The sequence below is a fragment of the Burkholderia sp. Ax-1719 genome, from assembly GCF_011753055.1.
In the GTDB taxonomy this organism is placed as follows: Bacteria; Pseudomonadota; Gammaproteobacteria; order Burkholderiales; family Burkholderiaceae; genus Paraburkholderia.
Window position 1 is genome coordinate 403,259 of sequence record NZ_VWWJ01000003.1, and the last position, 57,671, is coordinate 460,929.

At 64.6% G+C, this 57,671-nt stretch carries 49 protein-coding genes (1 of these 49 cut by a window edge); 29 read left to right on the forward strand and 20 right to left on the reverse strand.

Annotation, left to right across the window (positions count from 1 at the left end; all coding sequences use genetic code 11):
* On the reverse strand, positions 1-572 hold the 5' portion of the coding sequence (locus tag F3J17_RS09280) for a LysR family transcriptional regulator (protein WP_167056467.1). It extends 367 nt beyond the left edge of the window; only the first 572 of its 939 coding nucleotides appear in the window; it begins with the start codon at positions 570-572; its stop codon lies off the left edge, out of view.
* Between the two features lie 155 nt (positions 573-727).
* On the opposite strand from F3J17_RS09280, the gene F3J17_RS09285 reads away from it, so the two are divergent.
* From F3J17_RS09285 to F3J17_RS09310, 6 genes are all read left to right on the forward strand, one after another.
* On the forward strand, positions 728-2,314 hold the full coding sequence (locus F3J17_RS09285; protein ID WP_167056469.1) for an efflux transporter outer membrane subunit: 1,587 nt from the start codon (positions 728-730) through the stop codon (positions 2,312-2,314).
* An 11-nt stretch (positions 2,315-2,325) separates the two neighbouring features.
* Entirely contained in the window at positions 2,326-4,581 is a 2,256-nt protein-coding gene (locus F3J17_RS09290) for an FUSC family protein (RefSeq protein ID WP_167056471.1), read from the forward strand.
* Entirely contained in the window at positions 4,571-4,771 is a 201-nt protein-coding gene (locus F3J17_RS09295) for a DUF1656 domain-containing protein (protein WP_167056474.1), read from the forward strand. Before F3J17_RS09290 ends, F3J17_RS09295 begins: the two co-directional genes overlap by 11 nt.
* Positions 4,772-4,816: 45 nt before the next feature.
* Positions 4,817-5,680: an HlyD family secretion protein gene (locus tag F3J17_RS09300; protein WP_167056476.1), complete on the forward strand. Its 864-nt coding sequence runs from the start codon at positions 4,817-4,819 to the stop codon at positions 5,678-5,680.
* A 266-nt stretch (positions 5,681-5,946) separates the two neighbouring features.
* A complete protein-coding gene (locus tag F3J17_RS09305; RefSeq protein WP_345891153.1) occupies positions 5,947-6,543 on the forward strand; it encodes a HyaD/HybD family hydrogenase maturation endopeptidase in 597 nt (198 codons plus the stop codon).
* Between the two features lie 145 nt (positions 6,544-6,688).
* Positions 6,689-8,581, forward strand: coding sequence for a propionate--CoA ligase (locus tag F3J17_RS09310; protein WP_167056479.1), 1,893 nt, complete (start codon positions 6,689-6,691; stop codon positions 8,579-8,581).
* Between the two features lie 4 nt (positions 8,582-8,585).
* Here the strand turns inward: F3J17_RS09310 and F3J17_RS09315 are convergent, their stop codons facing one another.
* Together F3J17_RS09315 and F3J17_RS09320 are read right to left on the reverse strand one after the other, a co-directional pair.
* Positions 8,586-9,380: a 5'-methylthioadenosine/adenosylhomocysteine nucleosidase gene (locus F3J17_RS09315; protein ID WP_167056482.1), complete on the reverse strand. Its 795-nt coding sequence runs from the start codon at positions 9,378-9,380 to the stop codon at positions 8,586-8,588.
* Between the two features lie 53 nt (positions 9,381-9,433).
* A complete protein-coding gene (locus tag F3J17_RS09320) occupies positions 9,434-11,818 on the reverse strand; it encodes a UvrD-helicase domain-containing protein (RefSeq protein ID WP_167056485.1) in 2,385 nt (794 codons plus the stop codon).
* A 172-nt stretch (positions 11,819-11,990) separates the two neighbouring features.
* Here F3J17_RS09320 and F3J17_RS09325 point away from each other — a divergent pair, with 172 nt between their 5' ends.
* Together F3J17_RS09325 and galU are read left to right on the forward strand one after the other, a co-directional pair.
* Positions 11,991-14,858 (forward strand): valine--tRNA ligase, encoded by a 2,868-nt coding sequence (locus F3J17_RS09325; RefSeq protein ID WP_167056488.1) that lies wholly within the window; start codon positions 11,991-11,993, stop codon positions 14,856-14,858.
* A 65-nt stretch (positions 14,859-14,923) separates the two neighbouring features.
* On the forward strand, positions 14,924-15,805 hold the full coding sequence (galU, locus tag F3J17_RS09330) for a UTP--glucose-1-phosphate uridylyltransferase GalU (protein ID WP_167056491.1): 882 nt from the start codon (positions 14,924-14,926) through the stop codon (positions 15,803-15,805).
* 116 nt (positions 15,806-15,921) lie between these two features.
* Here the strand turns inward: galU and F3J17_RS09335 are convergent, their stop codons facing one another.
* From F3J17_RS09335 to F3J17_RS09350, 4 genes are all read right to left on the reverse strand, one after another.
* On the reverse strand, positions 15,922-16,149 hold the full coding sequence (locus tag F3J17_RS09335; RefSeq protein WP_167056668.1) for a sulfurtransferase TusA family protein: 228 nt from the start codon (positions 16,147-16,149) through the stop codon (positions 15,922-15,924).
* 169 nt (positions 16,150-16,318) lie between these two features.
* The gene (locus F3J17_RS09340; RefSeq protein ID WP_167056494.1) at positions 16,319-17,374 is read right to left on the reverse strand and encodes a Gfo/Idh/MocA family oxidoreductase; all 1,056 of its coding nucleotides are present in this window, start codon (positions 17,372-17,374) and stop codon (positions 16,319-16,321) included.
* An 87-nt stretch (positions 17,375-17,461) separates the two neighbouring features.
* Complete coding sequence (gene iolG / locus F3J17_RS09345; protein ID WP_167056496.1) at positions 17,462-18,469, reverse strand: inositol 2-dehydrogenase; 1,008 nt, start codon at positions 18,467-18,469, stop codon at positions 17,462-17,464.
* Positions 18,462-19,352, reverse strand: coding sequence for a MurR/RpiR family transcriptional regulator (locus tag F3J17_RS09350; protein ID WP_167056499.1), 891 nt, complete (start codon positions 19,350-19,352; stop codon positions 18,462-18,464). Before F3J17_RS09350 ends, iolG begins: the two co-directional genes overlap by 8 nt.
* A gap of 256 nt (positions 19,353-19,608) precedes the next feature.
* On the opposite strand from F3J17_RS09350, the gene F3J17_RS09355 reads away from it, so the two are divergent.
* The 7 genes from F3J17_RS09355 (at position 19,609) to iolB (ending at position 28,537) form a co-directional block, all read left to right on the forward strand.
* Positions 19,609-20,682, forward strand: coding sequence for a sugar ABC transporter substrate-binding protein (locus F3J17_RS09355; protein ID WP_167056502.1), 1,074 nt, complete (start codon positions 19,609-19,611; stop codon positions 20,680-20,682).
* 104 nt (positions 20,683-20,786) lie between these two features.
* A complete protein-coding gene (locus F3J17_RS09360; protein WP_167056505.1) occupies positions 20,787-21,956 on the forward strand; it encodes an ABC transporter permease in 1,170 nt (389 codons plus the stop codon).
* A 13-nt stretch (positions 21,957-21,969) separates the two neighbouring features.
* Positions 21,970-22,785: an ATP-binding cassette domain-containing protein gene (locus tag F3J17_RS09365; protein WP_167056508.1), complete on the forward strand. Its 816-nt coding sequence runs from the start codon at positions 21,970-21,972 to the stop codon at positions 22,783-22,785.
* Positions 22,786-22,802: 17 nt separating this feature from the next.
* Entirely contained in the window at positions 22,803-24,821 is a 2,019-nt protein-coding gene (gene iolC / locus F3J17_RS09370) for a 5-dehydro-2-deoxygluconokinase (protein ID WP_167056512.1), read from the forward strand.
* Positions 24,818-26,803 (forward strand): 3D-(3,5/4)-trihydroxycyclohexane-1,2-dione acylhydrolase (decyclizing), encoded by a 1,986-nt coding sequence (gene iolD / locus F3J17_RS09375; RefSeq protein ID WP_167056516.1) that lies wholly within the window; start codon positions 24,818-24,820, stop codon positions 26,801-26,803. Before iolC ends, iolD begins: the two co-directional genes overlap by 4 nt.
* A gap of 19 nt (positions 26,804-26,822) precedes the next feature.
* A complete protein-coding gene (gene iolE, locus F3J17_RS09380; protein WP_167056521.1) occupies positions 26,823-27,737 on the forward strand; it encodes a myo-inosose-2 dehydratase in 915 nt (304 codons plus the stop codon).
* Positions 27,734-28,537 carry a 5-deoxy-glucuronate isomerase gene (iolB, locus tag F3J17_RS09385; RefSeq protein WP_167056525.1) on the forward strand — a complete coding sequence of 268 codons (804 nt, stop codon included), beginning with the start codon at positions 27,734-27,736 and terminating at the stop codon, positions 28,535-28,537. The genes iolE and iolB overlap by 4 nt, the downstream gene beginning before the upstream one ends.
* Positions 28,538-28,774: 237 nt before the next feature.
* On the opposite strand, the gene F3J17_RS09390 is transcribed toward iolB, so the two are convergent.
* Complete coding sequence (locus F3J17_RS09390; protein ID WP_167056530.1) at positions 28,775-30,466, reverse strand: methyl-accepting chemotaxis protein; 1,692 nt, start codon at positions 30,464-30,466, stop codon at positions 28,775-28,777.
* A 511-nt stretch (positions 30,467-30,977) separates the two neighbouring features.
* Here F3J17_RS09390 and F3J17_RS09395 point away from each other — a divergent pair.
* The 3 genes from F3J17_RS09395 (at position 30,978) to F3J17_RS09405 (ending at position 33,805) form a co-directional block, all read left to right on the forward strand.
* Positions 30,978-32,246: an MFS transporter gene (locus tag F3J17_RS09395; RefSeq protein WP_167056533.1), complete on the forward strand. Its 1,269-nt coding sequence runs from the start codon at positions 30,978-30,980 to the stop codon at positions 32,244-32,246.
* A 154-nt stretch (positions 32,247-32,400) separates the two neighbouring features.
* Positions 32,401-32,886, forward strand: a complete 486-nt coding sequence (locus F3J17_RS09400; RefSeq protein ID WP_167056538.1) for an adenosine-specific kinase — start codon at positions 32,401-32,403, stop codon at positions 32,884-32,886.
* A gap of 16 nt (positions 32,887-32,902) precedes the next feature.
* Positions 32,903-33,805 (forward strand): DUF4922 domain-containing protein, encoded by a 903-nt coding sequence (locus F3J17_RS09405; RefSeq protein WP_167056541.1) that lies wholly within the window; start codon positions 32,903-32,905, stop codon positions 33,803-33,805.
* A 3-nt stretch (positions 33,806-33,808) separates the two neighbouring features.
* Here the strand turns inward: F3J17_RS09405 and F3J17_RS09410 are convergent, their stop codons facing one another.
* From F3J17_RS09410 to F3J17_RS09440, 7 genes are all read right to left on the reverse strand, one after another.
* Complete coding sequence (locus tag F3J17_RS09410; RefSeq protein WP_167056672.1) at positions 33,809-34,519, reverse strand: ABC transporter ATP-binding protein; 711 nt, start codon at positions 34,517-34,519, stop codon at positions 33,809-33,811.
* 10 nt (positions 34,520-34,529) lie between these two features.
* Complete coding sequence (locus tag F3J17_RS09415; protein WP_167056544.1) at positions 34,530-35,327, reverse strand: ABC transporter ATP-binding protein; 798 nt, start codon at positions 35,325-35,327, stop codon at positions 34,530-34,532.
* Positions 35,324-36,571: a branched-chain amino acid ABC transporter permease gene (locus F3J17_RS09420; protein ID WP_167056547.1), complete on the reverse strand. Its 1,248-nt coding sequence runs from the start codon at positions 36,569-36,571 to the stop codon at positions 35,324-35,326. Before F3J17_RS09420 ends, F3J17_RS09415 begins: the two co-directional genes overlap by 4 nt.
* Positions 36,572-36,577: 6 nt before the next feature.
* A complete protein-coding gene (locus tag F3J17_RS09425; protein ID WP_167056671.1) occupies positions 36,578-37,516 on the reverse strand; it encodes a branched-chain amino acid ABC transporter permease in 939 nt (312 codons plus the stop codon).
* Positions 37,517-37,526: 10 nt separating this feature from the next.
* On the reverse strand, positions 37,527-37,976 hold the full coding sequence (locus F3J17_RS09430) for a thioesterase family protein (protein ID WP_167056550.1): 450 nt from the start codon (positions 37,974-37,976) through the stop codon (positions 37,527-37,529).
* A gap of 69 nt (positions 37,977-38,045) precedes the next feature.
* On the reverse strand, positions 38,046-38,576 hold the full coding sequence (locus tag F3J17_RS09435; RefSeq protein ID WP_167056553.1) for an NUDIX domain-containing protein: 531 nt from the start codon (positions 38,574-38,576) through the stop codon (positions 38,046-38,048).
* Positions 38,577-38,772: 196 nt separating this feature from the next.
* Complete coding sequence (locus F3J17_RS09440) at positions 38,773-39,996, reverse strand: YbfB/YjiJ family MFS transporter (protein WP_240160870.1); 1,224 nt, start codon at positions 39,994-39,996, stop codon at positions 38,773-38,775.
* A gap of 132 nt (positions 39,997-40,128) precedes the next feature.
* Here F3J17_RS09440 and F3J17_RS09445 point away from each other — a divergent pair, with 132 nt between their 5' ends.
* A complete protein-coding gene (locus F3J17_RS09445) occupies positions 40,129-41,037 on the forward strand; it encodes a LysR substrate-binding domain-containing protein (RefSeq protein WP_167056556.1) in 909 nt (302 codons plus the stop codon).
* A gap of 69 nt (positions 41,038-41,106) precedes the next feature.
* Here F3J17_RS09445 and alaS read toward each other — a convergent pair whose 3' ends face one another.
* Positions 41,107-43,731 (reverse strand): alanine--tRNA ligase, encoded by a 2,625-nt coding sequence (alaS, locus tag F3J17_RS09450; protein WP_167056560.1) that lies wholly within the window; start codon positions 43,729-43,731, stop codon positions 41,107-41,109.
* A gap of 317 nt (positions 43,732-44,048) precedes the next feature.
* On the opposite strand from alaS, the gene F3J17_RS09455 reads away from it, so the two are divergent.
* Entirely contained in the window at positions 44,049-45,269 is a 1,221-nt protein-coding gene (locus F3J17_RS09455; protein WP_167056563.1) for a CaiB/BaiF CoA-transferase family protein, read from the forward strand.
* Here F3J17_RS09455 and F3J17_RS09460 read toward each other — a convergent pair.
* Entirely contained in the window at positions 45,266-45,838 is a 573-nt protein-coding gene (locus tag F3J17_RS09460) for an alpha/beta hydrolase (RefSeq protein ID WP_167056565.1), read from the reverse strand. The genes F3J17_RS09455 and F3J17_RS09460 overlap by 4 nt on opposite strands.
* 185 nt (positions 45,839-46,023) lie before the next feature.
* Between F3J17_RS09460 and F3J17_RS09465 the strand changes: the two genes are divergently transcribed.
* Entirely contained in the window at positions 46,024-47,742 is a 1,719-nt protein-coding gene (locus F3J17_RS09465; RefSeq protein WP_167056568.1) for a glutamine--tRNA ligase/YqeY domain fusion protein, read from the forward strand.
* Between the two features lie 69 nt (positions 47,743-47,811).
* Here F3J17_RS09465 and F3J17_RS09470 read toward each other — a convergent pair whose 3' ends face one another.
* Together F3J17_RS09470 and F3J17_RS09475 are read right to left on the reverse strand one after the other, a co-directional pair.
* Positions 47,812-48,264, reverse strand: a complete 453-nt coding sequence (locus tag F3J17_RS09470; protein WP_167056571.1) for an NUDIX hydrolase — start codon at positions 48,262-48,264, stop codon at positions 47,812-47,814.
* A gap of 7 nt (positions 48,265-48,271) precedes the next feature.
* The gene (locus F3J17_RS09475; protein WP_167056574.1) at positions 48,272-48,658 is read right to left on the reverse strand and encodes a hypothetical protein; all 387 of its coding nucleotides are present in this window, start codon (positions 48,656-48,658) and stop codon (positions 48,272-48,274) included.
* Positions 48,659-48,887: 229 nt separating this feature from the next.
* On the opposite strand from F3J17_RS09475, the gene F3J17_RS09480 reads away from it, so the two are divergent.
* Complete coding sequence (locus tag F3J17_RS09480; protein WP_167056576.1) at positions 48,888-49,142, forward strand: hypothetical protein; 255 nt, start codon at positions 48,888-48,890, stop codon at positions 49,140-49,142.
* A 64-nt stretch (positions 49,143-49,206) separates the two neighbouring features.
* On the opposite strand, the gene F3J17_RS09485 is transcribed toward F3J17_RS09480, so the two are convergent.
* Positions 49,207-50,580, reverse strand: coding sequence for a cytochrome c peroxidase (locus F3J17_RS09485; protein ID WP_167056579.1), 1,374 nt, complete (start codon positions 50,578-50,580; stop codon positions 49,207-49,209).
* 280 nt (positions 50,581-50,860) lie between these two features.
* Between F3J17_RS09485 and F3J17_RS09490 the strand changes: the two genes are divergently transcribed.
* From F3J17_RS09490 to F3J17_RS09520, 7 genes are all read left to right on the forward strand, one after another.
* Positions 50,861-52,441 carry an acid phosphatase gene (locus tag F3J17_RS09490; RefSeq protein ID WP_167056582.1) on the forward strand — a complete coding sequence of 527 codons (1,581 nt, stop codon included), beginning with the start codon at positions 50,861-50,863 and terminating at the stop codon, positions 52,439-52,441.
* 191 nt (positions 52,442-52,632) lie between these two features.
* Positions 52,633-53,127 (forward strand): PH domain-containing protein, encoded by a 495-nt coding sequence (locus tag F3J17_RS09495; protein WP_167056585.1) that lies wholly within the window; start codon positions 52,633-52,635, stop codon positions 53,125-53,127.
* Positions 53,128-53,273: 146 nt separating this feature from the next.
* Entirely contained in the window at positions 53,274-53,660 is a 387-nt protein-coding gene (locus tag F3J17_RS09500; protein WP_167056587.1) for a hypothetical protein, read from the forward strand.
* A 259-nt stretch (positions 53,661-53,919) separates the two neighbouring features.
* Positions 53,920-55,287 (forward strand): integrase family protein, encoded by a 1,368-nt coding sequence (locus F3J17_RS09505; protein WP_167056590.1) that lies wholly within the window; start codon positions 53,920-53,922, stop codon positions 55,285-55,287.
* A gap of 74 nt (positions 55,288-55,361) precedes the next feature.
* Complete coding sequence (locus F3J17_RS09510) at positions 55,362-55,934, forward strand: hypothetical protein (RefSeq protein WP_167056593.1); 573 nt, start codon at positions 55,362-55,364, stop codon at positions 55,932-55,934.
* Positions 55,935-56,026: 92 nt separating this feature from the next.
* Positions 56,027-56,251: a helix-turn-helix domain-containing protein gene (locus tag F3J17_RS09515; protein WP_167056596.1), complete on the forward strand. Its 225-nt coding sequence runs from the start codon at positions 56,027-56,029 to the stop codon at positions 56,249-56,251.
* Entirely contained in the window at positions 56,251-57,441 is a 1,191-nt protein-coding gene (locus F3J17_RS09520; protein WP_167056599.1) for an AAA family ATPase, read from the forward strand. The genes F3J17_RS09515 and F3J17_RS09520 overlap by 1 nt, the downstream gene beginning before the upstream one ends.
* Positions 57,442-57,671 lie beyond the last annotated feature (230 nt).

Consider the following 57,671-nt stretch of genomic DNA (forward strand, 5'->3'; position numbering starts at 1 on the left):
AGACAGCGGTGATTGACGAGGTCATGCGGCGTCTGCGGCACGCCGTGACGCTCCAGATAGGCGGGCGACGCGCAGGCAATGCTGAATGCGCTGGTCAGCCGCTGCGAGACAAAGCCCGAATCCGGCAGGTCGGTGGCCAGCACCAGCGCCACGTCGTAGCCCTCGTCGAGCAGGTCCGGCATCCGCTGGGCCAGCGTCAATTCGATATGGACGTCGGGATACTGCGCCTGATATTGCCCCACCGCCGGCACCACATAGTGCTGGCCGAAGCTCGTCATGGCGTGGACCTTGAGCTTGCCCGACGGGCGTGCATGCGCGTCGCCGGCTTCGGCTTCCGCCTGATCCACGTAGGCCAGGATCTGCTCGCAGCGCTGCAGATAACGCTCGCCGGCTTCGGTGAGCGCGATGCGGCGCGTGGTGCGGTTCAGAAGGCGCGTGCGCAGGTGCGCCTCCAGATCGGAGACCGCGCGCGACGCGTAAGCCGTCGTCGTATTCAGGTGCTGGGCGGCGCCGGTAAAGCTGCCTGCCTCCACCACCCGGACGAATACACGCATGTTTTGAAGCGTATCCATACCAATCCTCTTTCTGACGGACCTATTGTTGCACGTTTTGCAAAATCAATTATCTCATAACCCGTAAGAATGCCTTGCATCCTTACCGGTTATTCGCCAATCAAGCAAAAAATATAATGACGCACAGCAATCTATAGCCAGTAAAGGAGTAAATCGTGCAGTCTCCGGTACCGAAAGGACTAGCCGTAGCCGCGGTTCTTACGTTCTCGTTGATAATCGCGGGATGCGCCAGTACCGGGGGAATCGCCCCAGAAGCGAAGCACGTCGACGCGAGCGAGCTGGACGCCGGCTCGGCGATCCGCGCCGCCAACACCGACGCCGCCTGGCCCGCCAGCGACTGGTGGCGCGGCTACAACGACCCGCAACTGAATAGCTGGATCGAAGCGTCGATCTCGGGCAATCCGTCGCTCGCCGCCGCCCAGGCGCGCGTGCGCGAAGCGCGCTCGATGGCGGGCGTGGCCGAAGCCGGCCTGCTGCCGCAGATCAACGGCAGCATGTCCGTGCAGCGCCAGCATTGGTCCGACAATATCTATTACGGCCCGGGCTCGCTCGCCAACTCGAATTCCTGGAACAACACCGCCACGCTCGGCCTGTCCTATCACCTCGATCTCTGGGGCCAGGACAAGAACAACGCCGAACGCGCACTCGACGCCGCTCACGCCTCCGCCGCCGACGCGCGCGCCGCGCAGCTCGAACTGGAAGTCAACGTCACGCGCGCGTACATCGATATGTCGATGAACTACGCGCTGCTCGATATTGCGAAGCAAACGCTCGCCGAACAGCAGAAGGTCCTCGCGCTCGCGCAGCGTCGCCTGAAGGGCGGCATCGGCACGCAGCTCGAAGTGAGCCAGGCCGAAACGCCGCTGCCCGAGTACGAACGCCAGATCGATTCGCTCGAAGAAGCGATCGCGCTGGGCAAGAACCAGCTCGCGGCGCTGGCGGGCAAAGGCCCCGGCGCGGGCGAAGCGATCCAGCGTCCGGCGCTCTCGCTGGCCGCTCCGGCAGGTCTGCCTTCGGCGCTGCCGGCCGAACTGATCGGCCATCGCCCGGACATCGTGGCGGCGCGCTGGACCGTCGCCGCCCAGGCGCGCGGCATCGACGTGGCCAAGGCCGACTTCTATCCGAACATCAACCTGCTGGTGTCGATGGGCGGTTATGCGGCCGCCGGCCCGCTGTTCCAGTTCCTGAAGTCGATGAGCGGCAGCTACGCGGGCGGCCCCGCCCTTTCGCTGCCGATCTTCGACGGCGGACGCCTGCGCTCGCAACTCGGCGCGCAATCGGCGGCTTACGACATCGCCGTGGATCAGTACAACCAGACCATCGTCACCGCGCTCAAGGAAATCGCCGATCAGGTGGTGCGCATGCGCTCGCTGGCGACCCAGGAAGACGATGCGCATCGCTCGGTGGCGGCCGCGCAGCGCAATTACGACCTCTCGCAGGAAGGCTATCGCCGCGGTCTGACCGACTACCTCAACGTGCTGATCGCGCAGACGCAATTGCTGCGCGCGCAGGAAGGCGTCGCGCGTATTCAGGCCGAACGCCTGACCGCGCACGCAACGCTGGTGGCGGCGCTGGGCGGCGGCACGATCAGCGCAACCGCCGATGCGGCCGCCGACCCGGCCGTCGCCAGCCCGACGCCCGCCGAGCAACTGCCCGCGCACGGCAAGAAGACGCGCGCCGTGCCGCTCGCGCCTGCCGCGCTGCTGGCGCCGCACTCGTCGGCGGCTGACGGTATTCACTGAGGCGCGCGACGATGCAAGCCTCCTCTTCCTCTTCGCAACCGGACGGCCAGGGCTTCCTCAAAGCCTTCGCCGACTGGGCGCGCACCGACGGCCTCGTCTGGCTCTATCTGTTCAAGACCATCGCCGCCGCGCTCATCGCGCTCGGCATTGCGATGAAGCTCGAACTGCCCTCGCCGCGCACCGCCATGACGACGGTGTTCATCGTCATGCAGCCGCAAAGCGGCCCGGTGTTCGCCAAGAGCTTCTACCGGATCTGCGGCACGCTCGTGGGCCTCGTCGTGATGCTCGCGCTGATCGGCCTGTTTGCGCAGCAGCCCGAACTTTTCATCGCCACCACGGCGATGTGGGTGGGCGTGTGCACGGCGGGCGCGGCGCGTAACCGCAATTTCCGTTCGTACGGCTTCGTGCTCGCCGGTTATACGGCGGCGCTGATCGGCATTCCGGCTTCGCAGAATCCCGACGGCGCGTTCATGTCCGCCATGACCCGCGTGGCCGAAATCTCGATCGGCATTCTCGCCTCCGGCGCGGTGAGCGCGATCGTGTTTCCGCAATATACGGGCGAGCTGCTGCGCTCCACGGTGCGCCGCCGCTTTTCGTCGTTCGTCGACTATGTGTCGGCGTCGCTGGCCGGACGCATCGACCGTTCGCAGATCGAAGCCACCAACGCGCGTTTCGTGACCGATATCGTCGGCTTCGAAGCAAGCCGCAGCAATGCCGTGTTCGAATCGCCCGATTCGCGCATGCGCTCAGGGCGACTCGCGCGCCTGAACACCGAGTTCATGGCGGCGTCGACGCGCTTTCACGCGCTGCATCAGCTGATGAACCGTCTGCGACACGAAGGCTCGACGGCTACCGTGGCCGCGCTCGAACCGTATTTCCACGAGATCGCGCCGCTGTTCGACAAGGCCGGCGAGCGCGTGCTGACCGCCGCCGACGCCACGCATGCCTCGGCGCAGCTTTCGCAATACCGTGCGGCGCTGCCCAAACGCGTGCGCGAAACGCGCGACCAGCTCGTCGCCAGCCTGAGCGATGCCGAAAAAGCCGCCAGCCTGCTCGACTTCGATACCGCGACCGAGCTGTTCTACCGCTTCGTGCACGAGATGAACGAGTACACGGCGACCTACGCGTCGCTGGCCGTCGACACGCATTCGCGCGAGAAGTGGATCGCGCGCTACGTGCCGAAGACCAACCTGTTCGCCGCGAGCGTGCACGGCGTGCGCGCCGCCATCGTCATGGGTCTGCTGGGCGCGTTCTGGATCGCCACGGCCTGGCCGAGCGGCACCAACCTCGTGCTCAATGCCGCCGCCACCTGCGCGCTGGCATCGGCCTCGCCCGCCCCGACGCGCATGTCGAGCCAGATGGCGGTTGGCACGATGATCGCGGCAATCGTCGGCATGATCCTGACGTTCGGCGTGTTTCCGCACATCGACGGCTTCCCGATGCTGTGCGTGGCGCTCGCGCCGGCGCTGGCCTTCGGCACTTTCCTGACGACGCGCCCGGCCTACGCCGGTTATGGCGTGGGCTACTGCATCTTCCTGTGCTTCCTCGCGGGCCCGGACAACGTGGTGCAGTACAACCCGAGCGGCTATATCAACGACGCATTCGCACTGGTGGTGTCGCAGATCGTTTCGGCCGCCGCCTTCGCGGTGCTGCTGCCGCCTTCGACGCCGTGGCTGCGCAACCGACTGCTGGCCAATCTGCGCGGCCAGGCCGTGCATGCGTGCCGCGCGCGCCTGCAAAGGCTGCCGGGCATCGCAGGCGTGGCGGGCTTGCGCAACCGCTTCGAAAGCGGCGCGCGCGATCTGATGTTCCAGCTCAACGCGCTCGCGGGCAAGGACGAAGCGTTCCGCCAGGACACGCTGCGCTGGATGTTCTCGACGCTCGAAATCGGCAATGCCGCGATCGATCTGCGCGAGGAACTGAGCGCGCTGCCGGACCATCCGCGCTTCAACACGCACGCGCCCTGGCGCACGCAGACCGCCGCGACGCTCAAGAGCGTGGCCGCGCTGTTCGAGCGCCCGGATGCGCGTCGCCATGCCGCCGCGCTGGTCACGACGAGCGCCGCCATCGGCGCTGCGCAAGCGGTGCTCGAAGACGTGCTGCGCGAGGACGCGCCGCGCGAAGAGCGCCACCCGCTCCAGCGCTGCCTGAGCCATCTGCATTTCATCCGCACCGCGCTGATCGATCCGCAATCGCCGTTCGCGGCCTATGCGGGCACAAGCGCCGCCGATACGAACCATCCGCAAGGAGCGAACCATGCCTCGTGACGTTGCGTTTCTGGACGCCTACATTCCGGCGATCGTGCTGCTCTTCATTCTGGGCGCGGCCATCACCTGGGTGCTCGATTCCGTGCTGGCCCGAACCGGCCTGTATCGCATCGTGTGGCACCCGTCCCTGTTCCGCGTGAGTCTGCTCGTGGTCGTGTGCTGCGTGATCGGGCTTGCGGTTTATCGCTGAACCTCGCTGAACCATCGTGAACCGGCGTTGAACCGGCTAAGAATCATGACTATCCGAAACATCATTGGCTTTATCGCGACGGCGATCATCTTCGTCGTCGCCATCCTGGTCGGCCGCGCGCTGTGGGTCCACTACATGGACGAGCCGTGGACGCGCGACGGCCGCGTGCGCGCCGAAGTGGTCAACATCGCCCCCGACGTCTCCGGCGCGGTGGTCGAGTTGCCCGTCAAGGACAACCAGTTCGTGCACAAGGGCGACCTGCTGATGCAGATCGACCCGTCGCACTACCAGATCGCCGTCGAACAGGCCGAAGCCGCCGTGGCCGCGCGCAAGGCCGAGCTGACCATGAAGCTCGACGACGCCCGCCGCCGCGCCGATATGGACAGCCTGGTGGTTTCGCAGGAAAACCGCGAAAACGCCTCGCACACCGCCAATTCGGCGCAGGCGCAGTACCAGCAGGCCATCGCCGCGCTCGACGCCGCCAAGCTCAACCTCGAACGCACGCGCGTGATCTCGCCGGTGGACGGCTACATCACCAACCTGCAGGTGTTCAAGGGCGACTACGCGATCGCCGGCCAGGCGAAACTCGCCGTGGTCGACAGCCACTCGTTCTGGGTCTACGGCTACTTCGAGGAAACCAAGCTGCCGCACGTGCAGGTGGGCAACAAGGCCGATATCAAGCTGATGAGCGGCGGCACGCTCGAAGGCCACGTGGAAAGCATTTCGCGCGGCATTTACGACCGTGACAATCCGCAAAGCCGCGAACTGCTCGCCGACGTGAACCCGACCTTCAACTGGGTGCGTCTCGCGCAGCGCGTGCCGGTTCGCATCCACATCGACAAGGTGCCGGACGGCATGATTCTGTCGGCGGGCACGACCTGCACGGTGGTGGTCAAGCCGGGCGCGTAAGTGCGCAAAAGCCCGCTCGACTGAGCGTGGACCGACGATGAAGAGCGCCTGCGGGCGCTCTTTTTTTGCGCGTGTTTCTGGCGCGTTTAACGTTGCCTTGAAGCTTCTGCGCACTTTCCAGGCATGTCCTGACAGACAATGTCCCGGGTGTGCAAAATGTGGTCGGCCATTCGGCCAAACCGCCTTGCGCCTTGACTCACGTCAACACGAAAACGGCTCACACCTAGGACTATTCTGACTCTACTGTCCTTCGCCAAGTGAGCCGCGTGAGCTTTCTCTACGAGCACGTTCCCCAAGTCTTCGCCCGCTACGTGACTGCGCCGACAGACACCGGCATGCGCATCCAGGCCGCGCCGCGCATCGTCGTGCTCGGCATTGGCAACGAGCAATGGGGCGACGCCGGCTTCGGCATGCGCGCGATCGAGCGCCTGAAGGCCGGCTGGCAATGCGCGCCACACGTCGAGTTCGTGGCGGGCGGCATCGAAGGACGCGCGCTGTTGCCGCTGGTGGAGGCGGCGCAGCGCATGATCGTCTTCAACGCCGCCGATTTCGGCTGCGCGCCCGGCACGCTGTGTGTGCGCGACGGCGACGACGCCATCCGCTATCTGGGCACGCGTCCATTCAATCTGCATCAGATGGATTTCGCCGATACCTTCGCCTGCGCGCAGCTCAAAGGCTGCTATCCGCGCGAACTGGTGGTGGTCGGCGTGCAGCCGCTCGCGCTCGACGATTATGGCCAGGGGCTGCGCCCTGCCGTGAGCGCCCAGCTCGATCCGGCCATCGCCATCGCCTGCCGCTGGCTGCGTCGCTGGCATGCCCGGCCGCGCCCGCGCCTGCCGAGCGAGAGCGCCCCCACCCGCTGAAACCGGCCGCGCGCCGGGCCATTGCGCGCGGTTGCGCGCCGCTCCCTCCTCATTGATCCGGCTTTACGCGGGTTCGCCCGCGTTGCCCGCCGCCGTTGCGCTGCACTATCCTCGACTCTCCAGTCAGCCCGGGAGGATGGACGCCATGCGCTACCGCGACTTTCACCGTGAGTCGATCGAACAGCCCGAGGAATTCTGGCGTCGCGAAGCCGCGCGCATCCACTGGGACACGCCGTTCGACAGCGTGCTCGACCGCTCGAATCCGCCATTTGCGCGCTGGTTCACGGGCGGGCGCACCAATCTCTGCTTTAACGCCGTCGACCGCCATCTGGCCTCGCGCGCCCAGCAGCACGCCCTCGTCTACGTCTCGACCGAAACCGGCATCGAGCGCCGCTACACCTATGCCGACCTGCATGCCGAAGTGAACCGCATGGCTGCCGTGATGCGTTCACTGGGCGTCAAACGCGGCGAGCGCGTGCTGATCTATCTGCCGATGATTCCCGAAGCCGTTTTTGCGATGCTCGCCTGCGCGCGGCTCGGCGCGATCCATTCGGTCGTGTTCGGCGGCTTCGCGGCGCCAAGCCTTGCGGCACGTATCGACGACGCCAAACCCGTGCTGCTGGTCGCCGCCGACGCGGGTGCGCGCGGCGGCAAGGTGATCGACTACACGCCGCTGGTGGATGAAGCGATGGCGCGGGCAGAGTTCGCGCCGCCCAAGGTGCTGCTGATCGACCGCCAGCTTGCGCCGGAGCGCTTCGATGCGCCCTATCTGGTGCACTACGAACCGTTGCGCGAGCAGTTCCACGACGCACATGTGCCGTGCGAATGGCTCGAATCGAACGAACCGTCCTACATCCTCTACACCTCCGGCACGACCGGCAAGCCCAAGGGCGTACAGCGCGACGTGGGCGGCTACGCGGTGGCGCTCGCGGCATCGATGGAATACATCTTCGAGGGCCGCGCGGGCGGCACCCTGTTCACGGCCTCCGACATCGGCTGGGTGGTCGGGCACAGCTACATCATCTACGCGCCGCTGCTCGCGGGCATGACCACGGTGATGTACGAAGGCACACCGATTCGCCCCGATGGCGGCGTCTGGTGGCGTCTGGTCGAGCAGCACAAGATCAATCTGATGTTCACCGCGCCCACGGCGATCCGCGTGCTCAAGAAACAGGATCCGGCGCTGCTGCGCGCCGCCGATCTCTCCAGCCTGCGCACGCTGTTCCTTGCGGGCGAACCGCTCGACGAACCCACTGCCACATGGATTTCAGAGGCCATCGGCAAGCCCGTCGTCGATAACTACTGGCAGACCGAAACCGGCTGGCCGATGCTGGCGATCCAGCGCGGCGTGGAAGATCTGCCGCAGAAGCTCGGCTCGCCGGGCGTGCCCTGCTACGGCTACGACCTCGTGCTGCGCGACGAGCACACGGGCGAGCCCTGCGCGAGCGGCACGAAAGGCGTGATCACGCTGAGCTATCCGTTGCCGCCGGGCTGCATGCAAACCGTGTGGGGCGACGACGCGCGCTTCGTGAAAACGTACTGGGAAAGCGTGCCGGGCCAGCAGGTCTACTCGACGTTCGACTGGGGCGTGCAGGACGCAAACGGCTATGTGACGATCCTCGGGCGCACCGATGACGTCATCAACGTGGCGGGGCATCGGCTGGGCACGCGCGAGATCGAGGAAGCGATTTCCTCGCACGCGTCGGTCGCTGAAGTCGCGGTGGTGGGCGTGAACGACGCCGTCAAGGGTCAGGCCGCGCTGGCCTTCGTGGTGCTGCGCGACGCGTCAGCCGCCGCCGATCCACAAGCGGCCGACAAACTTGCCGCCGCGATCGCATCGACCGTAGATCGCCAGCTTGGCGCCATCGGCCGCCCGGCGCGCGTGCATTTCGTGCCGATGCTGCCGAAAACGCGCTCCGGCAAGCTCTTGCGCCGCGCGATTGCCGCGCTCGCGGAAGGCCGCGAGCCGGGCGAGTTGCCGACCATCGAGGACGCCAGCGCGTTGCAGGCGATCCGCGAGGCGGTCGGCAAAGGTTGAACGCTTAGGCGCGCGCGCCGTAGGCGGCCAGGAAGCGGCGCAGGATGCCGGTGGAATACGTCCCGGCGATATCGACGAGGAACGACGAGAACGAGACGCTGGCGTGCTCGTCGGCGGTATCGGAAATCGTGCGCACCACGGCGCACGGCACGCCGTACTCGTAGCAGACCTGGGCGATCGCGGCGCCTTCCATTTCCACGGCCAGCGCGTCGGGCAAGGCAGCGCGCAGCGCGCTCACCGCCGCCGCGCTCGCCACGAACTGATCGCCGCTGATGATGAGCCCGCGATGCACGCCCGGCAGCGCGTGTTCGAGGCGCGGCAACGCGCCCTTGAAGTGCGCCGACAGCGCCGCGCCCTCTTCGGCGACAAAACGCTCGCAGGCTACGGTCAGTGCATCCGTGAGCGCGCGATCGGCGGCGAAGCGCGCGCGGCCGAGCAACGGAATCTCGTGACGCGGAAACAGCGGCTCGGCGTTCATGTCGTGCTGGAGCAGCGTTTCGCCGACCACCACATCGCCCACATGGACGTTTTCGCCCACGCCGCCCGCCACGCCAGTGAAGACGATCGCCTCGACATCGAAGACGTGAATCAGGGCGCTAGCCGTCGCGGCCGCCGCCACTTTGCCCACACGCGCCAGCGTCACGACGCAGGGCACGCCGTGCACCGTGCCGAGGTGGTAATCGCGCTGGCCGAAGGTGCGCGTTTCGACGCCTGATTCGGCCTGCATGGCCGCGATCAGGTCGCCGAGTTCCTGCGGCAAGGCCGCGAGCACGCCGAGCCGGCGCGTGGTGCTGTTCATCTTCGAAATCCCCGTTTGAATGCTGGCGACTACTAGCGACTGGTGGCGTGGTCTTAATCGACCGCCTGCAGCTTCGCCACCGCCAGCGCGAGCCACTTTTCGCCGTGGCGCTTGAAGCGCACCTGCGCCTTGGCGTCGGTGCCGCTGCCTTCGAGCGCCGTGATCTTGCCTTCGCCGAACTTGGTGTGGAACACGTCCTGTCCCACGCGGAAGCCCGCTTCGGCGGCGCGCTGTTCGTTGGCGAAATTCGGCAGCGGGGTTTTATCGGCGACATAGGCGTCGCGATCGCGCGAACCGCCACCGCTTTTCCCTTCACCACCGCCGTTGCCGCCGCGCGAGAACCAGTCGCGGCCCCAGCCGGCGTTATCGGCGCGTCCGCCCCAGCGTGCGCCCGCCTCGACCTTCGGCGTGAGCCACTTGAGGGTTTCCGCCGGCAGTTCGTCGAAGAAGCGCGAACGCACGTTGTAGCGCGTCTGACCGTGCAACAGGCGGCTTTGCGCGAACGACAGATAGAGCCGTTCCTTGGCGCGCGTGATCGCCACATACATCAGGCGGCGTTCTTCTTCGAGGCCGTCGGTTTCCATCGCGCTGTTTTCGTGCGGGAACAGGCCTTCTTCCAGACCGGTGATGAAGACCGCCGAAAACTCCAGACCCTTGGCCGCGTGCACCGTCATCAGTTGCACGGCGTCCTGACCCGCCTGTGCCTGGTTGTCGCCCGCTTCCAGCGAGGCATGCGAGAGGAAGCCCGCCAGCGGCGTCATGACGTCGGGGTTTTGCGCCGGATCGGTGATTGCGGCAGCGTCGAGCACTTCGATCTCGCCGTCCTGCGAAACGATCTCTGGCGCGCGCGTCGCGCCGGGACGCAGCGGAATCGAGCGCGCCGGCGTATCGAGGCCGTAGCCCTGCTCGCTCACAAACGCCGTCGCCGCGTTCACCAGTTCCTGCAAGTTCTCCAGACGATCCTGGCCTTCGCGCTCGCCCTGATAAAACTCGGCGAGACCGCTCATGCGCACGGTGTACTCGACGGTTTCCGGCAGGCTCATCTGCGCGGTTTCGGCGCGCATTTTTGCGACCAGATTGGCGAACGAACCGAGCGTCGTGCCCGCCTTGCCCGTCACATAGGGAATCGCCGCCGCCATCGAACAGTTGTACAGACGCGCCGCGTCCGCCAGTTGTTCGATCGAACGCGCACCGATGCCGCGCGCCGGGAAGTTCACCACGCGCGAGAACGCCGTATCGTCGTTCGGGTTGTCGATCAGGCGCAGATACGCGAGCGCGTGCTTGACTTCCTGACGCTCGAAGAAGCGCAGACCGCCATACACCTTGTACGGAATCCCGCCGTTGACGAGCGTGTGCTCGATCGTGCGCGACTGCGCATTGCTGCGATACAGAATCGCGATTTCATGCCGCGCGAGACCCTGCGCGATCAGCGCGCGAATTTCCTCGACGATAAAACCGGCTTCCTGCGAATCGGTGGCCGCCTCGTAGACGCGCACCGGTTCGCCGTGGCCCGCGTCGGTGCGCAGGTTTTTGCCCAGACGCCTCGAATTATGCGAAATCAGGTGATTCGCGGTATCGAGAATATGACCATGCGAGCGGTAGTTCTGCTCCAGCTTGATCATGTGCTTGACGCGGAATTCGGTCTCGAAATCGCGCATATTGCCCACGTTCGCGCCGCGGAACGCGTAGATCGACTGGTCGTCGTCGCCCACCGCGAAGATCGCGTTGCCCGGACCCGCCAGCAGCTTGAGCCATGCGTACTGGAGCTTGTTGGTGTCCTGAAACTCGTCGACGAGGATGTCGCGAAAGCGCGCCTGATAGTGCGCACGCAGCGGCGGGTTATAGGCCAGCAGCTCGTAGCAGCGCAGCAGCAGTTCGGCGAAATCCACCACGCCTTCGCGCTGGCATTGCTGGTCGTAGGCCTCGTACAGCTCGACGAACTTGCGGTTGAAGTCGTCCGTGACGTCGACGTCCTTCGGACGCAGCCCCTGTTCCTTCGCGTTGTTGATGAAGTACTGGAGGTTCTTCGCCGGGTATTTTTCGTCGTCGACGTTCAGGCCCTTCATCAGACGCTTGATGGCCGAAAGCTGGTCGGCGGTGTCGAGAATCTGGAACGTCTGCGGCAGGCCGGCGTCGCGGAAATGCGCGCGGAGCATGCGGTTGCACAGCCCGTGGAAGGTGCCGATCCACATGCCGCGCGTGTCGATGGGCATCATCGCCTGCAGGCGCGCCGTCATTTCGCGCGCGGCCTTGTTCGTGAAGGTCACGGCGAGGATCGTCATCGGCGACGCGAGGCCCTGCTGGATCAGCCACGCGATGCGCGTGATCAGCACGCGCGTCTTGCCGCTGCCGGCCCCGGCCAGAATGAGTGCCGGTTCGTTGGGCAACGTGACGGCGGCGTGTTGTTCGGGGTTCAGATTGGCGAGCAGTTCTGGCATGGGGCGGCGGAATTCAGATTAGTGCGCCATTATAAATGGCGATGGCGTCACGGCTGACAAGGGCATGCACGCGCCTGTATACAGGGACGCACGAGGGAAGCGCGCCGCGACACCCCTCGCTACCCCTTATAATCGAACGTTTTACGCATCCTTTTTTCGGCAGATTCCACCCATGAGCGACAGCACGCTAGCGAAAAGCTTCGAGCCCCAGACCATCGAGGCCCACTGGGGCCCGGAATGGGAGCGTCGAGGCTACGCCGCCGCGACCTTCGAGCCCGGCCGCAAGAACTTCTCGATCCAGTTGCCGCCGCCCAACGTCACCGGCACGCTGCACATGGGCCATGCGTTCAACCAGACGATCATGGACGGCCTCACGCGCTATCACCGCATGCTCGGCGAAAACACGCTGTGGGTGCCGGGCACCGACCACGCCGGTATCGCCACGCAGATCGTGGTGGAGCGCCAGCTCGACGCGCAGAAAGTCTCGCGCCACGACCTCGGCCGCGAAAAGTTCGTCGAACGCGTGTGGGAATGGAAGCAGCAGTCCGGCTCGACCATCACGGGCCAGGTGCGCCGTCTGGGCGCGTCGATCGACTGGTCGCGCGAATACTTCACGATGGACGACAAGATGTCGACCGCCGTGCGCGATGTGTTCGTGCGTCTCTACGATCAGGGCCTGATCTATCGCGGCAAGCGCCTCGTGAACTGGGACCCGGTGCTGGGCACCGCCGTCTCCGATCTCGAAGTGGTGAGCGAAGAAGAAGCCGGCAATCTCTGGCATCTGCGCTACCCGCTCGCTGACGGCTCCGGCCACCTGACGGTCGCCACGACGCGCCCGGAAACCATGCTTGGCGACACCGCCGTGATGGTGCATCCGGAAGACGAGCGTTACGCGCACCTGATCGGCAAGATGGTCAAGCTGCCGCTGACGGACCGAGAGATCCCCATCATCGCCGACGAATATGTCGACCGCGAGTTCGGCACGGGTGTGGTCAAGGTCACGCCGGCGCACGACTTCAACGACTATGCGGTCGGCCAGCGCCACGGCCTGCCGATGATCGAGATCCTGACGCTCGACGCCAAGGTCAACGACAACGCGCCTGAAAAGTACCGCGGCCTGGATCGTTTCGAGGCGCGCAAGCAGGTGGTGGCCGACTTCGAAGCGATCGGCCTGCTGGATTCGGTGCAGCCGCACAAGCTGATGGTGCCGCGCGGCGACCGCACGGGCGTCGTGATCGAGCCGATGCTGACCGACCAGTGGTTCGTGGCGATGAGCAAGCCGGCGCCGGAAGGCACCTTCAACCCGGGCAAGTCGATCACCGAAACTTCGCTCGACGTGGTGCGCAACGGCCAGATCAAGTTCGTGCCGGAAAACTGGACCACCACGTATTACCAGTGGCTGGAAAACATCCAGGACTGGTGTATCTCGCGCCAGCTGTGGTGGGGCCACCAGATCCCGGCGTGGTACGGCGAAAACGGCGAAATCTTCGTCGCGAAGAGCGAGGAAGAAGCGCGCGCCAAGGCCGACGCCGCAGGCTACACCGGCGCGCTCAAGCGCGACGAAGACGTGCTCGACACGTGGTTCTCGTCGGCGCTGGTGCCGTTCTCGTCGCTCGGCTGGCCCGAAAAGACGCCGGAACTGGAGGCGTTCCTGCCCTCTTCCGTGCTGGTGACTGGCTTCGACATCATCTTCTTCTGGGTGGCGCGCATGGTCATGATGACCACGCACTTCACCGGTCAGGTGCCGTTCGAGACGGTCTACGTGCACGGCCTCGTGCGCGACGCCGAAGGCCAGAAGATGTCGAAGAGCAAGGGCAACACGCTCGACCCGATCGACATCGTCGACGGCATCGACCTGGAAACGCTGGTCGGCAAGCGCACCACGGGCCTGATGAACCCGAAGCAAGCCGCCACCATCGAAAAGAAGACGCGCAAGGAATTCCCGGACGGCATCCCCGCGTTCGGCACCGACGCGCTGCGCTTCACGATGGCGTCGATGGCCACGCTCGGCCGCAACGTCAACTTCGACCTCGCGCGCTGCGAAGGCTATCGCAACTTCTGCAACAAGCTCTGGAACGCCACCCGTTTCGTGCTGATGAACTGCGAAGGCCACGATTGCGGCTTCTCGAAGCCGGGTGACTGCCAGCCGGGCGATTGCGGCCCGGGCGGCTACACGGACTTTTCGCAGGCCGACCGCTGGATCGTCTCGCAGCTCCAGCGCGTGGAAGCCGACGTCGCCAAGGGATTTGCCGACTATCGCTTCGACAATGTGGCCAATGCCATTTACAAGTTCGTCTGGGATGAATACTGTGACTGGTATCTGGAACTGGCGAAGGTACAGATCCAGACCGGTACGCCGGAGCAGCAGCGCGCCACGCGCCGCACGCTGCTGCGCGTGCTGGAAACCGTCCTGCGCCTCGCGCACCCGGTGATTCCGTTCATCACCGAAGCGCTGTGGCAAAAGGTGGCGCCGCTGACCGACGCTTACCCCGCAGGCAAGACCGAAGGCGAAGTGTCGATCATGACGCAGGCCTACCCGGTCGCCGAACAGAAGAAGATCGACGAAGCTGCCGAACAGTGGGCTAACGACCTGAAGGCCGTGATCGATGCGTGCCGCAACCTGCGCGGCGAGATGAACCTCTCGCCCGCAACCAAAGTGCCGCTGCTGGTCACGGGCAACGCCGAGCGCCTCACCTCGTTCGCGCCCTATGCAAAGGCGCTGGCGAAGCTCTCGGAAGTGCAGGTTATCGCCGACGAAGCGGCGCTCGACGCGGCCTCGGCGGGCGCGCCGGTTGCTATCGTAGGGACGGACAAGCTCGTGCTGAAGGTCGAAATCGACGTCGCAGCCGAACGCGAACGCCTCTCGAAGGAAATCGCGCGTCTGTCAAATGAAGTGACAAAGTGCAACGCAAAGCTGGGAAATGACAGTTTTGTAGCAAAAGCGCCGCCTGCTGTGGTTGAACAAGAGCAGAAACGACTGGCAGAATTCCAGGCAACGCTGGGCAAGCTCGCCGCGCAACTCGCGCGGCTGCCTGCCTGAATCGGCTAAGGTGAGGTCTGGCGGCGCGCGCGGCGCCAGACCCCAAGAGGACCAGGACAACAGACATGCTAAAAGTTACCAAAGCGGTATTCCCGGTGGCGGGCCTCGGCACGCGCTTCCTTCCGGCAACGAAGGCCAGCCCGAAGGAAATGCTGCCGGTCGTCGACAAGCCGCTGATCCAGTACGCGGTGGAAGAGGCCGTGGCGGCGGGCATCACGGAGATGATTTTCGTGACGGGCCGCAGCAAGCGCGCGATCGAGGACCACTTCGACAAGTCCTACGAGATCGAGGCCGAACTCGAAGCACGCGGCAAGGCAAAGCTGCTCGAGCTGGTCCGCAACATCAAGCCGAACAACGTGGACTGCTTCTACGTGCGCCAGCCGGAAGCGCTGGGCCTCGGCCACGCGGTCCTGTGCGCGGAAAAGCTGGTGGGCGACAACCCGTTCGCCGTCATCCTCGCGGACGACCTGCTGTACGGCACGCCGCCCGTGATGAAGCAGATGGTCGAGGTGTTCGACCACTACCATAGCTCGGTGCTGGGCGTGGAAGAGATTCCGCCTTCGGAAACGCGCTCGTACGGCATCGTCGACGGCAAGGAGTGGGAAGACTCGATCGTCAAACTGTCCGGCATCGTCGAAAAGCCGGCGCCGGAAGTCGCGCCGTCGAATCTGGGCGTGGTGGGCCGCTATGTGCTGAAGCCGCGTATTTTCGACCACCTGCGCGCGCTCAAGCCGGGCGCGGGCGGCGAACTGCAGCTCACGGACGCGATCCAGTCGCTGCTCGCCGATGAACAGGTGCTGGCGTACAAGTATCACGGTACGCGTTTCGACTGCGGCAGCAAGCTCGGCTACCTCAAGGCGACGGTGGAATTCGCGCTGCGCCACCCGGAAGTCGCCGACGACTTCCAGGAATATCTGCGTACGCGCAACCCGGTGCTGGAAGGCTAAAGACGCCGTTTAGCTTCCGTAACGAAAAAAGCCCGCAATTGTAAAATTGCGGGCTTTTTCATGCGCTGCGAATTCTTGAATTCAAAAACCGGGGTGAAATCCGGCGTCGAATCGCTTCAGCGGCGGCGCATCAGAAACACGAACGTCTTGTCCTGCTGGGTGCTCTCGACGATCTCGTTGCCGGTCTGTTTTGCGAACGCCGCGAAATCGCGCTGCGAGCCGGGATCGGTGGCGAGAACCTTGAGTATCTGGCCGCTTTCCATATCGGCCAGCGCCTTCTTGGCGCGCAGGATCGGCAGCGGGCAAGTCAGCCCGCGCGCATCCACTTCCTTGTGAACCTGAATCTGCATCGGGGTTGGATCCTTCGGTGGCGCGCCGTCGATCGTGTGGCTTCACGAAGCGTGGCGGCGCTGTGCATCTGTTCGGTACGTCAGATAACAGCGATTTTACCGCAGCCACGCCGCGCCCCGCTTGCCTCGATCCCGCGCGCTCCCTTCACACGCCCCGTCAGCCTTAAAGCGTGACCGCCTGCCCCGTCTGCAGCGATTCTCGCAACGCATAGCCGATCCGCGTCGCCTCCAGCGCGTCTTCCAGGCTCGCCCCCTGCCCCGCTTCGGCTGCCGCGCCGTTCAGCCGCGCGCGCACCGCCGCGACGAAAGCCTGCGCCTCGATCAGGAACGCTTCCTCGAAACGCTCGAAGAAGGTCGGCGTGCATTCGCTGCGCGCGCCGTGGGCGTCGTAGATCTCCACGCGATTCATGCGCGGCACCCGGCCGATGGCCAGCGCGCCCGCCGTGCCGATCACCTCGCTCGACGCATCGTTGCCGTGCGCCATGGTGCGCGAGGCGTAGAACATCGCCAGCTTGCCGCCCTCGAATTCGCAGATCGCCACGCCGTTGTCGACGTCGCCGAATTCACGCAGCCCTTCGTGCAGCGCCACCGCGCCCGCCGCAAACACGCGCGTGGCGCGCGGCTTGCCCAGCAGCCAGCGCGCCACGTCGATATCGTGCACGGTGCAGTCGAGGAAGATGCCGCCCGAGGTCGGCGCGAAACGCACGAAAAAGCCGTCGGGATCGTTGAGATCGCAGTTCTGCGAGCGCACCAGAAACGGCCTGCCGATCTTGCCCGCGCGTACTTTCTCGAAGGCATCGTGGTAACTCGGATCGAAACGGCGCATGAAACCGATGGTCACCTGCTGGCCCGGAAAGCGCCGCGATTCTTCGACCACGCGCTCGCATTCGGCCACATCGAGCGACAGTGGCTTTTCGCAGAAGACGTGCTTGCCCGCGTGCAAGGCATCGACAATCTGTTGCGCGTGCAACGACGAAGGCGTCACCAGCCACACGGCGTCGAGCGTATCGTCGGCGAGCAGTTGGGTGTAGTCGTTATAGAGACGCGTTTCGGGCAGCGCCGAGCGTGCCCATGCCAGATCGTCTTCGAGCGGGCTGCACGCCGCCGCCAGTGTTGCACCGGGCACACGGTACGCCAGATTCTGCGCGTGCCGCCGCCCCAGCCGTCCGAGCCCCACCACACCCACGCGCAATGGCCGGGCACGATCGCTTGATTGCATGGTCCGTCTCCTTTCGTGTTTGATTCGGAATCCTGCGTATACAAAGGGCGTCGCTTTCAGAAAAGCGACGCCGATATCCTCTTCGACTCAACCGCCCAGCTTCACCACGCGCCCTTCGCGCCACGACAGCGCCGCCGCCTCGGCCAGTTCGAGCGCCTTCAGGCCATCGGCGACACTCGTGCGCACCGGCACGCCCTGCGTGACCGCCTCGTAGAAGTGCGCCATTTCGCGCGCATACGCGGCGCGATAGCGCTCCAGGAAAAACGCTTCCGGCACGTCCTGCGCCACTGCGATCTTCGACCATGCGACCACTTCGGTCGGCTTGATGTTGCCGGCCTGCAGCATGCCTTCGCTGCCAAGAATCTCAAAGCGCTGGTCGTAACCGTAGGCCGCGCGGCGCGCCGTGTTGATCTGGCAAAGACGCCCGCGCTTCGTGCGAATCGTCACGGCCGTGGAATCGATATCGCCCGCATCGGCAATCGCCGGATCGGACAGGCAACTGCCCGTGGCATGCACGCTTTCGGCTTCATCGTCGAGAATCCAGCGGAAGATGTCGAAGTCGTGAATCAGCATGTCCTTGAAGATGCCGCCCGAATGCTTGATGTACTCGACCGGCGGCGCGCCCGGATCGCGGCTCGTCACGATCAGCATTTCCGGCGTGCCGATTTCGCCCGCATCCAGACGCGTCTTGAGCGCCGCGAAGGTGGGATCGTAGCGACGCTGAAAGCCGATCATCGCCACCACGCCCGCACGCTCGACCGCTTCGGCGCACTCGCGCGCGCGGCCGATCGCGAGATCGACAGGCTTTTCGCAGAAGATATGCTTGCCCGCCGCCGCCGACTTCAAGATCAGTTCGGAATGCGTATCGGTTGACGAGCAGATCACCGTGGCGTCGATTTCGGCATCGCCGAATGCGCTGTCGATATCGCTCACCTGCGCGCCGTGCTGCGCCGCGAGCGCGGCAGCCGCCTCGCGATTCACGTCGATCACGTACTTCAGACGCACGCCGGGCTGGCGCGCGAGATTTGCCGCGTGAATGCGGCCAATACGGCCCGCGCCAAATACCGCGACGTTCAGCGTCTTTCCATCAGTCATCGTATCCTCCAGGATCGGTCGATTCTTCTACGTTGAGTTCGAGCCGGTAGGCGAGCGCCACGAACAGCGCCTGGCACAGGCAGAACGTGCTGGTCAGCGAACGGAACGCAAACGCGCTCCCCTCTTTCACATAGAGTTGCGCGTCGGCGTGACGCGCGAGTGGCGAAAGCTGGCTATCGGTGATGACGAGCGTCTTTGCCTGATGCTGCTGCGCCGCGCGCAGGCAGTACTGCGTTTCCTTGCCGTAGGGCGCGAAGCTGATGGCGACCACCACGTCGCCCTTCTTCACGCTGCGGATCTGCTCGTGATACATGCCGCCGAGGCCCGAGATCAGATGCACGCGTTTGCGCGTGTGCTGCAGCGCATAGACGATGTAGCTCGCCACCGGAAACGAGCGGCGCACGCCGATCACGTAAATGTTGTCGGCGTGTTCGAGCATCTGCACGGCGGCGTCGAATTGCGCGTCGTCGAGGCCCGCTTCCAGTTCGTCCAGGCCGCTGCGGCACGCGCCGATGAATTCGCGCGCCACCGTGCCGCCCAGTTCCGGGCTGGCCTCGCCGTCCTTGGCGTCGATCAACTGGCGAATGCGCTGCTGATAGCTCGTGGCCGATACGCCCTGGCCCGCATACGCCTGGCGGAACACCGCCTGCAGATCGGAAAAACCCGAAAAGCCGAAGCGCTGCGCAAAGCGCACCACCGCCGACGGATGCACGCCGCAACTCGCGGCGATGTCGCTGGTGCGATCCATCATCACGCTCGCGCGGTTCTGTTCGATATACGTCGCGATGCTTTTGAGCTGCCTCGGCAACGCTTCGTACTCGTGTGCGATGCGCTGCATCAATTCGTCTACGCCTGCTACAGCGTCGCTGGTTTCATCCGCCATGATCGTTTTCCCTGCTTTTTTCCTGCCATTTGCCGCACTGCCGCAAACCCTTGCTGGGCGGGCGTTCGGGCGAAGGCTAACGGAGCCGATTATAGGCAGCGCGCCATCAGATTGGAACAGATTTTCCATTTTTATTTGCAATGAAATTTCTGTTGCAAGCGCTTGGACGATCGCCTAATCTTGTCGATGAGCGCCGGAGAATTCGCTCGCGGGGCTCACCCCAAAAACGAACGACAGACCGAGAAAGGTGGAGACAATGACGCAACGCAAGGGCAAGACCATGCTCCGAAGGCTGGCTGCGGCAATCACGCTGGCAGTTGGTGTGACCGGCTTGAGCGCGGGTTTGACCGTCATGACCGCACAATCGGCGCAGGCCGCCGACGCGCACTTCGTCCTGATCAGCCATGCGCCGGATTCGGACTCGTGGTGGAACGTGATCAAGAACGCCATCAAACAGGCCGACGAAGACTTCAACGTCGAAACCGACTACCGCAATCCGCCCAACGGCGACATCGCCGACATGGCGCGCCTGATCGAACAGGCGGCCGCGCGCAATTACGACGGCGTCATCACCACCATTGCCGACTTTGACGTGCTCAAGAGCTCGATCGGCAAGGTCACGGCCAAGAAGATCCCGCTCGTCACCATCAATTCCGGCACCGAGGAACAAAGCGAACAGCTCGGCGCGATCATGCACGTGGGCCAGCCCGAATACGTGGCGGGCCACGCCGCTGGCGAAAAGGCCAAGGCAGCGGGCGTGAAGTCGTTCCTGTGCGTGAACCACATCGCCACCAACACAGTGTCGTTCGATCGCTGCCGTGGTTTCGCCGATGCGATTGGCGTGGACTACAAGACCTCGACGATCGACTCGGGCCAGGACCCGACGGAAATCCAGTCGAAGGTCAGCGCCTTCCTGCGCAACCACCCGAACACCGGCGCGATCCTCACGCTCGGCCCCGTGCCGGCGGCGGCCACGCTCAAGGCGGTCCAGCAGATGGGCCTCGCGGGCAAGATCTACTTCTGCACCTTCGACTTCTCGGATGAAATCGCCAAGGCCATCCGCGCCGGCACGATCCAGTTCGCCATCGACCAGCAGCCGTACCTGCAGGGCTATATCCCGGTGGCGGTGCTGGCGATCGTGAAGAAGGATCACACCACCGATCCGGCCAAGATCCGCCAGATTCTGGAAGCCAATCCGAAGTTCAAGCAGCGCCTCGATACCTATGGCCTGCAACCGTCCTACGGCCCGAAGAACATCCGCTCGGGTCCGGGCTTCATCACCAAGGAGAATCTGGACAAGGTCGTGAAGTACGCGGGTCAGTACCGCTGATCTATCGGTTCTTTTCGTCAGTCACGCGCGGCGGCGCGACTCTGCCGCGCGTCTAATTACCGGGTCATGTCATCCAGCACAGACTCGGGTAGATAGGAGACATCATGGGTGTAGCCGGCAAACACTTTCCCTCGCACGCACCGGACGGCAGCGACGCCGCCACGCCGCCCGCGGCCAACGCCGCGGCCGCAGGCGACGAACGCGTGCGCCATGAATCGTGGTTCGGTCATCTGCTCGGCCGACCGGAATTCGCCGCGATTTCGGGAACCGTGCTCGTGTTCGCCGTGTTCGCGATTGGCGCAGGCGGGTCCGGGATGTTCGACCTCGACGGCGTAATGAACTGGTCTCAAGTTGCTGCTTATTTAGGTATCCTTGCCGTTGGCGCATGTCTGTTGATGATTGCCGGCGAGTTCGATCTTTCCATCGGCTCGATGATCGGCTTCGCGGGCATGATGGTCGCCATCCCCACGATGTATTTCCACTGGCCGATTGCGCTGTCGATCCTGTTTGCGTTCGTGGGCTGCACGGCTCTCGGCGCGCTCAACGGCTACCTCGTGATGCGCACGCGGCTGCCCTCGTTCATCGTCACGCTTGCGTTCCTGTTCATCCTGCGCGGTCTGACGCTCGCCCTCTCGATCATGTTCGCCGACCGCACCATCGTGTCCGGTGTGGGCGACGTCGCCAAAGCGGACTTCATCACCAACCTGCTGTTCCATGGCACCGCGTTCAAGGGCCTGTTCGTTGGTCTGGCGCATATCGGCATCGGCAAGATGCTGGATAACGGTCAGCCGCTCGTCCCCGGCATCCCCAAGGTGATTCTGTGGTGGATCGCGCTCGTGATCATCGGCGCTTTCACGCTGGCGAAGACGCGCTACGGCAACTGGATCTTCGCCGTGGGCGGCGATGCGAACGCCGCCAAGAACGTGGGCGTGCCGGTCAAGCGCGTCAAGATCTCGCTCTTCATGCTGACCGCGTTCTGCTCGTGCCTGTTTGCGGTGCTGCAGGTGTGCGATATCGGTTCGGCCGCTGCCGACCGTGGCCTGCAGAAGGAATTCGAAGCGATCATCGCCGCGGTGATCGGCGGCTCGCTGCTCACGGGCGGTTATGGATCGGTGATTGGCGCAGCGTTTGGCGCGCTGATCTTCGGCGTGGTGCAGATCGGCATCACGTACACGAATATCGATTCGGACTGGTTCCGCGTGTTCCTCGGCGGCATGCTGCTGGTCGCCGTGCTGTTCAACCACTATGTGCGCCGCCGCGTCGCGCAATCGTAAGCCGGAGGCCAACATGTCGGATACCACTCAAACGACGGCTGCGAACGCGGACTACATTCTCGCGCTCGACAACGTCAGCAAGCACTTCGGCAAGGTCATCGCGCTCAACGGCGTCACGCTGAAACTGCGCCGCGGCGAAGTGCACTGTCTGCTCGGCGACAACGGCGCGGGCAAGTCCACGCTCATCAAGACGCTTGCGGGCGTGCATGCGCCCACCACCGGTGAGTACTACGTCGACGGCAAGCCAGTGCGTTTCGAATCGCCGAAAGATGCGCTCGATCTGGGCATTGCAACGGTGTATCAGGATCTCGCGCTAGTGCCGCTGCTCTCCGTGGCGCGCAACTTCTTCATGGGCCGCGAGCCGCAGAAAAAGTTGTTCGGCTTCATCAACGTGATGGATCTCGATGCGAGCGCAACCATCGCCAAGGATCGTCTGGCCGAAATGGGCATTCATGTGCGCGATCCGCACCAGGCCATCGGCACGATGTCGGGCGGCGAGCGCCAGTGCCTGGCGATTGCACGGGCGATTCACTTCGGCGCGCGCGTGCTGATTCTGGACGAGCCGACCGCGGCACTCGGCGTCAAGCAGAGCTTCAACGTCCTCAAGCTGATCCATGCGGCGCGCGCCAAGGGCATTTCGGTGATCTTCATCACCCACAATGTCCACCACGCCTACCCGATCGGCGATTCGTTCACGCTGCTCAATCGCGGGCGCTCGCTCGGCACCTATACGAAGGACACGATCACCAAGAACGAAGTCCTCGACATGATGGCGGGCGGCGCGGAAATGCAGAAGATGATCGCCGAACTCGACGGCGCCACCATCTGATACCGAATTCATCAGGAATGCACATGACTAGCTCTGTCACGAACCCGTCGTCCCGCTTCGCGTCCGGGCGCAGCCGCGACATCGTCTGCCTGGGGCGCCTGGGCGTCGATCTCTACGCGCAGCAGGTGGGCGCGCGGCTGGAAGACGTGTCCACGTTCTCGAAGTATCTGGGCGGCTCGTCGGCGAATATCGCGTTTGGCTGCGCGCGGCTCGGGCTGAAATCGGCCATGCTCACGCGCGTCGGCGACGACCACATGGGTCGCTTTCTCACCGAAACGCTCGCGAAAGAAGGCTGCGATACCCGTCACATTCGCATCGATCACGACCGCCTCACCGCGCTCGTGCTGCTGGGCATCAAGGACCGCGACACCTTCCCGCTGATCTTCTATCGCGAGAATTGCGCCGATATGGCTGTCGATCCCGCCGATTTCGATGAAGCGTTCATTGCTTCGTCGAAGGCGCTCTTGATCACCGGCACCCACTTCTCCACCGAACAGGTCAATCGCACCAGCCTCAAGGCGCTGGAATACGCGCGCCGCAACAACGTGCGCACGGTGCTCGATATCGACTATCGCCCGGTGCTGTGGGGTCTTACCGGCAAGGCCGACGGCGAAACGCGCTTTGTCGCCAGCGCGGGCGTGAGCGAGCATCTGCAGCGCATCCTGCCGCAGTTCGATCTGGTGATCGGCACGGAGGAAGAATTCCGCATCGCAGGCGGTCAGGACGATCTGGTCGCTGCGCTCAATAACGTGCGCAAAGTCACGGGCGCAACGCTGCTAGTCAAGCGCGGCCCGCTTGGCTGCCAGATCGTCGAGGGCGCGGTGCCCGCCTCGCTCGACGATCTGCCGATGCAGCGCGGCGTTGAAGTCGAAGTGCTCAACGTACTGGGCGCGGGCGACGCGTTTGCCTCGGGCTTTCTGTCGGGCTGGCTGCGCGACGCGCCGCTGGAAGACTGCGCGCGTTCGGCCAATGCCTGCGGCGCGCTGGTGGTCTCGCGTCACGGCTGCGCGCCCGCCATGCCCACGCCCGCGGAACTCGACTACTTCCTGAGCGAAGCGCAGGCGGACCCGGCACGCATGCGCCGTCCCGACCGCGACGCCACGCTTGCGCGCCTGCATCGCGTCACGCCCGCGCGCAAGCAGTACGACGAAGTGCTCGGCTTCGCCTTCGATCATCGCAACCAGTTCTTCGATCTGGCCCAGCAAACGGGCGCGAGCGAAACGCGCATCTCGTACCTGAAGAATCTGTTCGTGGAAGCCGTCGCGCAAACGGAAAGCGCGCTCGGTCTGCAGGGCAAGATCGGCGTGCTGATCGACGACCGTTACGGCCAGGATGCGCTCAATGCAGCGACCGGGCGCGACTGGTGGATCGGCCGTCCGGTGGAACTGCCCGGTTCGGTGCCGCTGGTGTTCGATCATGGCCGCTCGATCGGCACCACGCTCGCCGCCTGGCCGATCGGCCACACGGTCAAGTGCCTCGTGCAGTTCCATCCCGATGAACCCATCGAGCAGCGACTCGAACAGGAAGCGCAACTGCGCGCGCTCTACGACGCCGTGCAGGCGAGCGGCCACGAGCTGCTGCTCGAAGTGATTCCGCCGAAGCTCAACGGCAAGCCCAACGCGCCCGACACGATCTATCGCGCACTCAAGCGGCTCTACAACATCGGTCTCTATCCCGAGTGGTGGAAGCTCGAACCGGTGGACGCGGCGCAGTGGCGCGAGATCGACGCGCTGATCGCGGAGCGCGATCCGCATTGCCGCGGCGTGGTGCTGCTGGGGCTTTCCGCGCCGATGGAGCAGCTCATGGGCGGCTTTGCCGCGGCTGCCGCGTCGCAAACATGCCGTGGCTTCACGGTCGGCCGCACGATTTTCTACGAGCCGAGCTTCGCCTGGCTCAAGGGCGAAATCGACGACAAGGAAGTGATCGCCCGCGTGCGTCGCGCGTTCGAAACGCTGATTGCGGCATGGCGTTCGGCGCGCAGTACGGCTCATGGCCAGGCGCAAGGTCACATCGCGCATGAGGAGAAAGCGGCATGAATCAACGCATTGCTCCCATCGCCGGTGCGGGTCACGAACAGGCCCAGGAACAGACGCCGGGCGCGACTGTGCGCCTGACCGCTGCGCAAGCGCTGGTGCGTTATCTGGCGGCCCAGCGCGTCGCCTGCGAGGACGGCTCGGGCCGCACCGAGCCACTGTTCGGCGGCGTGTTCGCGATCTTCGGGCACGGCAACGTGGCGGGCCTGGGCGAAGCGCTCTATCAGTATCGCCATGAACTGCCGACGCTGCGCGCGCACAACGAGCAGGCCATGGCGCACAGCGCAATCGCCTACGCGAAAGCGCACTTCCGCCACCGCATGATGGCGGTCACCACCTCCATCGGGCCTGGCGCGACGAATCTCGTCACAGCCGCGGCGCTCGCGCACGTGAACCGTTTGCCGGTCCTGCTGCTGCCCGGCGATATCTTCGTGTCGCGCGAGCCGGATCCCGTGCTCCAGCAGATCGAAGACCTTCAGGATGGCGGATTATCGGCCAATGACGCGCTCAAGCCAGTCTCGCGCTACTTCGACCGCATCGTCCATCCAGCACAGTTGCTCAATGCCCTGCCGCGCGCACTGCGCGTGCTCACCGATGCGGCGCTGTGCGGCCCCGTCACGCTGGCGCTGCCGCAGGACGTGCAGACGATGGCCTGGGACTATCCGGCGAGTTTCTTCACGCCGCGCCTCGTCACGTTCCACGCGCCCGCGCCGGTGCAAACCGAAATCGACGCCGCCGTTACGCAACTGCTGCGCGCAAAGCGTCCGCTGATCGTCGCGGGCGGCGGCGTGCTCTACTCGCGCGCCGCGCCGCAATTGCAGGCGTTCGCCGCCGCGCACGGCATTCCCGTGGTGGAGACGCAGGCAGGCAAAGGCTCGCTTGCATGGGACGATCCGCTCAACGCGGGCGCCATCGGCGTGACGGGCTCGCCCGCCGCTAACGCACTCGCCAGCGCGGCCGATTGCGTGCTCGCCGTGGGCACACGTCTGCAGGATTTCACCACCGGCTCGAACTCGTTATTTGCGAATGCGCGCATGGTCAGCATCAACGCCAACGGCTTCGACACGCTCAAGCTCAACAGCATCGCGGTCCAGGCCGATGCGAAGCTCGCGCTCGCGGCGCTCGACGAAGCGCTGGTCAACTGGCGCGCCGAAGCCGACTGGAGCGCGAACGCACTGCATCAGGCCAACGACTGGCGCACCAGCGTGGAGCGCCTGACGCACGCACCGCAGGAACGCAATTGCCTGCCGTACGACGCCGATGTGATCGGCGCCGTGCAACGCTCGTCGAGCCGTTCGTATACCGAAGATATCGTCGTGTGCGCGGCCGGCACCCTCCCCGCCGAGTTGCACAAGCTCTGGCGCGCGGGCCAGCCGGGCGCGTATCACGTCGAATATGGCTACTCGTGCATGGGCTACGAGATCGCGGGCGGCCTGGGGGCGAAGCTTGCGCGGCCCGAACGCGAAGTGATCGTGATGGTGGGCGACGGCAGCTATCTGATGATGAACAGCGAGATCGCCACTTCGGTGATGCTGGGCGCGAAGCTCATCATCGTGGTGCTCGACAATCGCGGTTACGGCTGCATCAACCGCTTGCAGCAGGCCTGTGGCAGCGCGCCGTTCAACAATCTCTTCGACGATTGCGCGCAAGGACCGCTGGGCGCGCCGCGCATCGACTTCGCGTCGCACGCACGCTCGCTGGGCGCGCAGGCCGAGCACGTCGCCAATGTCGCGGAACTCGAAGCGGCGCTGCAACGCGCCCGCGCGGCTTCCCGCACCTACCTCATCAGCATCGACACGGATCCGGCGCGCACGACCGAGGACGGCGGCTGGTGGTGGGAAGTCGCGGTGCCCGAGGTTTCGCCGCGCGCTGCCGTGCGCGAGGCGCGCGAACGTTACGACGACAAGCTCGCCGAACGCGGCGGCCGCGCAACGAAAGACAGCCGGTCCGACGACGCCAGAGACGACACCCCATCCAACGCATGACGAGATTCGAGGCACGCACATGAGCGCATTTGAAGTACGCATCGGCATCAATCCGCTGTCGTGGATGAACGACGATTTGCCCTCGCTGGGCGGCGAGACGCCGCTTTCCACCGCGCTCACCGAAGGGCGCGAGATCGGCTACGAAGGCTTCGAACTCGGCAACAAGTTTCCGCGCGAACCGCAGGCGCTCAAGGCGCTGCTCGCGCAGTACGATCTTTCGCTGGTGTCGGGTTGGTACTCGGGCATGCTCGCCAGACGCAGCGTCGAGGAAGAGATCGCCGCCGTCGACAAGCATCTCGATCTGCTCGCCCAGAACGGCGCGACCGTGATGGTGTATGGCGAAGTCGCCGATTCGATTCAGGGCGCGCCGCGTCCGCTCTATCAGCGTCCGCGCTTTTTCAGCGAACAGCAGTGGGACGAATACGCCGCGCGCGTCGACAGATTCGCGCAGCACACGCTCTCGCGTGGCGTCCGGCTCGCCTATCATCATCACATGGGCGCGTACGTGGAAACGCCCGCCGACGTCGACAAGCTGATGGCGCGCACCAGCGACGCCGTGGGCCTGCTGTTCGACGCGGGCCATATCACCTTCGCGGGCGGCGACCCGGTGAAGGAACTCGACAAGCACATCGCGCGCGTGTGCCATGTGCACTGCAAGGACGTGCGCCCCGCGGTCGTGAAACTCGCGCGTAATCGCAACTGGAGCTTTCTGGACGCGGTGCTGGCAGGCGCGTTTTCGGTGCCGGGCGACGGCGCGGTGGATTTTCCGTCCATCATCGCGCGGCTCAAGCAGCATGGTTATCGTGGCTGGCTGGTCGTGGAAGCCGAGCAGGATCCCGTGATTGCGCCGTCGTATGAATATGCGCAGAAAGGTTATCGCACGTTGCGCGCGCTCGTCGATGCAACGGATACCGAAACAAAGGAGGCAGCATGAGCCTGCTGGTCAAAGCCTCGCGCGAAGGCCAGACAATCGCGCGCGTCACGCCCGCCACAGCGGGCTGGCGTTATGTGGGCTTCGCGGCGTATCGGCTGGGCACAGAAGAAGTCGTCCACATCTATGAGACGAATCGCGAAAGCTGCATCGTCGTGCTATCAGGTGCAGTGGATGTCGAAGTGGATGGTCAGCGTTATTCGAATCTCGGTTCGCGCGATAGCGTGTTCGAAGATGCCGCGCCCACGGCCCTGTATGTGCCGCCCGGCGTGAAAGCAACCGTGCGCGCGTTACGCGACGCCGAAGTGGGCGTAGCGAGCGCGCCCGCGCAAGGCACGCTGCCGGTGCGGCTGATCGAGCCGTCGCAGATGAAGCGCTCCACGCGCGGCAAGGGCGCGAATACGCGCTACGTCTGCGATATTCTTCCGCAAACCGAAGCGGCCGAATCGCTGCTGGTGGTGGAAGTGCGCACGCCTTCGGGCCATTCGTCGAGCTATCCGCCGCACAAGCACGATGCCGATCGGCTGCCGCAGGAAAGCGCGCTGGAAGAGACGTACTACCATCGGCTCAATCCGCAACAGGGTTTCGCGTTCCAGCGCGTGTACACCGACGCGCGCGATCTCGACGAAACCATGGCGGTGGAGGATCACGATGTGGTGATGGTGCCGCGCGGTTATCACCCGGTCGTCGTGCCGTATGGCTACGATTCGTACTATCTCAACGTGATGGCCGGCCCCACGCGCGAATGGCATTTCCATAACGATCCCGCGCATGAGTGGATTATCGAGCGGGATGCGAAGTAGGATTTTCAATCACGAGTTGAAGTACGAAACGCCGCTTGGATAGCGGCGTTTTTTTATGCGTCAGAAAGACCAACGGCCACCTCTCGGTGGCCGTCGTTGGCGGGGTTCTCTATCTGCTCTTCAGCAGAACTCCTACTCCAGGTGGGACCCGGTCTCCCGGGCGGCGCTACGTTTTTCGCACCCGCTCGTACGTAGTTTTCGCCAGCATTCTAAACGGAAGCGCGATGCGTTTGTCTGTCACCCCAACTGAAACTTCCCCACCAGCCGCTTCAAGACCTTCGCCTGATCGTCGAGCGACTGCGCCGCCGCCGTTGCCTGCTCCACCAGCGCGGCGTTCTGCTGCGTGCCGGAATCCATCTGCGAGACCGCACGGCTGATTTCCTCGATGCCCGCGCGTTGCTCGCTCGACGCCGCCGAAATCTCGCCGATGATGTCATTCACGCGCCGCACGGCCTTCACCACTTCTTCCATCGTGTGGCCCGCGTCCGTCGCCAGCGTCGAGCCATTCTCCACGCGCTCGACCGACGCCGTGATCAGCGCCTTGATTTCCTTGGCTGCCGCCGCACTGCGCTGCGCGAGATTGCGCACCTCGGCGGCGACCACCGAGAATCCGCGCCCTTCCTCGCCCGCGCGGGCCGCTTCGACGGCCGCATTGAGCGCAAGAATATTGGTCTGGAACGCGATGCCCTCGATCACGCCGATGATGTCGGCGATACTCTTCGCGCTTTCGTTGATCTGGTTCATCGTCGAGACCACGCGGCCCACCACGGCGCCGCCCTTCTCCGCGATCTGCGAGGCGTTGCCCGCCAGCGTGCTCGCCTGCTGCGCGTTCTCGGCGTTCAGGCGCACCGTCGAGGTCAATTGCTCCATGCTGCTCGCCGTGCGTTCGAGCGCGACGGCCTGCTCTTCGGTGCGGTGCGAGAGATCGAGATTGCCGGTCGAGATTTCGCTCGATGCGCTGGCGATGGCTTCGGCGCTCGCGGCGATTTCCGCAACCGTGGTCGAGAGTCCCGTCTGCATGTCGCGCAGCGCGCCGAGCATGCTGGAGGCGTCGCGCGCATGCACATGCACCGGCTGCGCGAGGTCGCCCGAGGCGATGCGCGCGGCGATGGCCTTAGCATGCGCAGGCTCGCCGCCCAGTTGATGCGCGAGACGCCGCACCACCCATTCGCTCACCACGAAGGCCAGCACGAGCAGCGCCACGGTCGCCACGGCGATCATCACGAACGACGACTTGAAAATGAACGCCGACGCCGCGATGGTGGCCTTGGCCGCCGCGCCGCGCTGCGCGACGATCTGGTCGACGAGGGTTTCGAGCTTGCCGGTTTCCACCAGCAGCGACACGTCCTGCGTGCCGACTTGCCAGCTCATCTGCGAAAGATCGAGCGGCTGCGCCTTCACCAGCGTGACGAAGTCGCGCAGATGGCCGCTCCAGGTTTGCGCGGCGGTGGCGAACTGCTTTTGTTGCGCGATGGCATCCGCGCCCGATTGCTCCGCGTACTGGCCCAGCGATTGAATCTCCGTGCCGAGTGCGCCCAGATCCTTTTCGATGCCTTCGCCGAGTTCATCGCGCTCCTTGGCCGTGGTGGCCGTGAGGAGCATCTTCTGCGCGCGGCTCGCCCGCAAGACGTGACCGCGCGCTTCTTCGGCGGCGCGACTGGCGACGTGGCCCTGTTCGTAGATCGACTGCGTGGAGTCGTTGAGCCGGCTGATCTGCGTCAGCGAAAACGCGCCAATCGCCAGCGTGCCGATCAGCACCACCCCGAAGGCGGTGCGCAGCATCGACTTGACCGACAGCTTGCCGCCATTCGAAGACGGTCGACTTTTCTGTTTCTTTCCCCGTGGCGCGCCGCCGGGCGCCGCACCTGCCCCACTGTCCACTTCCGGCACGAAACCCGCGTGCAGGCCCGCCTCTTTGATTGCTCTCATCGTCCTTCGGTCTCCATGCTGAGCTGGCCGGAGTTGGCGCTTGTGGCGCGTGGTCCGGCTTCCTGCAAAGCGCTGTTTGTTGTCGGCGTTCAGCCGCCCCGATCCGATGACGATCGATGCGCATTGCTTGACGCCTCAACTCCGGTCAACGGCACGGCGCTGCGCAATCTTTAGTCGCGCGCGGACGCTGTGCGTGTTCCGGCCCCGTAGCTTCAGCGCATGGTTGGCCTTTGCCTCGCAACTCCATGCATAGCCATGGCCGGGTTATAACCGGCCAAAATCCTCGATCAATAAAGTCAGACGGTTTCGCAACATCGCCCGACAAGAAGCTGCGGCAAGGCGTCGCGCGATTTCATGTCCGATTCGCGACAAAGGTTGTCCGGACGATTCGAGCAGGACACATTACACTGCGCTTCATAACTCCTATACATGACAACGTCACGCCATCGCCGTCCCCGCTGGTTCGCTAGCGTCGCGGCGCCCGCGTGAGGCTCTTCTGCTTATCGACACCATGGAAACCAGCCTCGACAAGCGCGCCGTGTCCGGCGCCGCTCCCGCGTCCGCTCAAGGGACGCAAAGCGCCATGCCCGCCGCCTCCGGCGCGCAGCGCACCGTCTACTCCGTGCTCGGCGCGATCAGCTTTTCGCACCTGCTCAACGACATGATCCAGTCGCTGATCCTGGCCATCTATCCGATGCTCAAGGACAACTTCGCGCTGTCGTTCACGCAGATCGGCCTGATCACGCTCACCTACCAGATCACGGCGTCGATGCTGCAGCCGCTGGTCGGCGTCTACACCGACAAGAAGCCGATGCCTTACTCGCTGCCCGTCGGCATGGGCTTCACGCTGTGCGGTCTGCTGCTGATGTCGGTGGCGCCAAGTTTCGGCGTGCTGCTGGTGGCGGCGGCGCTGGTGGGCTGCGGCTCGTCGGTGTTCCATCCGGAATCGTCGCGGGTGGCGCGCATGGCGTCGGGCGGCAAGCACGGCCTTGCGCAATCGCTCTTCCAGGTGGGCGGCAACGCCGGTTCTTCGCTCGGGCCGCTGCTCGCCGCAGCGATCATCATTCCGCACGGTCAGCGCAGCATCGCGTGGTTCTCGGTGGCGGCGCTGGTGGCGATCGTCGTGCTCACGCAGATCGGCCGCTGGTACAAGGCGCATCCGAATCTCAAGAAGAAGCGCGCGGAAGCGCCCGCTGTCGCACTCTCGCGCGGCCGCGTGGCGATGGCCATCAGCATCCTCGTGCTGCTGGTGTTCTCGAAGTACTTCTACCTCGCGAGCATCAACAGCTACTTCACGTTCTATCTGATCGACCGCTTCCATCTGCCGGTGCAGGCCGCGCAGGTGCATCTGTTCGTGTTCCTCGCCGCCGTGGCTGCGGGCACGATCATCGGCGGCCCGGTGGGCGACCGTATCGGCCGCAAGTACGTGATCTGGGGTTCGATCCTGGGCGTGGCGCCCTTCACGATGCTGCTGCCCTACGCCAACCTGTTCTGGACCAGCGTGCTGACGATCATCATCGGGGTGGTGCTGGCCTCGGCGTTCTCGGCGATTCTGGTCTACGCGCAGGAACTGATTCCGGGCAAGGTGGGCATGGTCGCGGGGCTGTTCTTCGGCTTTGCGTTCGGTCTGGGCGGCATCGGCGCGGCCGTGCTCGGCCAGCTCGCGGATGCGACCAGCATCACGTTCGTCTACAAGGTCTGCTCGTTCCTGCCGCTGATCGGCATCCTCACGGTGTTCCTGCCCGACGTCGAGGGCAAGCGGGCTAAAAAGACTGCCTGACGCGCCTTTCGCGCACGTCCCGCTTACGCGACAACGGCCGGCTGCCTTTCAGGCGCCGGCCGTTTTTTCATGGCACGCCGGTTGCGGCTTGGACGCGTCGCGGCTTCGTACTAGTCTTGAACCACGCCGTCGAAGCCACCATTCGAGGTTCGCCATGCAATTGTCCACGGTCGACATCGTCAAGCCCGAGAACACCAACTTCATTCTCGGCCAGTCGCACTTCATCAAAACCGTCGAGGATCTGCACGAGGCGCTGTTCGGCGCGGTGCCGGGCCTCGCCTTCGGCCTGGCGTTCTGCGAAGCCTCGGGCAAGCGCCTCGTGCGGCGCTCGGGCACGCAGGACGCGCTGGTCGCGATGGCCACCGACAACGCGCTGCGCATCGCCGCGGGCCACAGCTTCATCGTGTTTCTCGGCGACGGCTTTTTCCCGGTCAACGTGCTCAACGCGGTCAAGGCCGTGCCCGAGGTTTGCCGCATTTTCTGCGCGACGGCCAATCCCACCCAGGTGCTGATCGCCGAAACGGATCAGGGGCGCGGCATCGTCGGCGTGGTGGATGGCCAGCCGCCGCTAGGCGTCGAAGCCGAAGACGACGTGCGCTGGCGCAAGGATCTGCTGCGCGCGATCGGCTACAAGGCCTGATTGCCGCTCACTGCCAATGACTTTCCTCAATACGCAAACGCTCTGGCCCGCGCTGCGCGCGCAGACCCGTCACGCACTGCAATGCGGCGCGTTGCAGCCCATCGAAACCGCGCTCACGCATCTGGAACAGGATGGCGTGCGCTTCGCGGTACGCCAGGTCTCAAGCCTTGCGCGCAAGGAGGCCGCGCGCCGCACCGACGCCTCGACCGCCAGCGCAGCCACCACCGAGCGCCGCAACCCTTTCCTGCCTTACGAACCCGATCTCTGCGTGGGCGAGCTTTCGCCGACGCACATCGCGCTGCTCAACAAGTACAACGTGATCGAGGATCACCTGTTGATCGTCACCCGCCGCTTCGTACCGCAAACGGCATTGCTCGATCTCGCCGATTTCGAGGCGTGGCTCGTGGCGTTGCGCGGCGGCGATGCGCTGGGCTTTTACAACGGCGGCGAAGAAGCCGGCGCGAGCCAGCCGCACAAGCATCTGCAGGCCGTGCCCTTGCCGCTCGACGATTCGGGTTGGTCTGCGCCGATTGAAGCGCTATTCGATTCGGTATCCGTCACCGATCGCGGCGCGAGAATAGACGGCTTGCCGTTCGCGCACGCGTTCGCGCGGCTCGATCTGCTGGCTGCCGATGCGGCCCAAAACGCCTTGAAGACCTATCGCGCGTTGCTGCGTGCAAGCGGCGTCGACGCCATCGATGTAGCGGGTCTCGCACACCAGAGCGCGCCGTATAACCTGCTCGTCACGCGCCGCTGGATGCTGGTGGTGCCGCGCGCGGCGGAGCGCGTCGACGGCGTCTCGCTCAATGCGCTGGGCTTTGCTGGATCGCTATTCGTGCGCGACGCGCAGCAACTCGCGACGCTTGCCCGCCTCGGGCCGATGACGGCGCTTGCGCGCGTCGCGCAGCAGACCGTCTGACGGCTAGCCGATCCCCAGCCAGTCGCGCACGATATCCTCGCGTTGCGCGAGCGCAGCGGGCGGGCCGTCGAACACGATGCGCCCATGCCCCATCACCGCGATCCGGTCCGCGAGTGGCGGCGCGAGCGCAAGCCGTTGCTCGATCAGCAGGATCGCAACGCCGCGCTCGCGCAGGGCGCGCAGACACGCCGCCACGCGCGCGGCCATCGGCGCGGACAGACCTTCAGCGGGTTCATCGACGATGAGGAGCGCGGGATCGCCCAGCAGCGCGCGGGCTAGCGCGAGCATCTGCTGTTCGCCGCCCGAGAGCACGCCCGCACGCGCGTGGCGGCGCTCGCGCAGGATCGGGAAAAGCGCGTGGGCATCGGCGAGCGTAAAGCGCGCGCTGCGTTTGCTGCGCTCGCTCATGCCCAGCCGCAGGTTGTCGTCGACGCTCAAGGTCGGGAAGATATCGCGCTGCTCCGCTACGTAGCCCAGACCCGCGCGCGCAATTTCGAAGGTGCGCAGCGGTGCGAGATCGACGCTCCGGAAGCGCCGCACGCCCTCGGCGCTGACCATCGACATCAACGCCTTCGCGAAGGTCGAGCGCCCCGAACCGTTGCGGCCCGCGAGCGCCACCACTTCGCCCGCGCCAATACGCAGATCGACGCCATGCAGGACCTGGCTCGCGCCGTACCACGCGCGCAGTCCGGCCACTTCGACCAGCGGATTGATCGCGCTGGATTCAGGCATCGGGCGCTCCCGCGTCTTTTTGCGCATCGGATCCGGCATCGGCACCGAAAGCGCCGAAATACGCCTCGCGCACCGCCGCGTCGGCGCGAATGGCCGCGGGCGTGCCGGTCGCGATCACGCGGCCCTGCGCCAGCACCGAAACGCGATCGGCCAGACCGAACACCGCGTCCATGTCGTGCTCGATCAGCAGCACGGTCTTGCCCACCGTCATGGTGCGAATCAGATCGATGGCGCGCGCGGCTTCGGCGCGGTTCATGCCGGCCGTGGGCTCGTCGAGCAACAGCGTGTGCGCGCCGCCCGCGAGCGCAAGACCGAGGTCGAGCGCGCGTTGCTGCGCGTAGCCAAGCGTCGCAGCAGGGTGATCGGCGGCGTGGGCGAGATCGAGTGCGTCGAGCAATCCGCTTGCGCGCGCATCGATCCGCTTCGATCCGAACCAGCGCGCCGTGAAGCCCGCGCCGCCGCCAAGCGAGGCCAGCACCGCGCAGCGCAGGTTGTCGCGCACCGACAGTTGCGCGAATACGCTCGTGGTCTGGAAGCTGCGCGCGAGTCCACGCCGGGCGAGCGCGGCGCTGGCGAGACGCGTGACGTCCTCGCCGCGCAGCGCGATGCGACCTGCGCTCGCACGGCGTTCTCCGGCGATCAGGCTGAAAAGCGTGGATTTGCCCGCGCCGTTCGGGCCGATCAGCGCGTGGCGCTCGCCCTCGCGCACGTCGAGATCCACGCCGCGCAGAACCTGCGTCGCGCCAAAGCGCTTTTCGATGCCGCTGAGCTGGAGCGCGAGCGCGGTCATATGCGGTCCCTGCGGGCGTCGTCGAGTGCGGCGGCGGCCTGCCGCGCGTGGCGCGTGAGCCACGCCGCTGCCAGCGACAAAGCAACGATCATCGATACGAGCCATCGCGGCGACAGCGCGATCAGCCACGCGCTCGCATCGTCATCGCCGAAGCGCTGTGCGTAGGCCCATTGCACCGCCAGCACCAGCGCAAGCGTGCCGCTGCCCGCCGCGAGCGCCGCCATCGTCCAGTACGCGCGGCAGCGCCGCCAGCCATGCCGCGCAAGCGCCCTGCGCTGCCGCGCCGCGAAACCCGCAAGTCCTTCGGGCGCGCCCAGCACCACGGCGATGAAGAACAGCCCGACATACAGCATCCAGGCGCGCGAGACACTCGCCACGCCGACGCTGAACATCACCCACACCAGCGCGCCGAGCACCGGCCCGAAAAACGAGCCCGTGCCGCCCGTGACCGTGGCGATCAGCACGCCTGCCGAGCGCGTCATCCCCACGCTTTCCGACGCCGCCAGTTCCACGTTGATGAGCGCGAGCGTGCCCGCAACGCCCGCGAACGCCGAGCCGAGCACCATCATCGTCGCCCGCACGCGCGCGGGCTTTGCGCCAAGCGCGGCGGCGCGCACCGGGTTGTCGCGCACGGCGTTGGCGAGCCGCACGTAAGGCGTGCGCGTGAGCACGTAGATCGCCATGCTGGCCGCGAGACACCAGAGCGCGATCAGGCAATAAGCCTCGCGCTGCGGCCCGAAGGTCCAGCCCGCGATGGCCGGGCCGCTCGCGCGGTCGATAGCGACGCCCGCCTCGCCGCCAAACCAGTCGGGCAGCGCCCACGCCGCAGCCGCGACCAGCTCGCCGAGACCGAGCGTGATCATGGCGAACGCGGTGCCCGCGCGGCGCGCGGCGACGAGCGCCGTGAGCGCGCCGACGGCAGCACCCGCCAGGCCGCCCACGCATGGCAAAAGCGGCAACGGCATCGCCGTGGCATTGAAAACCTGCGCCGCCGCCAGCGCACCAAGGCCCGCAGGCGCGGCGTGCCCGAACGACAGCAGCCCGGTTTCGCCGAGCAGCAGGTTGTACGAGAGCGCGAACACGATCATCGTCGCTGCCTGAGCCAGCGCGGCGAGCAGCCAGCCCTGCGGCACGCCCGCAGGCGAGAGCCACGCCGATACCAGCGGCGGCACCGCAAGCAGCGCCACGAGCGCAAACCAGGATGCGTACGTGCGTGGCTTTATCGACGAATGAGCGGAAGACATGGCGCGTCAGGCGTCCTCGCCGCGCTGGCCGAGCAGGCCTTGCGGGCGCACGGCGAGCATGACGACCAACAGCAGATACGGCAACATCGGCGCAATCTGCGCGAGCGTGAGCGCGCTCCATGCGGGCCCGAGCGTCACGCCGAGCCGCTGCGCCAGCGCGCCGAACGAGACGTCGCTCGCCACTGCGAAGGTCTGCAGCCATCCCACCGCGAGCGAAGCAAGCAACGCGCCGCCCAGCGAGCCGAGTCCGCCCGTCACCACCACGACGAACACGATCGAGCCGACCGATTCGGCCATCGCGGGCTCGACTACGAAGAGCGGCGCGGCCACCGCCCCTGCCAGTGCCGCGAGCGCCGTGCCAAGCGCGAACACGAGCGTCTGTACGCGCGGCACGTCATGGCCGAGCGCCTCGACGGCCTGCGCATGGGTGAGCGCGGCGCGCACGATCAGGCCCGTGCGCGAGACGCGCAACGCCGCGAAGATCAGCGCGAACATCGCCACGGCCACCAGCATCGTAAAGGCGCGATAGCGCGAGAACGCCGCGCCGCCATAGGTGAACAGCGCGCCGTCGTGCCACGCGGGCACGTTCGCCGCGAGCGGCTGCAGTCCCCAGGCGAGCTTGACCAGTTCGCCAATCGCCCACGCCGCGCCGAAGGTCAGCAGCAGCGCGTTGAGCGGGCCACCCGGACGCGCGCGCCGCAGCAGCGTCATTTCGAATACCGCGCCGGCCACGCCCGCGATCAACGGCGCCAGCACCAGCGCCCAGCCGAAACCCAGCGCGCCCGCAAGTGTCACGCCCAGATACGCGCCGAGCATGTAGAAGCTCGCGTGCGCGAAGTTGAGCACGCCGAGCATGCTGAAGATCAGCGTGAGACCGGCGGACAGCATGAACAGCAGCAAGCCGTAGCTTGCGCCGTTGAGCGTGTCGATGACGAAGGCCTGCACGGGCGGCGCGTCAGCCTTGCGGATCGGTTTGCAGCGGCGCAAGCGCGGCGCGCAATGCTTCGGGCAACGCGCTCACCGGACGGCGCGTTTCGCGATCGACATAGACGTGCACGAAATGCCCTTGCGCGGCGGGCGTGCTCTCGCCTTCGCGAAAGAGACCCACTTCGTAACGCACGCTCGACGAGCCGAGACGCGCCACGCGCAGCCCCGCTTCGACGCGCTCGGGAAACACCAGCGGCGCGAAGTAGTTGCATTGCGTTTCGACCACCAGGCCAATCGTCTCGCCATGCTCGACATCGAGCGCCCCGGCGCGGATCAGATACTCGTTCACGACAGTGTCGAAGTAGCTGTAATAGACGACGTTGTTAACGTGGCCGTACACATCGTTGTCCATCCAGCGCGTAGTGATGGCGAGGAAGTGGCGGTAGTCGGAGCGGGCAATGGCGACGGGTCGGTTCATCGTGGTTTCGATGGTGATTGAAGCGCGCGGGTTCAGGAACGGATGGGAAGCGTCACGCAAGGCGGGGGCTCAATCGCCCGGACGCTCGACGAATTCGAACGGCAGACCGCGCCGGCGCATGAATTCGCCGAGTGCCTGCCCCGTGCCCGCGCGCCAGGGGCGCAGCTTCGCAGGCTCGACGAGACGGTATTCGAGCAACTCGGGCGAAAGCGCCACGGTACCCGTCGCCTTCACGTGATAGGCGATGATGAGTTCGTTCTTGCGGATGAATTCGTAGACGCCGATCAGTTCGACGCTCTGTGCGTGCAGCGAGGTTTCTTCCAGCACCTCGCGCGCGATGCCCTCTTCCGGCGTTTCGCCGTTTTCCAGGAACCCGGTGATGAGCGCGAACATTCCTTCGGGCCAGGCGGCGTTGCGCGCGAGCAGGATGCGCCCTTCGTATTCGACGATGGCCGCGACCACCGGCAGCGGGTTGTTCCAGTGCACGTAGGCGCATTCGGTGTCGGGACACGCCATGCGCACACGGCCGCCTTCGTGGGCAGGGTCGGCGCGCTCGACGAGACGCGAGGCGCAGCGCGGGCAAAACTGATAGTCGCTCATGGATCTTTGGGATCAATGGAAGTCGCAGGAAGCGCGCGAAACATTCGGGGCGCGCGAAGCGGCTATTTTAGTGCGCTATCGATGACGACGTGCAGGCGCGAATTGTGCGAAGCGGGATAGTCGGGATAAGCGGATCTACGGTTAGCGATCCTGATCGGCTACGGTGGCGCGGCACGGCCTTTTGATTCTGTCGCGCTCACTTCCCGCCGCGCAGCGTGCGCCACACAAGCCCGAGCGCGCCGACGACCAGCGACAGCGCCGCGAGCCACAAGGAAGGCGAAAACGAGCCGCTCGACGCCGCGAGCGGCGCGGCCACCAGCGGCCCCAGAATCTGGCCGATCCCGTACGCGCCAGTCGCATAGCCCATGAGCGCGGCGGCATGATCGCCGCGCATGATGCGGGCCTCGCGCATCGCGAAAAGCGTGATCGCCGTGAACGGCAAGCCGATCAGCACGCTGCCCAATGAAAAGCCCGCCGCGTTGGGCCAGACGATGCCCGAAGCGATCCCGAGCGCCTGCAACACATAGCAGGCAGCCAGCAATAGCCGGTTATCCCAGTGCAGCGGCAGACGCGCCGCGAACAGCGCACCGACGATCAGCGCCGCGCCGAACATCGGCCAGAACAGATCCGGCCAGATCGAGCCCGGCAGCGCGTGGCGCGCGATCACCGGCAAAAAGGTCGCGGTGATGATGTAGCCGAAGCCGGGCACGCCGTAGAGCACGACGAGCCAGAAAGCGTCGGCGCGGCTGGCCGACGCCTTGGCCGCCGTTTGCATCATTGGCGCGGCGGCAGCGGCATGCGCCGGATGCGGCGTTTCGACGAACACCGGCCAGACGATCGCCACGATCAGCGCACACACCAGACCGAAGCCGATCCACCCTGCCCGCGCGCCCAGGCCGCCCGCCGCGCTCACCAGCAGGCCCGTCGCAACGATGCCGACGCCCGGGCCCGTGTAGATCACGCCACTCCACGCATGCGCGCCCAGCTGCGTGAGCCGGCGCAAACCCCATTGCGACGCGAACACGAAGGTCGCCGCACTCACCGCGCCCGCCACGAAGCGCACGATCGCCCACAGCCAGAACGACTGCGTGAGGCCCATCACGATCGTCAGCACCGCCGTGGCCGCCAGGCCCGTGCGCACCACCCGTGCGGGCGCGAAACGCAGCGCCGCGCACCCCATCGCGCCAACGAAGTAACCCGCGTAATTGAGCGACGCGAGCCAGCTGCCGTGGCGCAGGTCCAGACCGCCGCCATGCAGCATCAGCGGCAGCAGCGGCGTGAAAGCAAAGCGCCCGATGCCGAGCGCAGCCGCCAGCGTCAACATGCAGGCGAGCGCCGCGCGGCGCGCCTCGTGTCGATGCACAAGCGGCTGCGCCAAAGTGGCATTCGAGGCATTGGGGCGGGAAGCGGCGTTATTCATGATCGGAACCGGATACAGGGTCAAAGCGCTGAAGAACAGCATCGCGCACGACGCCGTTCCGATCATCTTAGTCACCCAAAACGTTCACGAAAAATGAATTATCATGAATCAATCCATCCCAAGGAGAGAATCATGGATCTGGCCGCGCTGGCGATCTTTCGGGCCGTGGTGCGCGAAAACGGTGTGACGCGGGCTGCCGCCAAGCTCAACCGCGTGCAGTCGAATGTCACCACGCGCATCAAGCAACTTGAAGAGCAACTGGGCACCGCACTCTTCACGCGCGATGGCCGGCGCCTCGTACTCACGCCCGCCGGCGAAACCCTGCTGCCCTATGCCGAGCGTCTGCTGGCACTCGCCGACGAAGCGCGCCACGCGCTCAAGGCCGGGCGTCCTTCCGGGCGGCTTCGGCTGGGCACCATGGAGAGCGTGGCGGCGAGCCGCCTGCCCGGCGTGCTGGCGCGCTACCACCAGAACTGGCCCGACGTGACGCTCGAACTGGAAACCGGCACGACCGGCTGCCTGATCGAGCGACTGCGCGAATTCGAAGTCGACGCCGCACTCATCGCCACGCCGCTCGCCGGTGCGCCCGACCCCGACGTGTTCGAATGCGTACCTGTCTATCGGGAAGAGCTGGTGATGATCACGCCGCGCGGACATCGTCCGATCCGTCAGCCCGGCGATGTGGCGCTCTCAACGCTGGTCGCGTTCGAGCGCGGCTGCGCCTACCGCAGCTATGTGGAAGCGTGGTATCTGGAGCACGGCATCCGCCCTACGCGCGTGCTGGAGCTGGGCTCGTATCACGCGATCGTCGCCTGTGTGGCGGCGGGCGCAGGCGTGGCGGTCGCGCCGCGTTCGGTGCTCGATCTGCCACGCAGTGCCGACGACATCACGATTCACTCGCTTGGCGCGCTCGGCCAGATCGATACCTTGCTCGTGTGGCGGCGCGGACATTTTTCGCCGGCGCTGGATGCGCTGAAATCGGCGCTGCTGGAGCATGCGCGCAGCGAAACGCCTGCGAGCACTGAAGTCGCTACCGCGTAAGCATCAAACAAAAAGGGCCGCTCATCCGAGCAGCCCTTTTTTACCGTCGAGTCCCGGAGGACTCAGCGCTTACAGCTTTGCTTCGACCCAGCCCTTCACGCCTGCGAGCGCGGCCGGCAGATTGGCCGGTTCCGTGCCGCCAGCCTGCGCCATGTCCGGACGGCCGCCGCCCTTGCCGCCCACCTGCTGGGCGACGAAGTTCACCAGCTCACCGGCCTTGACCTTCTTGCTCGCCTCAGCGGTCACGCCCGCAATCAGGCTGACCTTGCCGCCTTCGACGGCCGCCAGCACGATCGCTGCGCTCTTGAGCTTGTCCTTGAGCTTGTCGACGGTTTCGCGCAGCGTCTTGGAGTCCGCGCCTTCGAGCGTGGCGGCGAGCACGTGCACGCCGTTCACTTCGATGGCCTGGCCCACGAGTTCGTCGCCCTGGCTCGACGCCAGCTTCGACTTCAGCGCGCCCAGTTCCTTCTCCAGCGACTTCACCTGATCCTGCACCTGCGCGATGCGCTGCGTCAGTTCCGAAGGCTGCGCCTTGAGCGCCGCGGCCGCTGCATTGATGCGCGCGTCGAGGTCCTGCACGAAGCGCACGGCGTTGTCGCCCGTGATCGCTTCCACGCGACGGATACCGGCTGCAACGCCGCCTTCCATCACGATCTTGAAGAGGCCGATGTCGCCGCTGCGATGCACGTGCGTGCCGCCGCAAAGTTCGCGCGAGAAGCCGAGATCCAGCACGCGCACTTCGTCGCCGTATTTTTCGCCGAACAGCGCCATTGCGCCGCCCTTCACCGCTTCGTCGTAGGGCATCACGCGCACGATGCCCGGCGCGTTGGCCAGCACTTCGGCGTTGACGATTTCTTCGACGCGGCGGATCTGCTCGTCCGTCATCGGCGCGTTGTGCGCGAAGTCGAAACGGGTCTTGTCGGCGTCGACCAGCGAGCCCTTCTGTTGCACGTGCGCGCCCAGCACTTCGCGCAGCGCCTTGTGCATCAGGTGGGTGGCCGAGTGATTGCGCTGCGTGCGCGCACGGCGCACCGCGTCGATTTCCGCCTTCACGACGTCGCCAACCTTCAGCGTGCCTTGTTCCAGCGTGCCGTGATGGCCGCTCACATCGGCCTGAACCTTGAGCGTATCGGCGACGGCGAAACGGATGCTCGCGTTCGAGATCACGCCCTGGTCGCCGACCTGGCCGCCCGATTCCGCGTAGAACGGCGTGTGGTCGAGCACGACCACGGCGTCCTGACCGGCCTTCACTTCGTTGACCGATGCGCCGTCCACATACAGCGCGACCACCTTGGCGTCGTCGAAAGCGATTTCTTCGTAGCCGTGGAACGTGGTCTTCGCGCCCGAGTATTCGAGGCCCGCTGCCATCTTGAACTTGCCAGCCGCACGCGCCTGTTCGCGCTGGCGCGCCATCGCTTCGTCGAAGGCGGCTTCGTCAACGGTCACGTTGCGTTCGCGGCAGACGTCGGCCGTGAGGTCAAGCGGGAAACCGTAGGTGTCGTGCAGCTTGAACGCGAGTTCGCCGTCGAGCGTCTTGCCGCCCTTCGAATCCAGATCCGCCAGCGCGGCGTCGAGAATCGACATGCCGTGCTCGATGGTTTCGAAGAAGCGCTCTTCTTCCTGACGCAGCACGTCCGTCACACGCTGTTGCGCTTCGGCCAGTTCCGGATAGGCCGCGCCCATTTCCGCGACCAGATCGGCCACCAGCTTGTGGAAGAACGAACCCTTGCGGCCCAGTTTGTAGCCGTGGCGGATCGCGCGGCGCACGATACGGCGCAGCACGTAGCCGCGGCCTTCGTTGCCCGGAATCACGCCGTCCACGATCAGGAACGAGCAGGCGCGGATGTGATCGGCGATCACCTTCAGCGAGTTGTTTCCCAGATCCGTGATGCCGGTCTCGCGCGCGGCGGCCTTGATCAGGTTCTGGAACAGGTCGATTTCGTAGTTGCTGTGCACGTGCTGCAGCACGGCTGCAAGACGCTCGAGGCCCATGCCCGTGTCGACGCTCTGCTTGGGCAACTTCGTCATGTTGCCTTGCGGATCGCGATTGAACTGCATGAACACGAGATTCCAGATCTCGATAAAGCGGTCGCCGTCTTCTTCAGGCGATCCCGGCGGGCCGCCCCACACTTCCGGACCGTGGTCGTAGAACACTTCCGAGCACGGGCCGCACGGGCCGGTATCGCCCATGGTCCAGAAGTTGTCCGAGGCGTAACGCGCACCCTTGTTGTCGCCGATGCGGATGATGCGTTCTTTCGGCACGCCGATTTCGTTTTCCCAGATGGCGAACGCTTCGTCGTCTTCCTGGTAGACGGTGACGGTGAGCTTGTCCGCCGGCAGCCCGTAGACCTTGGTCAGCAGTTCCCAGCAGTAGTGGATCGCGTCACGCTTGAAGTAGTCGCCGAACGAGAAGTTGCCGAGCATCTCGAAGAACGTGTGGTGACGCGCGGTATAGCCGACGTTTTCGAGGTCGTTGTGCTTGCCGCCTGCGCGCACGCTGCGCTGCGCCGTGGTCGCGCGCGAGTACGGACGCGATTCGGCGCCGAGGAACACGTCCTTGAACTGCACCATGCCCGAGTTGGTAAAGAGCAAGGTGGGGTCGTTGCCCGGCACGAGGCTCGACGAGCGCACGATCGTGTGGCCCTTCGATTCGAAGAACTTGAGGAATTTCTCGCGGATTTCGGAGGCTTTCATGGCGTGCTGTATTTACCTTCGGGGCGTCTGTGCTGAATCTTGTTTGATCGCGGAAACGCGTGGTTCATGCGCATTTCCATGATGCTGAATCGACCGATTATACGGGATCGCCGCACGCTCGCGGCGGCGCACTCGGCATGGCGTGCAGGCTTGCCACAGTGGCGCGCGGCACGTGACATCGGCGCATTTTATGTTCCGCTTAGCGGAACAGTGTACCGAAATTTGACACGTGCGAGGGGGGATCGCTTAAGATGGACCGCACATCCGCCGCGCCGCGCGCGCAGGCAATGACCTAAAACGACATTGGAAGACACCGCATGGGCGCTCTGAGCCACATTCGCGTACTCGATCTCACCCGCGTCCTCGCCGGTCCGTGGTGCGCACAGACCCTCGCCGATTTCGGCGCCGACGTCATCAAGGTGGAGCGCCCGGGCGCCGGCGACGACACGCGCCACTGGGGGCCGCCGTACCTCAAGACGCCCGCGGGCGAAGACACAGCCGAAGCCGCCTATTACCTCGCCGCGAACCGCAACAAGCGCTCGGTAACGGTGGATATCGCCACGCCCGAGGGCCAGCGCATCGTGCGCGAACTCGCCGCGCAGAGCGACGTGGTGCTGGAGAACTACAAGGCGGGCCAGTTGAAGAAGTACGGGCTCGATTACGACTCGCTGCGCGAAGTGAAACCGGACATCGTCTATTGCTCGGTGACGGGTTTCGGGCAGACCGGGCCGTATGCGTCGCGCGCGGGCTACGACTTCATCGTGCAAGGCATGGGCGGTTTCATGAGCATCACGGGCGAGCGCGACGCCCTGCCCGGCGGCGGTCCGCAAAAGGCAGGCGTGGCGATCGCCGATCTCATGACCGGCATGTACGCGACCGTCGCCGTGCTCACGGCGCTGGCGCACCGCGACCGCACGGGTGAAGGCCAGTACATCGACATGGCCTTGCTCGACGTGCAGGTGGCAATGCTGGCCAACATGAACTCGAATTACCTCGCGAGCGGCAACCCGCCCGCGCGCTGGGGCAATGCGCATCCGAATATCGTGCCCTATCAGGCGTTCCAGACCCGCGACAGCTGGATCATCCTCGCCATCGGCAATGATGGGCAGTTCCGCAAGTTCGTCGAAGTCGCGGGCGCGCCTCATCTGGCCGACGATGCGCGTTTCGCCACCAACCCCGAACGCGTGCGCCATCGCGATACGCTGCTGCCGATCGTGGCGGAGCTGATCCGCGCGCGCAGCAAGGCCGACTGGATTAGTGCCCTGGAAGGCGCGGGCGTGCCGTGCGGGCCGATCAACAATCTCGCCGAGGTGTTTGAAAACGAGCAGGTGATCGCGCGCGGCATGCAGGTGGATGTGCCGCATCCGTCGGGCGGCACGGCGCGACTGGTGCGCAATCCCATCCGCATGAGCGCGACGCCGCCGGCCGTGGCGGCGCATCCGCCGACGCTCGGCGAACACACGGAGGCGGTCCTGCGCGACGTGCTCGGCTATGACGGCGAGCGCGTCGCGGCGTTGCGCGACAAGGGTGTGGTTTAAGCGTCTTTCATCGACATCAGCCACGCGAAACCCTGCGGCCAGTCAGCCAGGCCGCTTTCCGCGTTGATGTGCCCGCGTGCGCCGATGTTTTCCCAGCGGCTGCCCCACGCCAGCGCGCAGCGCTGCGAAAACGCCACGCTGCCGTAGGGATCGTCGGTGCTGGCGACGACGATGCTGGCAAACGGCAGCGCGGCGAGCGGCACCGGATCGAAGCCATGCGCGTCGCGGGGGAATTCGGGGCCATGCGGGTCCGGCAGCGCCACCAGCAGCGCGCCCGCCACTTTGGCGCGGGTTTGCGCGCTGGCGTGGCGCGTCGCCCAATGCGCCACCGTCAGGCAGCCCAGGCTGTGCGCCGCCAGCAGCACGCTCCTTTCTGCGCCAGTTTCGGCGGTCAGCGCCGCTTCCAGCGCGGCGCACCACGCGTCGCAAACCGGCTGAGTCCAGTTCTGATCGGGCATGCGCAGGCGCTCGAAGCCCGTGTGCGCGGCTTCCCAGCGCGTTTGCCAGTGTCCTGGCCCCGAGTTCATATAGCCTGGCAGCACCAGCACGCGCGGCTCGCTCATCGTCATTTGTTCTCCGGCAAAGTGAGGCGGACGCGACACCCCGACGCCTGGACTGGCGGGAAAGGTCGCGTCAGGTAGAATGGAAGGCACCACCGGCGCGCGGTGCGGCTTCGGCAGGGTTGAAAATTCAACGCTCACCTGCCGACAGGCTGGCCACTTGCATCGCGCCCTCGAACGACTTCCCTTTTCGCATGAATACCGAACGTAAAGACGCCGACCGCACGGACGCGCCTGCGGCATCCAATTTCATCCGCAACATCATCGACGACGACAACCGCTCGGGCAAGTGGGCGCAGCGCGTGGAAACGCGCTTCCCGCCTGAGCCGAACGGTTATCTGCACATCGGCCACGCGAAGAGCATCTGCCTGAACTTCGGCGTCGCGCAGCGCTATGACGGCGTTTGCCACCTGCGCTTCGACGACACGAACCCGGAAAAGGAAAGCGTCGAATACGTCAATTCGATCATCGACGCGGTCACCTGGCTTGGCTTCGAGTGGAAGAAGGAAGAGAAGGAATACCTCTTCTACGCCAGCGACTACTACGACAAGCTCTACGAATTCGCCGAACTGCTGATCCAGCGCGGCAAGGCTTACGTGGACAGCCAGTCGCCGGAAGAGATGCGCGCAAACCGCGGCTCGGCCACGGAAGCAGGCAAGAATTCGCCGTTCCGCGATCGCTCCGTCGAAGAAAACCTCGACCTGTTCCGCCGCATGAAGGCCGGTGAGTTCGAGGAAGGCGCGCACGTGCTGCGCGCCAAGATCGACATGGCCGCGCCGAACTTTAATCTGCGCGACCCGGTCATCTACCGCATCCGCTTCGCTCACCACTATCGCACCGGCGACAAGTGGTGCGTGTACCCGATGTATGACTACACGCATTGCATTTCGGATGCGCTGGAAGGCATCACGCACTCGCTGTGCACGCTGGAATTCGAAGATCACCGTCCGCTGTACGACTGGGTGCTCAACGAACTGGCCGACGCCGGCGTGTTCGCGCGTCCGCTGCCGCAACAGATCGAGTTCTCGCGTCTGAACCTCACGTACGCGATCACCAGCAAGCGCAAGCTGCTGCAACTGGTGACCGAAAACCACGTCGATGGCTGGGACGATCCGCGTATGCCGACCATCGTCGGTGTGCGTCGTCGCGGCTTCACGCCCGATGCGATCAAGCTGTTCTGCGAGCGCATTGGCGTGACCAAGGTCGATTCGTGGATCGACATGAGCGTGTTCGAAGGCGCGCTGCGCGACGATCTGGACGACAAGGCGCCGCGTGCGACCGCCGTGCTCGATCCGCTCAAGCTGATCGTCGACAACTATCCCGAAGGCCAGTCGGAACTCTGCAGCGCGCCGGTGCATCCGCATCATCCGGAGCGCGGCAACCGCGAATTCACGTTCTCGCGCGAACTGTGGATCGAGCGCGAAGACTTCCAGGAAACGCCGCCCAAGGGCTATTTCCGCCTGTTCCCGGGCAACAAGGTGCGCCTGAAGTACGGCTTCGTGGTGGAATGCACGGGCGCAGAGAAGGACGCCGACGGCAACATCGTCGCCGTGCATTGCAACTACTTCCCGGACAGCAAATCGGGCACCGAAGGCTCCAGCAACTACAAGGTCAAGGGCACGATCCAGTTCATCAGCGCCGACAACGCCGTGCCGGCCGAAGTGCGCCTTTACGACCGTCTGTTCCGCGAAGAGCAGCCGGATGCGGGCGGCCGCGACTTCCTCGAAGCGCTGAACCCGGATTCGAAGCGCGTCGTTCAGGCGTATGTCGAACCGGCCGCGCGCGAAGCCGCGCCGGAAGACCGCTTCCAGTTCGAGCGTCATGGCTACTTCGTCGCCGACCGCTACGACTCGAAGCCGGGCGCACCGGTGTTCAACCGCATCGTCGGTCTGCGCGACAGCTGGGGCAAGTAAGCGCCCTGCCCGCATCGCCGAAAGTCAAAAAGCCCTGCAATTGCAGGGCTTTTTCATTTGCGCGCCGGATTATTCCAGGCGCTCGTGCAACTCCGCCAGCGAGAGCGTGGTGTGGAACAGACGCGCGAGACTACGGCTCGCGTACTGATCGACATCGGCGGGCGCGGTCCAGCGCCACGCGTCCATCTCGGGAATCATCACACCGTCATGGCGGCGCGGAAACATCGACACACACACGCAGCGCGACACATCGAGTTCGCTCTGCAGCGCGCGCGCCGCGAACAGATGCAGATCCTTGTCGCGCCGATACGCGAAACGCCCGAGATCGAGCAGACGCGCCTGGTCGATGGCGATGCCCGTCTCTTCGACCATCTCGCGCAGCGCGCTCTGCGCCTCGGTTTCGCCGGGCTCGCCCTGCCCCTTCGGAATGTCCCAATGGCCGGTGCCGGTTGCATGAGCGAGCAGCACGCGGCCCTGCGCATCGAGCAACACGATGCCGCATGAAACGATCTTCCCTGTCACTGCGCCCTCAATGCTTCTTCTGATAGACCCAGTCGCCCTCGCCGACGCGGCAGAACTGCGGGCGCACCGTCATCGACTGGCCCTTGGCGTTGACCACCACGTCCGAACTGCGGCAGGTCTTGTCGCCGTCCTTTTCGGTCTTGGTGACCGTGATGGTGGCGTCGATCTTCACGCTGTTGCGCAGCCCGTCGTTATTCCAGTTGACCGTTTCGCCGTCCTGCTTCGTGGCGACCGCTTCACGCACGGCATGCGCGAGCGAGTTGTAGTCGGCCTGCTTCATCCACGAGGCCGGCGTGTCGGTGAGAAAGTTAAGGTTGGCGGCCTGCGCGGCCGGCGCGAGCGCCACGACGCACGCGGCGGCAAAGCCGGACAGAACACGGGACAAGGTCGACATTCGAACGTTCTCCTGGAAGGGCAAAAGGGCGGCGATCTCTTCGAAACTTCTCGAAAAGCATAGCATGCGCCCTATTTTTGCCTTGCGTGTCTGGCCAGTTCCGGCCCGTGCGGCGACGCGCTTTCCTGGTGCGATTGCGCTTTTTTAGGATTGCTCCGATGGAGCGTCTGACAGCGGGAACGTAGCCTTGCACTGTCATCTGCTTATGCACGAACAGGAGGTTCCCGTCATGACCTACGCCATCGCCCTACGTATTTTCGCCGTCATGCTCGCTCTGCTGTGCATCGGTCTGATGTCGCTGATTGCCCACCACACGGCAGCGCCCCGCGCCGACCAACGCGTCGATCAACCGGCCGCGCACTTCGCGATCCGCTTCGACAACGCCCCGCGCTGGCCCGAGACCGTGCTGCGCGGCGGCACGGTCTGCCTGCTCGTTTCGTTCGTGCTCCTCACGGCGACCTGCCTGCTGATCGCGGGCATCTGAGTGCGCATCAACGCCCCCATCAACGCCCGCATCATCACCGACCAACCGCGATGCCCGTGCGCGATCAATGCGCCGTCGGCTGCCATCCGTCCGTCAGCGTGCCGAGGAAGGCGATCACATCCTTGATTTCGGCTTCGGTATAAACCGGCGCGTCGCCGGGTTTGCGATCGAACGGTGCATCGGTATTCAGATTGGTCCAGTACTGACGCGGCAGATCGTCGAACTTCTGCACCCGCCCCTTCACGACCGGATAGAACTCTTGCGGATTCGTGTCGCGGCGCGAATAGAAGCGCATCACGTCGTCCAGCGAGTGATAAATGCCATTGTGGAAGAAGCTCTTCTTGAGCGTGACGTTGCGTAACGTCGGCGTGCGGAACAGACCGCAAAACTCCTCGCGATGATCGAGGTCGGTGCGCTCCGGACCGCACGCGCCCAGATCGAAAAAGCGCGGATCGCGATTCACGGCAAGCGTGCGATTGCGCGGCACGCCCACCGCGATCAAACCGAAGTCGCTGAACTGCGGCGGCGAACCGTCCTTGGCGCGCTGGCTGATATGGCAGCTCGCGCAATTGCCTTTCTTCTCGTCGTTGAACAACTGCAGTCCGCGCAACTCGGCCGCTGTGAGCGTGGCCTTGCCGCCAAGATACGCGTCGTATTTGCTCGAATACGGATAGAACACTTCGGGCGCCTGCTCGAAGGTTTCGAGCGACTTCAGCACGGCCTTGAAGGTCGCGTCCTCGTCGTCGAAGATGTGTTCGCCGAAGGCCTCGCGAAATGCGTTCGCGTAAGGCGCCGTGCGCACAGCCGCCGTGACCTTGTGCGGCGTGCTCGCCATTTCGAACGACGAGAGCAGCGGGATACGCGCCTGGTCCGCGCCGTGATCGACGCGACCGTCCCACGTGAGACCGCCGGTCGGACCGGCATCGACGCTTTCATCGCCTTCGTCGTCGGAGTCGTGATAGTGCTCGGAGAACGCCGGCACCGCCTGCAGATACTTGAGCGTGGGCACCGCGCGCATGCCGGGACGGTGCATATCCGCGCCGCCGATCTGCACATCGAGCGCATTGGTGGGCGTGAAAGCGCGCTCAGGGCTATGGCAGGTCGCGCACGACATCTTGCCCGAACCCGATAGCGACGGATCGAAGAACATCTGCTTGCCGAGCGCCGTCATGCGGCGCACCTGCGCGTAGACCTCTGCGCGCGACTGGCCATGCGTTGCCGCCGCTTGCGTCGAAATCTTCATCAGCTTCGCGCCGTTACTGCGGTTGGCATTCGCATCGCGGGCGCTCGCGCCGTTCGCTGTGCTCGAGCCGTCTGCCTGCGACGTGCCGCCGTCGCACGCTGCCAGCGCCGCCAGCGCGAGCGCCGCCAGCATCAGCCGCGCCGAGCGCGCGTGAGTCCGAATCCGCGTCGGGCGACGCGCCAATCTACGCAACATGAACTGATCCCCGGAACAGGGCGGCGCGCGCGACCCAGCGCGCTTTCACCGCGATTGCCGATGCGCATCGTCACGCATCGAAGTCGCGAAAGCGTATGTCAGCGATGTGACGATTGCATGTCGTTACGTAATGTTTCAGTCATGCAATTACAGGGATAGAAAAAGCTAAATGTAATTAATTACACATAGCTGTCAAATTCCGTTGAGACACTTCGCCTCGCCCAAAAGGCAGGCGCTCCTTTCGCGCCAGCTCCGGGGACCCCAACGCGAGAGAGAAAAAATGATCAAGAAAAAATGGTTCTATGCGACGCCGATCGCAGCAGCGGCAGCGGCCCTCGCCGTCGCGGCATGCGGCGGCAACGACGTCAAACCCGGCCTGGCGTCGGTGAAGAACATCGTCGTGATTTACGCCGAGAACCGCAGCTTCGACAACCTCTACGGCAGCTTCCCGAACGCCAACGGTCTGCAGAACGTGACGGCGGCCAGCGCCCAGCAGCTCGACCGCGACGGCACCGTGCTCGCCACGCTGCCGACGGTCTGGAACGGCCTCACGCAAACCGGCATCACGCCCGCCATCACGGCCGCGATGACCGAGAACATGGCGAATGCGCCGTTCGCGATCGACGATCCGAAGGGCTACAACGTGCCGCTTTCGACGACGACGCGCGACCTGTATCACCGCTTCTACGAGAACCAGATGCAGATCCACGGCGGCAAGAACGACATGTTCGCTGCCTACGGCGATTCGGGCGGCCTCGTAATGGGCCACTACACGACCAGCGCCGAAAAGCTGCCGCTGTGGAAAATCGCCCAGCAATACACGCTCGCCGACAACTTCTTCATGGGCGCGTTCGGCGGCTCGTTCCTGAACCACCAGTGGCTGATCTGCGCGTGCACGCCGTACTACGCGAACGCCGATACGGCTGCTGCCAAGCCGGCGATCTCGACGGTGAACGCCGATGGCGTCTCGCTCACGCTCGCCTCGAACTCGCCGGCATCGGCGCTGACCGGCGTGCCGAAGTTCGTGAAGTCGGGCAACCTCACGCCTGACTTCTACGCCGTCAACACGATGCAGCCGCCGTATCAACCGAGCGGCAACGCAGCAGCCTCGGGCGGCGACGCCAACCTGGCCGACCCGGGCAACGCCTCGACGCTGCCGCCGCAGACGTCGCAGAACATCGGCGACCTGCTGTCGAACGCGGGCGTCACGTGGGCGTGGTACGGCGGCGCATGGGGCGCAGCCGTGAACGCGGTGAAGAACAGCACCACGAACGTGATCTACGGCGCGAACATGACGGCGCCGAACTTCCAGCCGCACCATCAGCCGTTCAACTACTTCACGAACTACGCGCCGGGCACCACGGCACGCACGACTCACCTGCTGGACGGCGGCATGGACGGCAGCGAGTTCATCAAGGCGATCGACGCGGGCACGCTGCCGGCCGTGTCGTTCTACAAGCCGCAGGGCAACCTGAACGAACACGCGGGCTACACCGATGTGGCAAGCGGCGACCAGCATATCGCCGACGTCATCTCGCATCTGCAGAAGAGCCCGCAGTGGAAGGACATGGTCGTCGTGGTGACCTACGACGAAAACGGCGGCTTCTGGGATCACGTCGCGCCGCCTAAGGGCGACCGCTGGGGTCCGGGCTCGCGTATTCCGGCGCTCGTCATCTCGCCGTACGCGAAGAAGGGATTTGTCGATCACACGCAGTACGACACGACTTCGATTCTGCGTCTGATCACCCGCCGCTTCGCCCTGCCGACGCTGCCGGGCCTGACCGCTCGCGATACCGCGCTCAAGAGCAACGGCGGCCAGGCGATGGGCGATCTGACCAACGCGCTCGATCTGAAGCTGTAAGCCGACACGGCCATCGACGGCTGGACATCAGGGTGCGTCCAGTCTTCTCTCAGGCAGCCTTCGGGCTGCCTTTTTTTGTTCCAACGTTGTTTGAAGGACGCTTCGAACGCGACTTTTGACCACAGCTTTCAATCCGCTCCATCACCTAAGCTCAATTTAGTTGCTTAGGCAGGTTTTGATGGAGGTCAAACATGAGACGCGTGGAATCGACATTGCCGCCCGGCGAGCGGGTCGTTTATGAGGGCCATTTGAGCATGTGGGCCATGGGACCGTGGCTGACGCTCGGCATCGTCATGATGGTGTGGGGTGTGCTGGTGGGTTGTCTCGGCGATGCGGCTTTTTCTGCTGGGTTTCTCGCTGTGTTCCTGTTTGGCGGCGGGCTGCTGATGTTTGGCGTCGTGATCGCCCTGCTGCTGACGACCCAGCTTGCGCTGACGCGCAGACGGCTGATCGCCACCTTCGGGATTTTCAGACCGCGCAGCGTGATGTTCGACCTGGGCGAAGTGCGCCGCGTGCATGTGCGCCAGGGGCCGATGGGCGGAATTTTCGATTACGGCACGCTGGTGATCGGGCGCGGTTCGGCGCCGGCCCTGCGGATCGCGGGGATCGAGAAGCCCTTTACGTTTCGCGAGCGGCTGGCCAGGCTGCGCGACGCGCTGGCGTTGCAGATGAAGATGGCGGCTTGAGCTGCTTGAGCACATTGAGTGCATCAGGCGATGGCGTTTCGCGACGCTTTGCGCGATCAACAACAGAAAGCCCGCAAAACGCGGGCTTTTTTCGTGCGCCAAGGCTAATCTAGCGGCTTTTCATAAAACCGGGGAAGCAGGTCGTAATGAAACACATGGTCGCGTTGGGAGCCATTCTTGCCGTCACGTCAGCAAGTCCGTCATTTGGCCAGAGCGTGAATGGCAAGCCCTGGCCAGCCCAACAGTCGGCGCAGTGCGCGGCCATCAACGACGAAGCCGCCAGAGACAGCGTCCCCGACGAACTCGCGCAGTCCAGCTATGTGGTCACCGGCGTGGGTCGCCTGCAGTTTCTGTATGCCCCCGCAGACGAATGCGAGATGAAGGGCGTGTTCGTCATCCCCGGAGACGAACTGATTCCCCAGGATGACTATGCGGATTTCACATCCGTCACCTATGTGAACCCGAAGACCGGCGAGAAAGTCACGGGATGGGTGGAACGCACGCGGCTCGGAAAAGGCACGAAGCGTCCGTAAGGCTGCAGGAAAGCAAAAAGCCCGCAAATTGCGGGCTTTTTTCGTTTGGCGCGACAGGAGGGGCTCGAACCCCCGACCCTCGGCTTAGAAGGCCGAACAAAATTGCATTTCTTGCGATTGATCATTGTTGAAGAAACACTACAAATCTTTGTTTTATAACGAATTATAAGGAATTCACCTATTTCATTCGGTTGATCAAAATTGATCGATTGCCGTAGAATTTGCCTACACAGTGCCTACATGAAGGCAGGCAATCGAAATGGCAACAACCAATCTCACTGCGGCTCGCATCGCGGCCTTTCGCTGCGAACCGGGCAAGACTCAAAGCATCCTCTGGGACGCGAAGACGCGCGGTTTCGGCATCCGTGTAACAGCCGCTGGTACACGCTCCTACATCGTTGAGAGCCGTCTGCATGGCAAGACGATCCGCTGCACCATTGGCGATCCTGGTGCCTGGACGCTCGAAGCAGCCCGCCAGCGGGCGGCTGATCTGCGTGTGCTGATCGACAAAGGCACTGATCCGCGCGAGCAGGAAGCGCAGCAGCGCGCCGTTGCTGAAGCGCACCACCTGGAAACGCGCCGCCAGGAAGCAACCGTTTCCGATGCCTGGAGCGAATATCTGGAAGCCCATCGGCCCAAATGGAGCGAGCGCCATTACGTCGATCACGTCAATCTCGCGCAGGCTGGCGGCGAGCCGAAAAAACGCGGCAAGGGCCTGACCGTTCCCGGTCCGCTAGCCCCTCTCATGAAGCTTAAACTGGTTGACTTGACTGCTGAGACAGTGGCTAGCTGGCTTAGCGAGCAGTCGGAAACACGGCCAACGAACGCCGAACAGAGTTATCGCAAATTGCGCGCGTTTATCCGCTGGTGCGAAGACCGCAAGGAATACAGCGGTGTCGTTCCCGCTAACGCGTACAGTGCGCGGTCTGTGCGTGAAGCCGTGCCTAGACCGAAGGCGAAAGATGATTGCTTGCAACGCGAGCAACTGCGCCTTTGGTTTGAAGGCGTGCGCCGGATTGCGAACCCCGTTATTTCAGTTTACTTGCAGGGGCTATTGCTAACCGGCGCGCGTCGTGAAGAACTCGCCGCCCTTCGTTGGGACGACGTGGATTTTCAGTGGGGAAGCTTGCGCCTCGCCGATAAGGTGGATACGGAAACGGGGCGAGTCATTCCACTGACGCCCTACCTTGCCTCGTTGCTCCTGGAATTGAAGCGGCTTAACGAGACGCCGCCGAATGTGCGTCAGATGCGAAAGCTCGTCGCTAACGGAGAAACCTGGAAGCCATCGCCGTGGGTCTTTTCGAGCAAGACGGCAGCCGATGGCAAGCTGGCGGAGCCGCGCATTGCACATCACAAGGCGCTTGACGCAGTAGGCCTACCCCGGATGAGCCTGCATGGCTTGCGCAGGTCATATGGGACGCTGGCGGAATGGGTGGAATGTCCAGTAGGTATCGTCGCGCAAGTTATGGGGCATCGCCCTTCCGCACTTGCCGAAAAGCACTATCGCCGCCGCCCGCTTGACCTGCTGCGTATGTGGCACACGAAGATTGAAACGTGGATGCTGGAGCAGGCAGGCATCGAGTTCAAAGCCACTGGAGCGAAGCCCGGAATGCACGCCGTGAAATAATCGCCGGAAGTGGCGGGACGCATCGCGAGGACGATGCGCTCCGCCTCACCAAAGCTGCCTTGACGGAGGTCGCGATGGCTGACAGCAATGATACTGCGCCCCGCACGGGCGTACTCACCGTGCGCCTGCCAACCCCACAACGCCTCCTTAGCGTCGCGGAGGTGCTGGACATTCTGACGGCTGAGAATCCGGGACTTCGCATCACGTGGCGTGAACGGCTAACCGCTGCAGTTGGGAGCGATCAACTCCGAATCAGATATGCAAGCGGCCTTACCGTGCTGCCTGGAACGGTAGGCGCGACGTACAACATGGGCACGCATTTTCTAAGTGCAGACGTGGCGACATGGCTGCGTGCCGAAGGTTGGGCCGTGACGGTCGCCAAAGTTGACACCACCCTATCAGGCGAAACACGCCCTCTGCCAGCGCAGAGGTTTCAGGAACAGGAAATCTTGCGAGTGATTCGCGAACTCGGCCTAAATCCTTTGGCGCTTTCACGTGAAGCTGGCAAGAAAGGCGCAAAGGCCGAAGTCCGCAAACGCCTTCCGTTCACCGTAAGCATCTTCAATGGAGCCTGGGCGCGTCTGCGCGCCACAGGTAGCATCGCTGACGCACCTAAGCCGAAAATGGGCTCTGACAATACAAGTTGATTTATACAAGACACTTGTAGTGCAACATAGTTGACCGTCTTAAATGAGCATCATCGATCAATCTCCGCGCTGCGCGGGAAAAGGAAAGGACGATGCTCACCCCTCAATCAACCGATGCATATGATGCCGTGCTCATTGCACGCGGCATCGAGCGAAGCCTCACTACCGAAGAAGCCGCCGCCGCGCTGAATCGTAGGCCGCAGACATTGCGGAAATGGGCCTGCCTGGAAAATGGCCCAATTCGTCCCGTCCGCATCTGTGGTCGGCTGGCGTGGCGCATTTCCGATATTCAACGACTTTTGAGCGAGGGCGCGTGATGGAACGCGCCGCCGTTGTTTCCGCAGCGGAACCGCCCGACGATGCAAAGGCGCTTGCTGCTGCGCGTGATGGTTTCTGGGCGCGCTGGGACGGAGAGGTCCCACCGCAAGCGACTTCGCTACGCAAAGGCAACCAATCACGGAACGAAGACGCGGTGCAGCTTCTCTGCGCAGCGGACGTGAAGCCACAGCCGATCGTGTGGTTGTGGCCCGATTGGTTGCCCGCAGGGAAGTTGACGGTTATCGCAGGCGTCGCAGGTAGCGGCAAGACAACGCTCGCCCTGGATTTTGCAGCCGTGATCTCGTCCGGTGGCAAGTGGCCTGACGGAAGCGTATGCGCACATCCGGGCAAAGTGCTGATCTGGAGCAGCGAAGACGATCCAGCCGATACGCTGGTTCCACGATTGATGGCTGGCGGGGCTGCTCTGAGCAACATTCACTTTGTGCGCAACGTGGTGAAGCCGGATGGGAAACTCATGCCGTTCGATCCGGCCCGTGACACGGCGTTGCTGAGTGAGCGACTCGCAAGCATGGAAAACGTACGCCTGCTGATTGTCGATCCGATCATGAGCGCCGTTGGTGGCGACGCACACCGCGCCAATGATGTGCGCCGGGACCTTCAACAGCTAATCGATCTTGCCATGCGCTACGACTGCGCCGTAATCGGCATTTCGCACTTCTCCAAAGGAACGCAGGGCCGCACGCCAGCGGAGCGCGTAACCGGCTCTCTGTCATTCTCGGCAATCGCCCGCATGGTGCTGGTGACCGGGCGGGATGAGAGCGCGGAGCGGCGCGTTCTGGCGCGGGCTAAAGCGAACATTTCGCGCGATGACGGCGGCTTCACTTACACACTGGAGCAAGGCGAGACGCTACCGGGCATTGTTGCAAATCGCATTGTCTGGGGAGAACGCATCGAGGGTTGCGCTCGCGATATTCTGGGCGACGTCGAGAACGACCCGGAAGACGATGCGCGCAGCGAGCGCGACGAGGCCGAAACGTTTCTGCGGTCGCTGCTTTCGAATGGGCCACTGCCGGTCAAGGAGATTCAGGCAGAAGCTCGCGGAGCAGGTCATGCGTGGAGGACGATCGAACGTGCGAAGCGCGAACTAGGTGGCGAAGCACGCAAGACGGGATTGAACGGCGGGTGGGTCTGGTGTCTGCCGGGTGAAGACCGCCAGCATGAACGTTAAGGCCGCCAAGCAAGTTTTCGCGGCGGCCTTCGGAGCGTGTGGCGGTCTTCAGCATCTACGCGGGTTTGCGGCGGCTTTGGAGTAACAAAAATCAATCACATGGTCGAAGACCGCCACGATGCGTTTGTGGCGGCGTTTGGGAAAACGATGTGATCTAGAGATTGGCGGCTGCACCGATGGCGAACCACAAGCGCACTCGTTGGCATCGTAAGCGGGCTTCGGGTCCTTCC

Excerpts from the sequence above, each read along its gene's own strand:
- F3J17_RS09290 (WP_167056471.1), top strand. The coding sequence starts at position 2,326 with ATGCAAGCCTCCTCTTCCTCTTCGCAACCGGACGGCCAGGGCTTCCTC.
- F3J17_RS09295 (WP_167056474.1), top strand. The coding sequence starts at position 4,571 with ATGCCTCGTGACGTTGCGTTTCTGGACGCCTACATTCCGGCGATCGTG.
- F3J17_RS09300 (WP_167056476.1), top strand. The coding sequence starts at position 4,817 with ATGACTATCCGAAACATCATTGGCTTTATCGCGACGGCGATCATCTTC.
- F3J17_RS09310 (WP_167056479.1), top strand. The coding sequence starts at position 6,689 with ATGCGCTACCGCGACTTTCACCGTGAGTCGATCGAACAGCCCGAGGAA.
- F3J17_RS09315 (WP_167056482.1), bottom strand. The coding sequence starts at position 9,380 with ATGAACAGCACCACGCGCCGGCTCGGCGTGCTCGCGGCCTTGCCGCAG.
- F3J17_RS09320 (WP_167056485.1), bottom strand. The coding sequence starts at position 11,818 with ATGCCAGAACTGCTCGCCAATCTGAACCCCGAACAACACGCCGCCGTC.
- F3J17_RS09325 (WP_167056488.1), top strand. The coding sequence starts at position 11,991 with ATGAGCGACAGCACGCTAGCGAAAAGCTTCGAGCCCCAGACCATCGAG.
- galU (WP_167056491.1), top strand. The coding sequence starts at position 14,924 with ATGCTAAAAGTTACCAAAGCGGTATTCCCGGTGGCGGGCCTCGGCACG.
- F3J17_RS09340 (WP_167056494.1), bottom strand. The coding sequence starts at position 17,374 with ATGCAATCAAGCGATCGTGCCCGGCCATTGCGCGTGGGTGTGGTGGGG.
- iolG (WP_167056496.1), bottom strand. The coding sequence starts at position 18,469 with ATGACTGATGGAAAGACGCTGAACGTCGCGGTATTTGGCGCGGGCCGT.
- F3J17_RS09350 (WP_167056499.1), bottom strand. The coding sequence starts at position 19,352 with ATGGCGGATGAAACCAGCGACGCTGTAGCAGGCGTAGACGAATTGATG.
- F3J17_RS09355 (WP_167056502.1), top strand. The coding sequence starts at position 19,609 with ATGACGCAACGCAAGGGCAAGACCATGCTCCGAAGGCTGGCTGCGGCA.
- F3J17_RS09360 (WP_167056505.1), top strand. The coding sequence starts at position 20,787 with ATGGGTGTAGCCGGCAAACACTTTCCCTCGCACGCACCGGACGGCAGC.
- F3J17_RS09365 (WP_167056508.1), top strand. The coding sequence starts at position 21,970 with ATGTCGGATACCACTCAAACGACGGCTGCGAACGCGGACTACATTCTC.
- iolC (WP_167056512.1), top strand. The coding sequence starts at position 22,803 with ATGCACATGACTAGCTCTGTCACGAACCCGTCGTCCCGCTTCGCGTCC.
- iolD (WP_167056516.1), top strand. The coding sequence starts at position 24,818 with ATGAATCAACGCATTGCTCCCATCGCCGGTGCGGGTCACGAACAGGCC.
- iolE (WP_167056521.1), top strand. The coding sequence starts at position 26,823 with ATGAGCGCATTTGAAGTACGCATCGGCATCAATCCGCTGTCGTGGATG.
- iolB (WP_167056525.1), top strand. The coding sequence starts at position 27,734 with ATGAGCCTGCTGGTCAAAGCCTCGCGCGAAGGCCAGACAATCGCGCGC.
- F3J17_RS09390 (WP_167056530.1), bottom strand. The coding sequence starts at position 30,466 with ATGAGAGCAATCAAAGAGGCGGGCCTGCACGCGGGTTTCGTGCCGGAA.
- F3J17_RS09395 (WP_167056533.1), top strand. The coding sequence starts at position 30,978 with ATGGAAACCAGCCTCGACAAGCGCGCCGTGTCCGGCGCCGCTCCCGCG.
- F3J17_RS09400 (WP_167056538.1), top strand. The coding sequence starts at position 32,401 with ATGCAATTGTCCACGGTCGACATCGTCAAGCCCGAGAACACCAACTTC.
- F3J17_RS09405 (WP_167056541.1), top strand. The coding sequence starts at position 32,903 with ATGACTTTCCTCAATACGCAAACGCTCTGGCCCGCGCTGCGCGCGCAG.
- F3J17_RS09415 (WP_167056544.1), bottom strand. The coding sequence starts at position 35,327 with ATGACCGCGCTCGCGCTCCAGCTCAGCGGCATCGAAAAGCGCTTTGGC.
- F3J17_RS09420 (WP_167056547.1), bottom strand. The coding sequence starts at position 36,571 with ATGTCTTCCGCTCATTCGTCGATAAAGCCACGCACGTACGCATCCTGG.
- F3J17_RS09430 (WP_167056550.1), bottom strand. The coding sequence starts at position 37,976 with ATGAACCGACCCGTCGCCATTGCCCGCTCCGACTACCGCCACTTCCTC.
- F3J17_RS09435 (WP_167056553.1), bottom strand. The coding sequence starts at position 38,576 with ATGAGCGACTATCAGTTTTGCCCGCGCTGCGCCTCGCGTCTCGTCGAG.
- F3J17_RS09440 (WP_240160870.1), bottom strand. The coding sequence starts at position 39,996 with ATGAATAACGCCGCTTCCCGCCCCAATGCCTCGAATGCCACTTTGGCG.
- F3J17_RS09445 (WP_167056556.1), top strand. The coding sequence starts at position 40,129 with ATGGATCTGGCCGCGCTGGCGATCTTTCGGGCCGTGGTGCGCGAAAAC.
- alaS (WP_167056560.1), bottom strand. The coding sequence starts at position 43,731 with ATGAAAGCCTCCGAAATCCGCGAGAAATTCCTCAAGTTCTTCGAATCG.
- F3J17_RS09455 (WP_167056563.1), top strand. The coding sequence starts at position 44,049 with ATGGGCGCTCTGAGCCACATTCGCGTACTCGATCTCACCCGCGTCCTC.
- F3J17_RS09460 (WP_167056565.1), bottom strand. The coding sequence starts at position 45,838 with ATGACGATGAGCGAGCCGCGCGTGCTGGTGCTGCCAGGCTATATGAAC.
- F3J17_RS09465 (WP_167056568.1), top strand. The coding sequence starts at position 46,024 with ATGAATACCGAACGTAAAGACGCCGACCGCACGGACGCGCCTGCGGCA.
- F3J17_RS09475 (WP_167056574.1), bottom strand. The coding sequence starts at position 48,658 with ATGTCGACCTTGTCCCGTGTTCTGTCCGGCTTTGCCGCCGCGTGCGTC.
- F3J17_RS09480 (WP_167056576.1), top strand. The coding sequence starts at position 48,888 with ATGACCTACGCCATCGCCCTACGTATTTTCGCCGTCATGCTCGCTCTG.
- F3J17_RS09485 (WP_167056579.1), bottom strand. The coding sequence starts at position 50,580 with ATGTTGCGTAGATTGGCGCGTCGCCCGACGCGGATTCGGACTCACGCG.
- F3J17_RS09490 (WP_167056582.1), top strand. The coding sequence starts at position 50,861 with ATGATCAAGAAAAAATGGTTCTATGCGACGCCGATCGCAGCAGCGGCA.
- F3J17_RS09495 (WP_167056585.1), top strand. The coding sequence starts at position 52,633 with ATGAGACGCGTGGAATCGACATTGCCGCCCGGCGAGCGGGTCGTTTAT.
- F3J17_RS09500 (WP_167056587.1), top strand. The coding sequence starts at position 53,274 with ATGAAACACATGGTCGCGTTGGGAGCCATTCTTGCCGTCACGTCAGCA.
- F3J17_RS09505 (WP_167056590.1), top strand. The coding sequence starts at position 53,920 with ATGGCAACAACCAATCTCACTGCGGCTCGCATCGCGGCCTTTCGCTGC.
- F3J17_RS09510 (WP_167056593.1), top strand. The coding sequence starts at position 55,362 with ATGGCTGACAGCAATGATACTGCGCCCCGCACGGGCGTACTCACCGTG.
- F3J17_RS09515 (WP_167056596.1), top strand. The coding sequence starts at position 56,027 with ATGCTCACCCCTCAATCAACCGATGCATATGATGCCGTGCTCATTGCA.
- F3J17_RS09520 (WP_167056599.1), top strand. The coding sequence starts at position 56,251 with ATGGAACGCGCCGCCGTTGTTTCCGCAGCGGAACCGCCCGACGATGCA.